Origin of the sequence: Nannocystis bainbridge (assembly GCF_028368995.1) — a bacterium.
Lineage (GTDB): Bacteria > Myxococcota_A > Polyangia > Nannocystales > Nannocystaceae > Nannocystis > Nannocystis bainbridge.
In genome coordinates this window covers 745,582-803,252 of sequence record NZ_JAQNDL010000001.1, presented here as the reverse complement: position 1 = coordinate 803,252, position 57,671 = coordinate 745,582, and the positions used below count along the sequence as shown (strand labels likewise).

Sequence of the window (57,671 nt, the reverse complement as noted above, 5' to 3'; positions counted from 1 at the left end):
AAGGTGCAGGTCCACTGCGGCGCCCAGCACAAGCAGTTCTGCGACAAGGGCCAGAACTCGCACGCCGAATTGATGTGGCTGTTCGGCGCCAACGAGCCCGACCCGACCCCGCCGACGGTGGCGATCACGAGCCCGCAGGACGGCCAGGAGTTCGTCTCGCCGGCAGCGGTGACGATCACCGTCGAGGCCAGCGACAACGTCGGCGTGGCCCGGGTCGACCTCTACGTCGACGGCGTCGACCAGGCCGCGCCGGTGACGGCGCCGCCGTACGAATGGAAGGACGCCAACTTCCCCGAGGGCTCGTTCTGTCTGACCGCCGAGGCGCGTGACGACGAGCCCAACGTGGTGATGTCGGATCCGGTGTGCTTCACCGTCGTCGCCGCGAGCGAGCCCGGCGAGGGCGACACCGGCGAGGCGCCGAACGGCGGCGGGGAGCCGATGCCTGGCGGCGAGCCGGGCGGCTCGACCGGTGAGAGCGAGCCGCAGGGCGGCGAGTCGACCGGGTCGACGTCCGGTGATTCGCAGGGCGAGGGCGACAGCGATTCCGACGATTCGACCGGGGCCGACGATTCGACCGGCGGTGCCGGCGGCGCCGGTGCTACCGACAGCGGCGGGCCCGTGGTGCCGCCCGGGCCGCTGTTCCCGCCCGGGTGGGGCCAGCAGGACAGCGACGACGGCTGCGGCTGCGCGCAGTCGTCCGGCTCGGGGGCGGGGCTCCTGGCGCTGCTGGGGGCGTTCGCGGTCCGGCGTCGGCGCCGGCGCTGAGCTGCCCTGCGGGACTGGAGGATTCTCAGCCGTCCTGAAGGGGGGCCCGGCGAGCGGGCTGCATCGCCGGGCTCACCCTTCAGGACGGTCTTTTGTCGGTCGCTGTTCGAAGGGACAGGTCCGTCGATTCGCGCGGTTTGATTTGCTGCCCTGAAGGACATGTTCGCCGCGCGCACGGCGGGCCTGGCCTTCGGGGCGGCGCTTTTGTGATATGTCCGAAAGGACAGGCCTGGTCACGGCGGGATCGTCAGCTCGCTGGGGCACTGCGCCTTCTTCTCGGTCAGGCAGGCGGTGTGGCAGGCCTCGTCGAGGGCGGCGAAGCAGCCGAGCGGGTGCGGGCAGACGTCCCAGGTGCAGCGCGCGTCGCAGTCGGTCGCGCAGTCGGTGGCGAGCGGCGGGCCGCGCTTCGGCAGCTCGGGCTCGGCGGGCGGCGGCGATTCGGGGGCGAGCAGTCCGAGGAGCGCGGTGAAGGCGAGCACGGCCGACATGGGTCTTCCCCTCCTGTGGGTTCGTCCGGCGCATCGCCGGGCCGATCGAACCGTACGCATGGCGGCGGGGGGCGCAAGCGGGCGGGCGAGGTGTCCCGAAGGACAGGCGGCTCGGCTCGCCTGCGCGACGGGAAAGGGCTGCCCCGCAGGACAGCCCTCGCGCCGCGACGCCTGATTTTCAAGTGTGTCCCGAAGGACAGGTCACTCGCCGACGGCGACCGGCAGGGTGCTCATCACGCCGTGGGCGCCGGGGCCGAGGCCGAGGGCGCGCAGCTCGGCGGCGACCGGGCGCAGCTCGTCGGCCAGGCCGATGGTGAGCTGGACGCGGGCCTCGACCGACTCGCTGTTGTCGCCGTGGCCGCCGCCGAGGAGGGCGCCGAGCAGGCCCTTCTCCGCCGGGTAGACCTTGAGCTCGATGTCGGCGTCGGCGGCCAGGCCGGCCGACTCGCGGGCCAGGCGCAGGGCGACCGGCCAGCCGCCGAGCTCGTCGACGAGGCCGAGCTGCTTGGCGTCGGCGCCGGTCCAGATCCGGCCCTTGGCGATCTCGCGGACCTTCTCGATCGGCAGGCCGCGGCCCTCGGCGACCTTGCTGGTGAAGTCGACGTAGACGCGGTCGAGCCAGGCCTGGAAGCGCTGCCAGCCGTGGGCGCTGTAGTCGTGGGTCTCGCTGAAGAAGTCGCTGTTGGCCGAGCTGCCGATGGCGTCGTAGGTGACGCCGAGGCGCTCGAACAGCTGACGCGTGATCATCTTGCCGCCGAGCACGCCGATCGAGCCGGTGATGGTGCCGGGCTGGGCGACGATCTTGGTCGCGTGCATGGCGACGAAGTAGCCGCCCGAGCCGGCGACGTTGCCCATGCTGACGATGATCGGCTTGCCGGCCTGCTTGGCCCGCACCGTCTCGCGCCAGATCGCGTCGGAGGCGACGTAGGAGCCGCCGGGGCTGTCGACGCGGAACACGATCGCCTTGACTTCGCGGTCGTCGATGGCGGCGCGCAGGGCCGCGGCGACGGTGTCGGAGCCCATGGTGGCCTCGCGGAACAGCGGGTCGAAGCTGCTCTCGCCGCGCTGGACCGGGCCGAGGCCGTAGACCACGGCGATCCGGGCCCCGCGGGTCCACGGGCGGCCGGCGCGGTCGAGGTAACGGTCGTGCCACAGCAGCTCGGCGCCGTCGCCGGCGCGGGCCTTGACCGCGTCCATGACCTCGTCGCGGTAGCCGAGCTTGTCGACCAGGCCCTCCTGGTGGGCCTCGGGGCCGAGGAACGGCCCGCGGTCGACCAGCGCGCGCACGGCCTCGGGCGCGAGCTTGCGGCCCTCGGCGATGCCGGCGACGAGCTGATCGAACATGCTCGAAAGGACAGCCTGGCTGGCCTCCTTGTGAGCCGGGGTGAAGGCCCGCTCGGTGTACTGGTTGAGCGCGTTCTTGTACTCGTGGCGGTGGTCCATGCGGACCGCGATGTCGAGCTTGTCGAGCGCGCCGCGGAAGAACATGCCCTGCATCATCAGGCCGTTGAGGCCGACGTCGCCGGACGGCTGCAGCCAGATCTCGTCGAAGGCGGTGGCCAGGTAGTAGCCCTGGTTGCCGGGCCCGAACTCGCCGAAGGTCTCGGAGAAGGCGACGGCGAACTTGCCGCTGGCGCGGAAGCCGGCGATCGCGTCGCGCAGCTCCTGGGTGCGGGCGAAGCCGGAGCCGGCGCCGCCGACGTGGGCGACCAGGCCGACCACGCGGTCGTCGGTGCGGGCCTTCTCGAGCGCGGCGACGAGGTCGTCGACCGTGGGCCCGCCGCCGCCGAGCACGCGCGCGACCGGGTCGGCGGCCTGGTGCTCGAGGAAGGGCCGCTCGAAGTCGATCTCGAGCACCGTCTTGACCGGGACGCCGGGCCCGCCGCAGGCGCAACGCAGCGAGACGGTCAGCATCGCCAGGGCGACGAGGGCAGTAAAGAGGACGCCGATGACGGCGAAGAACCGGAGGCTGCGGGACGGTCGAGTCATGCCGATGTCGCGGGTCAGGAGCGGCGAGGGCGCCGAACTCAGGTGGCGGCGGCGGCTCCGGACGGCGATTCGTCGTCGTTGTCGTCCTTGGCCGTCATGCGTGAGACCGCCGCGCCCTCGCGCAGGGTTTCACCGAGCTGCTTGGCCCAGCCGTCGAGGTCACCCATGGTGCTCTCGAGCTGGGTCTTGCTGAGCGTGATCGACTCCATGATCTCGCGCAGCATCTCCTTGGCCCGCCGCAGCCGGCTCTTGACCGTGCCGGACGGGATCTCGAGCACGGTCGCGACCTCGGTCGCCGACATGTTCTCCCAGTAGTGCAGCTCGAGCGCGATCTGGAGGTCGATCGGCAGCCGGCGCAGCGCCTCGTGCAGCAGCCGCTGCTCGTTGTGCTTGGCGACGACGGTGCTCGGCGAGGGGTCGAGGTCGAAGAAGGACTTCGACTCGATGTCGAGCTCGTTGTTGAGCTTGCGCCGGCGCCGGTAGTGGGCCAGCAGCTCGAGCCGGGCGACGCCGAACAGGTAGGTGCGGAAGGTCGAGGCGCCGCGGAAGCGGTCGCGGGTCTCGACGCAGGCGAGCAGAGTCCGCTGCATGACCTCGTCGGTGTCGTCGCCGACCTTGTTGCGCAAGAACCGGTGGATGCTCTCGAAGTGGCGGTCGAACAGCTTGCTGCCGGCCTGCAGGTCACCGCCGCGCCAGGCGTCGAGGAGCTCGAAGTCGTCGGACATCCCGGCGACGGTAGCACGGCGAGGCCGCGGCTTCGGCGGAGCGGGCGCCCAGCGCCGGATCACGCGCGGACAGCGGGGGAGAAGCCGAACCGCGCGCACGAGTCCGCAGGCGCCCGGGCGCTCGCCGGCCCTGCGAGTTCGCGGTCCGCAGCCTCGCGGGGCGGAGAGGTCGTGCGCGCAGGAGTTCGGGGATCCACGGCGCGTTGGCGGCTCGGACGAGCGCGGGTCGCGAGGCACACGCGGGCGGCGCCGACAGAGGGGCGACGTCACCCGAGGGGCCGGAGGCTCGCGCGGCGCAGGCTCGCATTTCGGGGCGGCGGCGAGAGGTCCGTGGCGGGCGTCGCGACCGGCCGGCGGCGAGGCTAGCGAAGGGCGTGTGGGGCCGCGACGGGCTCACGCGGGTGCGCTCGAGAAGAGCCGCGCGCGACTCGGACCGGGCCCCGACGGCTCGCATTCTGGTGAGTTGCGAGGCAGTGTCCGCGGGAGGCGAGGCGGGCCGCTGCGTTGAGCGAGGCAGGGCCCGCGGGAGGCGGGGCAGGGCGCGAAGGGCCGCGCTGCAGCTCACGCGGGCAGCGCCGGGGCCAGGAGGTCGGCGAAGCGGTTCGGGTGCTCGACGCCGAGCGCTTGCAGGGCCCCGCGTGGCACGTCGCCGCTGCGGCCGGCCAGGCGGGCCAGGCGCAGCTCGGCGGCGGCCTGGTGCGCGGCCATGCCGGCGGCCGCGAACGCGTCGCTGGCGGTCTGGAGCTGGGTCTGAGCGGCGGCGGGGTCGCCGGCGAGGTGGCGCAGAGCGGCGCGCAGAAGGGCGGCGTGACCCATGGCGCCGTCGCGCTGGAGGCTGTCGGAGGCCCGCTCGACCGCGCGGCGCAGGCCCTCGCGGGCGCCCGGCGGCGGCCCGGCGGCGAGCGCGGCCACGGCGGTGCGGCCGGTCAGCTCGGTCGCCTGGATCCGCAGCGGCAGCAGGTTGCCGAGGCCGCTGCGCGCCAGCGCCGGCCCGGCGGCGTCGACCCGGGCCCAGGCGCCGGCCGGATCGTCGGCGGCGAGCAGCGCGTGGGCCTCGGCGCCGACGATCTGCAGGTGCTGCATGTGGAAGGCGCGCGCGTCGGCGGACGGCCAGGCGGCGGCGCACTCGGCGGCGAGCGCCTGGGCGCCGTCCGGGTCGCCGTCGACCGCGGCCAGCCAGGCGGCCAGCGAGGCGCAGGCGACGTGGGCGGCCCGGTCGTCGGCGAAGCGCGCGGCGGTCAGCAGGGCCGGGACCTCCTCGAGCAGCACGTCGTAGCGGCCGAGGTGGGTGAGCGCGCGGAACTGGCACAGGCGGGCCAGGGTCGACAGCCCCGGCAGCTCGGGCGCGTGCAGGGTGCCGGCGCGCAGCAGCGGCCCGGCGAGCGCCAGCGCGCGCGTGGGCGAGCCGCCGGCGGTCTCGGCCAGCAGGTCGACCAGGTCGCACAGGTCGGCGATGCCGGTGGCGCCGGTCGAGCGGGCGAGGGCGCGCGCGGAGGTGAGCAGCGGGTCGAGCTGGCCGCGCGCGCGCGCGCCTCCGGGCGCCAGCAGGCAGGCCTCGAGCGCGAAGGCGCGCGCCACCCGACGCGGTTCGCCGGCCCGCAGGGCCAGCAGCAGGTGGCGCGCCTGGGCGTCGGCGGCGGCGCTGGGGTCGACGGCCATGGTCGACAGCGCGGCGGCGAAGCACAGGTCGACCCGCGCCAGGTCCATGCGGTCGACGTCGGCCTCGGCGCGGGCGGTGAAGTCGAGGCCGCGGACCATCTTCTGGCCGCGCCGCCACAGCGCGCCGAGCTTGTCGCGCACCGACGCGTCGCCGGCGGACAGCCCGGCCGAGACGAGGGCGGCGCTCAGGATCTCCTGACCGCGGGTGAGGTGGCCGGCGGTGATGAACTGGGCCGCGGCGGCGCCGACGAGGGTGAGGTCGCCCGCCGGGTCGCTGCCGTTGCGGGCCGAGAGGTAGGCCTCGGCGGACTCGCGGCTGTGGCCGGCGCGCGCGAGCGCATCGCCGAGCTCGCGCGCGAGCGCCGGTGCGGCCCCGGGCGGGGCGAGGTCGCGGGCGACCCGGAGGAAGGCGGCCGCGCGCAGGAAATCGTCGGCCTCGCGGTAGAAGCCGGCGGCCCGGCGGGCCAGGGCGAGCGCGCGGGCGGTGTCGCCGGCGGCGCGCAGGTGCTCGATGAGGGCGAACGGGTCGGTCTGCGGGTCGCGCTCGAGCGCGGCGGCGAGGCGGCCGTGGAGCTCGCGCAGGGCCGGACCGTCGAGGCGGATCAGCACCGCGTCGCGGGTGCGCTCGTGCTGGACGTCGAGCACGAGCTCGCCCTGCTCGCCGAGCAGGTCGGAGCCGGCGGCGGTGAAGCTGCGGACCAGGCCCGCGGCCTGCAGCTGGTGGAGGTCGGCCAGCCCGGCGTTGGCGGCCGCGGGGGCGACCCCGGCGACCGTGAACGCGACCGCCTGGGCCAGCGGGCGCCCGGCCACCGCCAGCACCTCGACCAGGCGCCGCTGCGGCGCGGACAGGCGCGAGATCCGGATCTCGATCAGCTCGTCGACCGTGACCTCGGGCGCGCTGCCGGCCCCGTGGGCGACGAAGCGCGCCAGCTCGTGAAGCAGCTGCGGGCTGCCCCCGGCCTCGGCGGCGACCCGGCGCAGCCGCGGCGGCGGGGTGTCGGGCCCGAGCAGGATCTCGGCCAGCGCGTCGGTCTCGTCGGGTGACAGCGGCGGCACCTCGAGCACCTGCATCGAAGAACCTGCCTGTTCGACCATGTCCCTCAGGACATCCAGGGCCCGCAGCGCCGGGCTGTCGCCGTCCTCGCTGCGGTAGCTGGCGATCAGCAGGCCGCGCGGGGCCCCGGGCGGGCGCAGCAGCTCGGCCAGCACGCGCACGCTGTCGGCGTCGCCCCACTGCAGGTCGTCGATCCACAGCACCAGCGGGCGGCCGCCGCCGAGGCCGACGAGCAGCCGCCGCAGCGCGCGGAAGGCCGGGGCGTCCGGGCGCAGCGCGGCCCGGAGATCGCGCCGCGTGGGCATGGCCGAAGGGACAGGTGTGACGGCGGCCACGGCCGGGGCCTGGTGGAGCACCGGGAACAGCGCGACCAGCGAGTCGATCTCGGGCGGCAGCACGGTAGCGACCTCGGCCTCGTCGCGCTGGCGCAGCTGGCGGGCCAGGGCGTCGACCAGGCTGTCGAGCGCCTTGTACGGGACGGTGTCGCGATCGTAACAGCGGGCGCGCAGCAGGGTCGCGCGCTGGCGCAGGCCGTCGGTGACGTGGCGGATCAGCGCGCTCTTGCCGAGGCCGGCGCGGCCGTGCACGAGCACCACCGCGGGCACTGCCTCGGGCGGGGGGACGGGCGCGGCCGCGCGGTCGACGGCGTCGAAGGCCAGCCGGATCGCGCGCACCTGGGCGGTGCGGCCGACGAAGCTGCGCGCGCCGACGTGGGTGGCGGCCGGCGACACGTACGCGGCCGCCTGGACCCGCTGCAGGTGGCCGCGGTCGCTGTGGAACAGCGCCATCAGCTCGGACGCGCCGGGCCTGACCTTCGGGTCAGGTTGGAGCAGGCGCACGCAGACGACGTCGAGCTCGTCGGGGATGCCGGCCACGAGCGTGCGCGGCGGCGGGGGCGCCGACGCCTGCTTGCGCTCCATCATGCGCGCCAGGTTCTCCCCGGAGTAGGGCACGCGGCCGGTGAGGGCCATGTAGAGGGTGGCGCCGACGCTGTACCAGTCGCTCGCGGGCGTGCGCGCGCCGCCGACCGCCTGCTCGGGGGCCATGTACGCCGGCGTGCCGACCACCAGGCTGCCGGCCGTCGACTCGAGCGTGCCGACGGACTCCTCGCCGACGAAGCCGAAGTCCATGAGGACGACGCGGCCTTCGGGGCTGACCATGACGTTGGTCGGCTTGATGTCGCGGTGCAGCTTGTGGCTCTGGTGGAGCGCGAACACGCCGTCGACGAGCTGGGCGAAGGCCGCGCGCAGTCGGGCGAAGTCGGTGACGGGAGTGGCCGTCGGCGCGTCGGGAGCGGCCTCGACGCCCCACAGGTACGTCAGCAGCGGCGAGCCGCGGATGAGCTCCATCGTGAAGAAGTACTGGTCGTGGTCGCGATACATCTTGTGCAGCTCGACCAGGTTCGGGTGCGACAGCCGCGACAGCGCCCGGAACTCGCGCTTGAAGAGCGCCAGTGCGCGCGCGCTCGGGGCCCGCAACGTCTTGAGCGCGACGCTCTCGCCGCGACGGGGGTCGAAGGCCTCATACACGATGCCCATCGCGCCCGATCCGAGCACCTTGATGATCTCGAAGTTGCCGAGGAGCACCGGCTGGTGCGGCTGCTTGAACACCGCGGCGCGCATCAAGGCGCGCAGTCTGTCCGCCTCGAGGTCGACCACGCCTGCGCAGCCACCTTAGCACGGGACCGCAAACGCCGGGGCGGGGAGATGCCGAGGTCTCCAGCGAAGCCGCGCGCAGAGGGTTTCCCCGCCTGCGCGGGTGGTAGGTCTGTGATACGGCTGGCGGAAGAGTTTTTTTGGAAGGGCAGGTGATGATGAAAGACCGCGACAAGGCGACGAGGCCGTGGCGGGGGTTGCTCCTGGTGAGTGCGTGTGCCGCGGTCCCGACCGCGTGCGGCGACGACGGTACGCGAGACACGGCGGGCGCGAGCTCGCCGTCCTCCCCGACGGGGATCGCGTCGACGATGACGGCCGGTTCAGAGTCGGACGGCACCGCGACCGACGCGCCCACCACCTCCGAGGGCACCGACGGCGCGACCGGGACCACCGACGCGCCCACCTCCACCTCCGGTGGGGTCCCGAACTGCAACACGCTGACGGTCGATCCGCCCGAGGCGATGATCCTGATCGACAACGGCGTGCACGCGCCGGTGCAGCTGAACGCGCTGTGTGACGGGCAGCCGGTGACCGCGACCTGGTCGGCCGACGCCAGCTACATCGCGTCGGTCGACGAGAAGGGCACCGTGGAGGCCGGCGGCCAGTACGGCGGCCAGCTCGTCGTCGAGGCGCTGCACGGCAACAAGGTCGCCGAGGCCACGGTCAACGTGTTCCTCAAGATCGATCAGCTGCCGCCCGAGATCACCGAGGCCGACAAGCAGCTCCTCGACGGCGCGACGCTGCCCGACACGGCCGCGCTGTCGTACCCGTACGACGGCACCGTGTTCCCGAAGGGCCTGTCGCCGGCCGAGCTGATGTGGCACGGCTCGACCGCGGGCGACAAGTACCTGGTCCGTTACAGCGGCCAGTTCGTCGACGCCAAGATCTACACGCTGGCCGAGCCGCCCTCGCGGCACGCGATCCCCAAGCCGCTGTGGGTCCAGATCTCCGAGTCGAGCTCGGGCCTGCCGCTGGGCCTCGACGTGCACCGCCTGCCCGCCGGGCAGGCGTCGGCCTTCGTGCTCGCCGACGACACGTGGACCATCGCCTCCGAGCCGCTGATCGGCTCGGTGTACTACTGGGCCAACAGCCTCGGCCGCGTGCTCCGCATCAACCCCGGCGCCGACGCGCCCGAGGACTTCCTGCTGGCCGGCGGCCAGGACGGCTGCAGCACCTGTCACTCGGCCTCGGCCGACGGCACGCGCCTCATCATCGGCGGCGACATCAACGTGTCGACGTGGGACCTCGTCAACAACACGCCGGTGTTCGCCTCGACGAGCATCGGCGTGCCGGTCCGCAGCTGGGCGATGTCGGCGATCTCGCCCGACGGCACGGTGGTGATCGAAAACGGCGAGCTCAACCTGCCGGGCCCGCCGGGCGGTCAGCCGGGCATGTGGGACGCGACCACCGGCGCCAAGCTGATGGGCACCGGCATCGACGACCTCGTGCTCAACATGCCGGCGTTCTCGTCGGACGGGCGCAAGATCGCCTACGTCGACCACGCGACGCTGTCGCTGATGGCGCTCGACTACGACGCCGTCAACCGCACCGCGGCCAACCCGGTCAAGCTGGTCGATCCGGGCGCCGACCCGACGCTCAACGGGATCATCTTCCCGAGCGTGACGCCCGACGGGCGCTACGTCATCTACCACCGCGGCGCCTACCCGGCGATGCTCGACACCCGCAACGGCACGTCGGACATGTTCCTCGCCAGCATCGAGCAGCCCGGCGTGGAGATCCGCCTGCGCGCCGGCAACGGCGACGACCACCCGTTCTACGCCGGTGACCGCGACCGCCACTGGAACTACGAGCCGACGTTCGCGCCGCGCAGCTCCGGCGGCTACAACTGGGTCGTGTTCACGTCGCGCCGCACCTTCGGCAACAAGCTCGAGGCCGACAAGAACTCGGTCAAGCAGCTGTGGGTGGTCGCCATCGACGAGAACCCGCAGCCGGGCGTCGACCCGAGCCACCCCGGGTTCTGGCTGCACGGCCAGGACGTGAACACGCTCAACATGCGCGGCTTCTGGGTCCACAAGAACGACGACCCGGGCGGCTGAGTTCGCGCCCGGCCCGGCCGGCGGCTATGCTGCCGGCCGTGGACGACCTCTGCGACGGCCTCGAGGCGCTGATCCGGCGCCTGCATCCCGACGGCCCGCGCCTGGACCTCGCGTCGGCGCGGGCCGAGTTCGTGGCGTCGCTGGCGGCGATCGACGACCCCGACAGCCACGACGTCGAGCCGACCTCGCACGGCAGCCTGACCCGCGCCGACGCGCTGCGGATCCGCAGCAGCAAATTCGTGGCCTCGCTGCTGCCGCCGGGGATGTTCGCCCAGCCCGAGGTGCGCCGCGAGATCGGCCGCACGGTCCGCGCGCTGGCCGAGGCCGCGCTCGGACCGCTGGCGACCAGCCGCTACCTCGACAGGTCTTGAGGACATGCTTGAAAGGGCATGTCTGAAGGAGCATGGTGCATCGGACATGCCCCGAAGGACATGCCCATGGAGTACGCGTCGCTTCGGCTCGTCTCGTGTGAAACAGGCCGCCCCCTCGCGGCGCCCGTTCTCGCGAGCGCCGCGGCTCACCCGGACGCGGAGAGGCGGGCGGCCGCGCGGGCGCGGGCCTCGGCGGCGAGGCGGGTCTTGACGCCGGCCCACGCGCAGATCGGGCACACCTCGGGGTCGTGGCCGCGGGCCGGGCAGTGCTCGCGGCCGAAGTAGATGATCTGCAGGTGGAGCTTGGCCCACGCGTCCTGCGGCCACAGAGCCTTGAGGTCGGCCTCGGTCTTCTCGACGGTGGTGCCGTCGGACAGGCCCCAGCGGGCGGCCAGCCGGTGGATGTGGGTGTCGACCGGGAAGGCCGGCACGCCGAACGCCTGGATCATGACGACGCTGGCCGTCTTGTGGCCGACGCCGGGCAGGTCCTCGAGCGCGGCCATGTCCTTCGGGACATGTCCCCCGTGGCGCTCGAGCAGCAGCTGCGACAGCCGGCGGATGTTCTTGGCCTTGGCCGGGGCGAGGCCGCAAGAGCGGATGAACCCGAGGATCTCGGCCTCGGACAGCTCGGCCATCGCCGCGGGCGTCGGCGCGCGCTGGAACAGCGCCGGCGTGACGAGGTTGACCCGCGCGTCGGTGGTCTGCGCCGACAACAACACCGCGACCAGCAAGGTGAACGGATCGCCGTGGAGCAGCGGGACCGCGGGCTGCGGGTAGAGGCGGTCGAGGACGGCCTGAATTTTGAGGGCCTTTTCGCTGCGCTTCATGAGGACGCCGTGCAGGCAGGGTACTCGAAACGGGGGCGAAATCGAACATGCCCGGCGGCGGCGGCGGCCCCGGCGACCCCCCGGACCCGGCCCCGATCGGCGAATTTTCGCCGTGGACGGGCCGTTTTCGTACAATCGGCCCCATGCCGTCGATCCCCCGCCTCGCCCTCGTCCTCGCCGCCGTGAGCCTGGGTTGCACCCCGACCACGTCGGGCAGCACCACCCCGCCCACCGACACCAGCGGCGGCGCCACGGGGCCGACGATCGGCGGCCCGGGCCCCGCGGACGGCGCCGGGACCACGCCGGGCGACGCGCAGAACCCGGGCGGCTCCGGCGGCACGACCGACCCGACCGCGGGCGGCACGGGCGTGGCGGCGGGCTCGCCGAACGACACCCGCTTCCTGGCGCCCGAGATCTCGCACTCGAAGGGGGTCGCCGGCGGGGTGGTGGTGCTGTTCCCCCGCATCATCCCCAGCGCGATCGCGGCCGAGAACCAGAATTACGGCCAGTCGATCCAGCAGAAGGTGAAGCAGCTGGTCGAGAAGGCGCTGCCGGGCCGGCCGATCGACGTGCGCCCGTCGCCCGAGCGCGTGTGCCCCAAGGCCGGCTGCGACGGGGTGTCGATCGGCGTGCTGTTCACCCGCCAGAACAACTCGTGCGTGGCGGTCGCGCTGGTCAACGGGCCCGGCGTGTCGACCACCAAGCTGGTGCCGTGGGGCGGCGAGATCACGCTCAAGGCCGACCCGATCCAGTTCCGTGATCCGCCCGAGAATTTCGTGACGATCAAGGACTACGCCAACTGCGACCAACTGGTGGTCGAGATGGGCAAGCAGGACAGCTTCGTCGAGGCGGCCCTGCGCGCGGCCGCCGGCGCGACCGGCACGACGCCGGCGAGCCCGACGTCGCCCGGCGTCGCCACCCCGGCGTCGCCGGCCTCCGGCACGGTGACGGCCAAGCCGAACGGGAAGTGACGCCCGTGCGGATCCTTCACACGATGCTGCGTGTCGGCGACCTCGAGAAGTCGCTGGCGTTCTACACCGAGGTGCTCGGCATGCGCCTGCTGCGGCGCCGCGACTACCCGGACGGCCGCTTCACCCTGGCGTTCGTCGGCTACGGCGAGGAGTCCGAGGTCGCGGTGCTCGAGCTGACCCACAACTGGGACACCGCGAGTTACGAGCTCGGCACCGGCTACGGCCACGTCGCGCTCGAGGTCGAGGACGCGGCGGCCGCCTGCGCCAGCATCCGCGCCCGCGGCGGCAAGGTCGTGCGCGAGGCGGGGCCGATGAAGCACGGCACCACGGTGATCGCGTTCGTCGAGGACCCCGACGGCTACAAGGTCGAGCTGATCGAGCGCAAGGCCTGAGCAGTCCGAAGGGACATGTCCATGCGGGCATGTCCTGAGGGCCCTGGCCTCGTGGACATGTCCCGAGAGGCATGCTGCGCCGGCCAGCGCGCTCGCGCGGGCGAGCACCCGCGAGCCTGCGCTGCTCTCGGGCGCGCAGCGTCGCGCGAGTGACGGGGCCGGGCGAGGCCGCCGCGGCCACGGGCGCGGCCCGGGGACGCGTGGTATGGTCCCGGCCATGGTCGCCCGCGCGAGGCACCTCGGAGCCCTGGGGACGCATGCCGCGACGCCGGCCCGGCGTCGCGCGCGGGCCGTCGTGGGGCCTCTGCTGGCCGTGGCGGCGGCGCTGGTCCCGGGGCACGCGGCGGCGACCGAGCCGATCCTGGTCGAGTTCCACTACACGCCGGTGCCCAACGTGCAGCTGGCGATCTGGCTCGAGGACCGTGACGGCCAGCACGCGCTCGACGTCCTCGTGACCCAGGCGACCGGCAAGTACGGGATCGGCAACCGGCCCGGGCGCTGGGACTTCCTCTCGAGCTGGCGCGCGCCCTACGGCCCGCGACCGTCGGTCCTGCCGATCTGGGCCCACGGCACCGGCAAGACCTACCCGCGGGTCGTCTTCTTCGACGACGAGCCGCTCGACCAGGAGTCGCTCGGCTGGCACGAGAACAGCAGCACCGCCGAGAGCTACTTCTGCATCCCGCTGACGCCGGAGGCCCACGAGACGGTGGTGGTCGACACCATGACGTGCCCCTCGCCGAAGAATTTCAGCACCGACAAGGGCCGCTTCGACCCGCGGGGCGGGACCAGCGTCTATCCGCCGCGCAACGACCTGCTGGTCTTCGACCCCGCGCTCGACTCGCAGGACGCCAAGAGTTTCGCGGCGCTCAACACCCTCGACGGGGTCACCGCGGCCACGCCGGTCGGCGACCGGGCCGAGTTCGTCGCCTTCTTGATCCCCGCCGACGTGGTCGAGCGCGGGCCGCTGACCGCCCGCGTCGAGGTCAGCCGCGAGGGCGACGAGAACGACGCCTTCCGGTTCGCCCGCGAGGCCGACCACTTCGTCGATCCACGGCTCAGCACCTACGGCGTCGCCTACCTCGGCCAGCCGTCGGTGCTCTACGAGGTGGGCTTCGACCCGCTCGCGCGCGGCTTCACCGGCGCCACCCGCTACGCCGGCTTCGGCGACTGGGACGGGGCCACCGGGGCGATCCACCCGCCCGACCCGAGCATCAGCGAGGCCGACGGCAGCGGCGCCGACCGCCTGCGGTCGATGACGAAGAACGGCGACACGTTCCGCTGGGGCGTGTTCTCGTACGGCGAGGCGGGCCTGGAGGGCGAGACCGACGGCGACGGCTGGGAGGGCAGCTGCGTGCTGCGCGAGCTGCCGCCGATCGAGGACCTGCAGGCCGAGGTCGTCGATTTCGACCGCGTGCGCCTGACCTTCGTGGTGCCGCGGCAGGACGACCCGGAGTTCCGCCCGGCGCGCCTGAAGATCCGCCACGTCACCGGCGAGGACGTGACCTGGACCCGCGAGGTGTTCGACGGCGCCTACGAGGTGCCGCCGCTCGACCCGTCGGTGCTGGCCCCGCTCGGCCAGCCGAGCACCGTCGAGGTCGCCCAGCTGTGGGGCGACTACACCTACCAGTTCGCGGTGCTGTACGAGGACAGCTGCACCAACCGCAGCACGATCACCACCGTCAGCGCGACCACCACGGCGCAGAAGTTCCAGACGGTCGACTCGTTCTGCTTCGTCGCCACCGCGGCGTACGGCGCCCCGTGGGCGGCCCAGGTCGCGGCGCTGCGGGCCTTCCGCGACGCCTGGCTCAAGCCCTCGGCGACCGGGCTCGACCTGGTGCGGTTCTACTACGCCTACAGCCCGCCGCTCGCGCGGGTGATCGCGGGCGAGCCGCTGCTGCGCGGGCTGGCGCGCGTGGTGCTCCAGCCGGTCGCCGACGCGGCCCGCCTGGCGACCGCGGAGTGAGCGGGGCGCGAGGGGCCGTGCTCGCAGGCGTACGCGTGACGCCGGATCGACAGCACCGCGTCGTGGCGTGCGGGTGATGAGCTCGGGGCGGGTGTCGCAGCGCTCGTCGCGGCGGGCGGGGACCGAGCGCGGACGTTCGGAGCCCCCGCGGGCGATCTTCGTGGATGTCCTCGGGGACATGCTGTCCTGGGCATGTCCGTCGCGCCATGTCCCTCTGGACATGCCTTCCTGGACATGTCCCAGAGGCCAGGCGCGGCTAGATCTGGTAGTCGCTGTTGTAGACGAACGCCTGCTTGTTCTTCTTGAAGCGGCGCTTCTCGAAGGCCTTGATCACGCAGTCGGCGAACGCGGCGTTGCCCTTGTGCGAGCGCAGCTCGGCCTCGAGCTTGCCGGTGCCGGCCTCGACGTTGACGGCGACGCGCACCAGCTCCTTGGCGGCCTCGTGCTGGCCGGCGCAGCGACGGACGTCGCTGGCCATCGCGCCGAAGAACTCCTTGCGCTCCTCGTCGGTCGACTGCACCAGGTGCGCGGCCGGGGCCTTCTTGTGCGGCTTGTCGTCGTCGTCGGGCTTGTCGCGCGGCTTCTTCTTGGGCTCGTCGTCCTTCTTGTCGTCTTCCTTCTTTTCGTCGTCCTTCTTGGCCTCGGACGCGGCGTGGCCGTCGCTGTCGTCGGGGACGGCGCCAGGGATGACGAGGGTGGCGATCGGCTCGGGCGGCTCGGTGGGCTCGGGCTCGCGGTTGAGAAGCTGGTAGACGATGACGCCGAGGCCGACGACCACGAGCAGGAGCAGCCCGGCCAGCGCGCGGTACGGGTTGGGCCGGGTGGTGAGGTTGCTCGGCTCGTCGTCGACGACGGCGATGGGCTGCGGCAGCGGCGAGGCGGGCTCGGCGGGCAGGCGGCCGGCGACCGAGCCGGTCGTGCTCTTGCGCGGCGGCGGCGTGGCGTGGGCGGCTCGCGGGGTCGGGTGGCGCAGCCCGTCGGGCAGCGGGCGCGCGGTCGACTCGGTGGTGAGCACGTCGTCGGTGCTGCCCTGGACGCCGAACTCGTCGGCCTCCCAGCTCAGCGGCCCGACGCTCTGGGTGTAGCGCAGGGCCCGGTCGGCCTCGATGATCGCGTCCGCGAACTCGCGGATGGTCTGGAAGCGCTCGGCCGGATCCTTGCGCAGCGCCGTCATGACGATGTGCTCGATCGTCTCGGGGATCCCGGCATCAGGCGCGCGGTGGCGCGGCGCCTCGGGCTCGTCGACCATCTGCATGGCCACGGTGGCCATGAAGGTCTGGCCCTTGAACGGCACGCTGCCGGTCAGCAGCTCGTACATGACGACGCCGACCGAGTACACGTCGACGCGCGCGTCAGGCTTCTGATCGCGGGCGATCTCGGGGGCCATGTACTCGGGCGTGCCGAGCAGCGTGCCGGCCTCGGTCGCCATCTTCTGACGATCGGCGCGGCCGCTCGCGGTGCCCTCGACGATGACCTTGGCGATCCCGAAGTCGAGGATCTTGATGAAGTCCGGGTTGCCGCCGCGCTTGATGCGAAAGCAGTTGTCCGGCTTCATGTCGCGGTGGACGATGCCGGCCTCGTGGGCGGCGTCGAGGGCGCGGCAGATCTGGAGGAGCAGCCGCCGCACCCGCGTCCACGGCTGCCGGCCCTCGCGCGCGAGCATCGTCGCCAGGTCCTCGCCTTCGAGGTACTCCATCGTCAGGAACGCGAGGCCCTGCTTCGTGTAGCCGAAGTCGGTGATGTCGACGATGTGCTCGTGGTGCAGCATCGAGGCCGTGCGGGCCTCTTGCAGGAAGCGCGCGATGATCTCGGGGCTGTCGCCGTACTCGGGCGAGAGCACCTTGATGGCGAGCTTGCGGCCGATCGTGATGTGCTCGGCCTGATACACCGAGCCCATGCCGCCCTCGCCGATCCGCTTGAGCAGGCGGTAGCGATCGGCGAGCACGGTGCCGACGAGGTTGCTGTAGTTGGGCGGCGGCGCGGCCACGGAGACTTCGGTCGTCGTCGGGGCTACGCTGTTCACGACGGGACCCGGCTCGATCGGCGCGCTCACCCCGGCCTCGGCGGGAGGCTCTGCGCCGGTCGCAGTCGAGTTGGGAGGCACGATCCGCATGAATGACGGGTCGTGTCAGCATACCCCAGGCGCGTGGAACCGGGGCGGTGGTGGCCCCCATCCCGCGATCGTCGTCTCGCCGCGCGCGCGCGTTCGCGCCGCAGGGGAGACCCCGGGCGACCCCCAGTTCGGGCGATGAACGTCGGCCCGGCGCGCCGTGAGGCGGACCGGGCCGGGAGGTGGTCGCCCCGAGAGGCGAGCCGCGGGGCGTGCAAACGGGTGCTCAGCCGGGCAATCCGCGGACGGCGGCCACGAGGTCGCCGACGGTCAGCGCCTCGGGCAAACCCTTCTCGCCGAGCAGGTTCCACAGCGGCTGTAGCGAGGCGTCGGCCGGCTGCTCGCGCAGGGCCTCGCCGAGAGCGCGGGTGGCCGCGCGCCGCTTGCCGAGCGCGAGACCGCGGGCCAGGGCGTCGGCGATCGGGTTGGTCGGCCGCTTGCGCTCGGGGGGCTGGGCGGCGGCGCCGGCGATGATCCGCTGACCACCGACGCGGCGGGCGGCCGCGTCGGGCGCGCGCCGGGTGATGATCTCGGGCTCGCTCGCGGGCACCGGCTCGACGACCTCGGGCGCGGGGCTCGCGGCGACGACCTCCTCGATCAGCGCGGCCGCGGGGGCAGCCTCGTCGCGCTCGCCGGGCCCGGAGGCCCGCACGCGCTCGATCACCGGCGTGGGCGCGTCGCGCCGCCAACGCCGGCGCTCCCACTCGTCGCGCTCGCCGGGCCGCGGGGGCGGTTCGCCGGCGGCGACCCGCTGCTCCAGCGCCTGACCGCGCTGGAGGATCTCCTCGCCGTGGCCGCGCGGCAGCACGGTCACGACGGTGTCCTCCTTGATGATGGCGTAGAGCACGTCGCCGAAGCTCTCGAGCGGGATCAGGATCTGCGGCTCGGCCAGCATGACATCGAGCGTGCGTACGGCCTTGCCCGAGTCCTCGGCGTTGGTGATCGCGTGGTCGAGGCGGTCGCGCAGCGCCTCGTCGTCGTCTTCCCCGAGCGTGGGGACGAGCTCGCGCAGGCGCTGCACGGCGCGGTGGGTGATGCTGTAGCGACGATGACCGGGAAACGGGTTCCGCATGGTGCTCTGCCGCGCGGGTGTATCGCGGCGGCGACGAGTTTGCCACCGCGCATCGGCGGGCGCAGTTGAAATTTGCGACATACTTGCGCCGCGCCGCGGCACTCTGTCAGGCTCTGGGGGGCATGCCGAGACATCCGCGAGGCGAGACCTTCGGTCGCGGCCGTGTCGGCCGGGGCCTCGCTGCCGCGATCGTCTTGGCGGCCGTCCTGGGCGGTTTGCCGGCCTGGGCCGCCCCCTTCGCGGGCACCGGACACGCGCCCATCAGCGAGAAGGTCGACAGCCTCAAGGCTCGCGGCCAGGCGCTCGAGCGGGCGCGGCGGGCGGCGCTCGAGGCGGCGCTCGAGCAGGTCGGCCCGGCCGACGCGGTCCAGCGCAAGAAGATCATGGACGCCGCCGCGGTGTGGACGCGGGCCTATCGGGTGTTGCAGCAGGGCGACGACGGGGCGACCGCGACCGCCGTGGTGTCGGTCGAGATCGACACCGGGCGGCTGTCCAAGGCGCTGGCCCTGCCGGCCGCGCCCGTGACGAAGGAGGCCCCGGCGCTGGTGGCCGTGCGCGGCGAGGGCTGTGCCGAGGGCGCCGCCGAAGCCGTCGCCCAGCGGTGGATCAAGGCCGGTCTGCTCCGCGACGGCCGTGGCGGCACGATCTCCGCCGGCTCGGCCCGCACGCTCGAGCTCCGCTGTCGCGAGCTCGGCGCGGTCGCGTATCCCCGCGGGGTCGTGGCCGAGGCGGCCGTGGTCCTGCGCGGCGAGGGTCGCGACGGCGCCGCCTCGGCGACCGCCACCGGCTTCGCGCCCGACGCGGCGGCGGCGGCGGCGGCGGCCCTCGAGAGCGCCACGAATCAGGTCTCTTCGAGCATGTCCGTGCAGACCGCCAGCGGCCTGCGCCTGCGCCTCACCACCCCGTGGCCGGCCGCACGCGTGCGGCGGGTCGAGCGCGCGATCGCGGAGTCGGTGATCGGCGCCCAGGCGGTCAAGGTGGCCGGGGTCGGCGGGGACGGCTCGGTGATCTTGAAGATCGACGGCCCGCTCAGCGCGGCCGATCTCCAGGAGCGACTCGCCGCGGTGCAGGTGCCCGGGGCGACGCTCGTGGCGTTGGAGGTGGAGGGGCCCGATGTCGTACACGCGCGGCTGCAATAAGAAGAGAAGCTCGGGGTGGATGGCGCCGATCGGCGCGCTGGCGCTGGCGCTGGCGCTTTCCGGGGGCTGCAAGCGCGGCGAGCTCAGCGGGGCGGAGCAGTCGGCGCCGCTGGTGATCGAGGCGGCGCCCGCCGACCTCGACGCCGAGGTGTTCGTCGACGGCAACTACGTCGGCCAGATCCGCGTACTGCAGGAGCCCGAGACCGGGCCGCTGCTGCTGGCGCCGGGGATCCACCGCATCGAGATCCGCAAGCCCGGGCGCTTCCCGGTCCAGGTCACGGCGACGGTCAAGAAGGACCGCAACGGCCCGGTGGTGGTCCGCGCCGAGCTGCTCGAAGACCCGAGCTGAGGCGCGACGGGTGCAGGACATGTCGCTTGCGACATGTCCGTGAGAGCATGTCCCAGACGGCATGTCCGTTGCGGCATGTCCGTTGCGGCATGTCCGTGAGGACAGGCGCGCTCAGCCGTCGCGGAAGCGGCGCAGGTCGCGGTCCGTGAACGGGCCCCACTCGGGGGTCATCGCGCCGGTCGTCAGCGCGTCGGCGCGGTACCACGGCGAGAGGTCGGGCTCGCTCGGGTTGTTGAGCACGTGGAACTGCTGGGCCGGCATGTAGCTCTGGCCGAGCAGGAAGTAGCGGCGGCCCTGATCGTCCTCGGCGAGGTCGAGCACGAGGACGGCGTGCCCCGGGAAGCCGCCCTGGACCAGCACGTCGCCGGCGGTGAGCCCGGCGAGCTCGCGGCGCGGCAGCTCGGCGGCGATCGAGGCGGTGCCGGCGTAGGTGAAGAGCGTGCGCAGGTAGCCGCGCAGGGTCTCGCGGGTGGCCGGGCGCGGGCTGCCGGGCTGGAGCTCGGCCTTCTTGCCGACCAGCTTGAGGCGGGTCCCGCCGAGGTAGGCGGCGAAGGTCCAGGCGGTGCCGTCGGTCAGCTTGAAGGCGATCGCGCGCCGCTGGTCGGCGGCCCACTGGTACTCGACGCGCAGGCGCATGACGGCGTCGGCGCACTGCTGGAGATCGCGGTCGCCGACGTCGAGGTCGACGACCCGGAAGTGCGCGGCCTGGTTGGGCTTGGTGGCGCCGCTGTAGAGCAGCACCGGGGCGCCCTGCGGCAGCAGCGGCAGGCCGCGCAGCCAGGCGCCGAAGCTGCCGTCCGCCAGCGCGACCCGCCGCGCGCCGGCCGGCGGAGCGATCGCGGCGGCCAGCTGCTCGCGCGCGGGCGGCTCGCCGCCGGCCTCGGTCAGCCAGTCGTAGCGCGCCAGCGGGGGCAGCGGAGGGACCGGCGCGGCGGCGGCGGCGGGTGAGGCTGTCTCGGGGGGCATGTCCCCGGGAGCATGTCCTTGAGGACCTGGCTGTTTCGGCATGTCCTTCGGGGCAGTCGCGGCGGCGCCCGGCTGCGGGGCGGCCGGAGGGGCGACGCCGGCAGAGTCGCAGGCGAGCAGCGAGGCGAGGCCGAGGACGGCGCGGCGGAGCATCGCCGCGAGTATGCGCCGAACGACGAGGCGCGAGGAAGCAGCCGCGTGCCTCGTCGGTAATGCGCCGGGCCGCTGCGCGACGGCCACGCACGTCGTTCGTGGCCGTTATCGAAGTCGGCGACGTGGGCTCCAAGCAGGGCGACCGGCCTCGACCCACCACGGGCGCACGCCGACGCGCACGTGGGCGAGGCCGAGCCGCCAGCGATCGTCGAAGTAACGAAAGGCCGAGCGCGCGAGGTCGGGCTCGGCGAGCCGACGCCTCGACTCGGTCCATCGCCAGCGCGAAGGGAAGTCGCGAAAGGCCGAGCGCGCGAGGCTGGGCTCGGCGAGCCGACTCGGCCCATCTTCAGCGCGAAGGGGACGAAGTTAAGGTCGAGCGCGAGGTCGGGTCCGGCGGACCTCGCCTCGACGCGGCCCATCGCCCAGCGCGGAGGGGACGCAGTTCAAGGCCGAGCGCGCGAGGTCGGCCGGGCGAAGCAGCGCGCGCTCTCGGGATCGCGCTCGGGGAGAACGCGGATGCGGGGCCGCGACGCGGCGGGGTAGGCTCGCGCCAGCGACGGGCGGCCGACAGGGTCCTGCGGCCGTCCGCGCGCGGAGCCGCATGGCCAAGTCTCATGTCGTTCGAGCCGGAGAGTGCCTGCAGAGCATCGCGGCGCTGTATGGGTTCTTCCCGGACACGCTGTGGCGGCACCCGGCCAACGCCGCGCTGGCGGCGGCGCGCAGCCACGGGTCGGTGCTCGCGCCCGGCGAAGTGCTGGAGATCCCCGCGCGCCGCGACAAGGAGGCCTCGGCGCCGACCGACACCTGCACCGTGTTCCGTCGCCGCGCCGTGCCCTCGATCGTGCGGGTGCGCCTCGACGAGGACGGCGCTCGCCACAGCTTCGTCGGCCTGCCGTTTCGCGTCGAGATGCCGGGCCTGCCGCAGATCCGCGGCGAGGTCGACGCCGAGGGGGCGGTCGCCGCCTTCATCCCGTGCGACGCTGGCTCGGCCACGGTGATCATCGATCCGGAGGGCGCGCACGAGCGGCGCATCGAGCTGCGACTCGGCGCCCTCCGGCCCGTCGACACGCCCGAGGGCGCGCGGGCCCGGCTGCGCAACCTCGACTACTTGCCCGCGGACGCGCCCGAGGACGAGGCGACGCCGCAGGCCCGACGGGCCCTGCGCGCCGCGGTGCGTGGGTTCCAGCGCGATCACGGGCTCGAACCGACCGGCGAGCTCGACGCGGCCACCCGGCGCGCCTTGACGGTCGCTCACGGCTACTGAGGTCCGAATCGTGTGCATCGAAGCCAAGGCCTGTCTGCACCGTATCGAGTGGCTGCGCGCGCGGGGCGAGCTGGGAGAGCTCGGGGCGTATCTGCTGGCGATCGACTCGTGGAAGGATCAAGACGCCGGCACGCCCGAGTACGCGGTCTATGCCGGGGCGATGAAGGCGTTTCGCGCCATGGTGTGGCCCTCGATCACGCTGATCGACGCGCTGATCCAGGAGGGTCAGTGGGAGTCGGTGGAGTGCCAGCGGGCCCACAAGCTGCTGGCCGCCTGTCACCCGATGTTCGTCGCCTATGACCCCGAGGTCTACGCGCGCGTGGCTCGCGGCGAGGACGCCAACCCGGGCGACGACGACGACGACGCGGGCGCGCGCGAGTGGATCGAATGGTTGGTGGACGACGAGGACGAGCCGCCGCCCGACACCGGCGGCTACGAATCCGACGACTCCGACGACGAGTTCGAGGAGGACCTGCTCGAGGTCTTCGACGACCCGCGCGCGCTCACCATCGAGCAGTTCGGGTTCCCCGAGAGCGACCGGCCGTCCGAGCGGAGCAAGAAGAAGAAGTGGCTGTCGCGGCGCGCCAAGCAGCGCGGCGTGCTCGACGCGCGCAACAAGAAGGCCGAGACCGTGCGCGCGCTCCGGGACCAGCGCAAGATCACCTTTCGCTACCAGGGCCCGGAGATCGAGCCGGACCCGGACCTGCTGATCGCGCGGGTGCACGGGGTGCGCGACGGGGCTCGCGCCAAGGAGCACGAGCAGATCGCGATGGCCGGCATCCACCATCGCCCGGACGAGTGGACTCGTCAGGCCGAGGCCGATTTCCAGGTCGCCAAGGCCGCGTTCAAGGCCGGCGACCGCGAGGCGCTGCGCGGGCTCGCCACCAAGTTCTGCCTCGCGCAGTACCGCGGCATCACGTTCAAGACCAGCACCTTCGACGCGCGGGCGCGGCAGATCAGCCGCCACGAGAACGAGGTCGGGCGGGCGATCTACAGCATGTCGGTGCTCCACCAGGCCGGCGTCTCGCCCACCGAATACTTCCGCGGCAATTGCTCGGCGAAGGAGCTCGAGGCGCTCGAGCGGATCGCCCTCGAGCTCAAGCAGGTGCTGCTCGACAAGCGAAACACCGGCGAGGTACGGGTCGGCGGGGTCCGCTTCGACAGCCACGCCGACGCCATTCAGCACATTTATACAAATCAGTACGATTATTTCCACAGCTCCGTCGCCCGCTACCTGGCCAACCGCGAGGCGTGGCAGGAGGACCAGGCCAGCGGCCTCGCGAAGGTGCGCGAGGAGGCGCGGCGGAGCCCCGAGGCGGCCCGGCGCACGGTCATGCCCGCCACGCAGGAGGTCTTCGTCGCCCATGTCCGCGCGCTCACCGGGCTCGGCCCCGACTTTATCGGCTACGGCGCCTATCTGAAGGCGCACGGGTTCGTCGCCGACGAGCCGACTTTCAAGAAGGCGGACCGGCAGAAGACGCCGCTCAGCGCCGAGTTCGGCCTCTATCAATACGACAATTACGCCCGCGGCAAGCCCAAGTTCGAGTACGCGGAATACCTCAAGCTCCACGCCGATTACTCCGGCTATTCCGCCGACTATGCCGGATGGATGCAGTATCTGGCGCGCACGGGGGAGCGCAACGAGGAGGTCCTGCTCCAGCTCGAGGACGAGTTCATCCAGGCTCATCTCAAGGCCAAGTACGGCTTCGTCCCGCCGGACGACTGGGTCCTTTTCGACGGCCTGCTCAACGGCTATTGCCCGCTGGTCTCGACCGGCGACAATCCGCGCCACGCGCTGAAGTACGCCTATGGCATGAAGTTCTACTCCGGCCATTACCACGAGCGGCTCAAGCCGGGCTGGAGCGCGCTCGGCCGGGCCAAGCGGCCGTACGTCGGCAAGGTCTACGCCAGCCTCCACACCCTCGAGGATTACCTCGAGGACGCGCCCAACCACGTGCCGTCGATGAACCTCCACGCGCGGATCATCGTCGGGGACAGCATCGCCGACGAGCGCGAGGCGACCTTCCCGGCCTACATCCCGGGCGGCCGGACGGTGATCGAGCACGTGGCGAAGATCCCATCGTTCGCCGGCGCGACCCCGGAGGAGGGCTTCTCGGACGCCCACCTCTACAAGTACGGCATCGATCGCGAGGAGTTCGCCGAGCTGCACGCGATGCTGCGCAAGGCGCAAGCGGCCGACGCGAAGCAGGCCGAGGCCGAGAAGGCGAAGAAGGACAAGGGCAAGAAAGACGCGCCGAAGAAGGGTAAGAAGGGCGAGCCGGACCCGGGCAAGAAGAGCGAGCCGGCGCCCGACGAGGAGGTCGAGCGCGACGAGGACGGCGGGCTCGAGACCGAGGTCGACTGGTTCCTGCAGCGGCTGTGCGCGTGGCTCGTCAATTATCAGGAGGTCCGTATCGTCGAGATCGCCCGCCGGATCGCCCTGTCGCGCGGACGCTTGCTGGTGTACCGCAATTCGCTCGGCGAGCTCGATCGCACCCTCAGCTCGACCGTCGTCAACGGCGTGCGATTGCCCGGCGAGCGCGGCCTGGAGGGCCAGGACCCGATGGTCCTGCGCAAGGATCGGCGCTACACCCATACCCGCGATCCCGACAACAAGCAGGCGATCATCGACAAGGAGCGGTCGACCTGGGACAGGCCGCGCCAGCAATTGCGCGATCGCCTGGCCGGGCCGTACTTCGTGCACGCGACCCCGGGTGATGGCAATTGTCTGTTCCACGCCCTCGCCGGGATCCTGCGGCTGACGCTCGGCCGCGGCCTCGACCACCGGGCGGTCCGCGACCAGGTGGTGCACGCGATGGGCCAGCCGACGCACGCGGCCCTGCGCGGGCAATATGCGATCGACGCGCCCTACCTGGCCGAGATGGCGCAGACCTGCGCCCACCCGGGGCAGATCGGCCGGTGGGGCGGCGACCCCGAGATCCACGCGTTCTGCTGGTATTATCGCCTGCGGGTTCGGGTCTATGCGCCGACCCACCCCGGCCCCGATCATTACACCGAGTTCGACCCGCCGCCGGGCGCCGCGCTGCAGGGCGTCGGCTATCTATTGCACGTCCACGGCAACCACTGGGAGTACCTCCAGCCGCGCTGACGGGGCGGCTCAGGCGCCGGCGCGCGCGCGCTGCTTGACGCCGGCGATCTCGTCGACCGCCACGTGGAGGATCACGCTCTCGCCCGGGCGGCGCGGCTCGGTGCGGTCGAAGCGGTGGGTCGGCGCGTCCTTGCCGCGGCGCAGGCCGACCACCGGCGCGTCGAGCAGGCTGCGGATCTCGGTCGCGTTCTTGCCGGCGAGCGGGCCGCCGGCGAGGACCTCGATCTCGAGCGTCGCCATCAGCGTGTCGCCGAGGCGGTAGGCGCCGTGGATCTTCTCGTCGAGGGCGGCGGCGGCGAACAGCGGGGCCGAGAGGGCCGAGGTCGAGAAGATCGAGTCGACCGAGAACGCCTTGCCGAGCTTGCGCGCCATGTTCTGGTCGAAGAAGCGCATCACCAGGCGGATGTTCGGGTTGATCTGGCGGGCGTCGAGGCCGACCTCGAGGTTGACGAGGTCGTCGTTGGTGCAGGCGACCAGGCAGGCCGCGTGGTCGAGGCCGAGCTCGCGCAGCAGGCTCTCGCGGCGGGCGTCGCCGATCACCAGCGGCACGTTGCGGGCCCGCGCCTCCTCGACGAAGTGGCCCTCGGCGCGCGCCTCGACGACGATGACCTCGCGCCCGCGGGCCAGCAGCTCCTCGAGCACGCGGTAGCCGACGTGGCCGAGGCCGATCAGGATGATGTGATCGCGGTAGGTCTGGGCCATGATGCGGATCCACGCGGTCTGGTGGTTGTTGAAGTCGAACAGCGACAGGCCGACCTTGAGCAGGCCCTCGGCGACGATGAAGGCGCCGGCGATCGGGACCGTGAAGTACATCAGGCGCAGGGCCCAGTCCTCGGGCAGGGCGCTGACGTGCTCGAAGAACAGCTGGGTGTAGACCTGGTAGCAGGCGGCGACGAAATCGAGGCCCCCGACCTCCTGCGCGCTCCCGCGCGCCAGCAGGGTCAGGCCGCCGGCGATCGTCAGCCCGGCCAGGATCGCCAGGCGCGGCGCCAGCAGGCGCAGGGCGTACGCCAGGAAGCGCAGGCGGGCGAGCAGCGGCGTGCGGACGCGGCGGACGGGCATGCGGGGCGGCCACGGTAACGCGGGGCCGGCCGGGCAGGGAAGGGCCCGGCGACCGCCGCGAGATCGCCGGCGAGCCGCGCGAGAACGGGCGGCTGACGGGGAGGACATGTCCTCGTGGACAGAGCGCGGCGCGTCGGGGTCGGTCGGGCGGCCGAACGCGAATGCAGGCTGGCGACCCGATCCGAACAAACCGCCGATTCGTCATACTCGCCCGCGCGGGTGATGTCTCGCACTGGGCGCTGGCACATCGCAACGGTCCGCAGCGTTCAATGAGCACGGCCTCGGGGATTGTAGGATGCGCACGCCGCGGGCCGTCCGGTGATACCCGTGACCGCCGTCGAGGGCCCGACCGTGACACCGCCCATTCACATCGGCAAATCGGTGCTCACATTCCCGCGATCTCGCCTCCGGCCCGCGGACGTGGCTAGCGATGCGACGACGCGCACGTGGCTCGACGATCGCTGTTTATTCGCAGCGCTCCTGCTGTCGGGCGTGAAAGCTGAAGCAGAACGCTGTTCGCGGGGCGCGCAGGCGGTGCGCAGACGCCTCGGCGCATTGGCCCGCCCGGCCATCGAAGCGGGCCCCGCAAGTTACCGTAATCGTACCGATATTGAACCGGGTTCAGTGCAGAGGCCGGGGCGCGGTGAATCGTCAGGGGCGCGTGTTCTGTGCTTCCGCGAGTGCGGACGCCAATGGGCTCCGGCTCTATAAACGCGGCGTAAAGAGCGTGCTGGGGCTGTTCGCACGCAGATGGTGGTGGAGACGCGTGGCGCGGAGACGCGAATGGGCTCGGACGCGCCGCGGACGAATTATGTCGTGACGCCGCCCATGGTTTGCGGCATATCTTGCGCATGAGCATCCTTCACCGCCTCCGGTCCGATCTGCAGCGCAGCGTCGCGGAGCACCAGGCCATCCTTTTGGCACAAGTGCTGCGGCAAAGGTTTTCGGAGCTCACCCTCGGCGACCTGCGCGAGATCTTGACGAGCCCTCTCGGACGCGGCCTCGACAACCTCAAGCTCGCCGAGCTCAGCCAGAGCGCCGCGCCGCCGAGCGACGCGAGCAAGCCAGGCGGGAGGCCGGTCAAGCGCGGTGGAGGACGGGCGACCCGGGAAGCGTCTGCGCCAGTGCGGTCCGGGCGGTCGCCGAGCGCCACCAGCAGCGACTACGTGGCCTCGATCGTCGAGATGCTGCAGGCCGCAGGGACCGGGCTGACATCAGGTGAACTGCGGGCCAAGCTCGGCGGCAGCCCGAGCACGATGTACCGCGCCGTCACCGAGCTGATCAAGGCCGGCAAGGTCCGCAGCGACGGCAAGCCCGCGCGTTACTCGTGGATCCCCGGGGCGCAATACGACGTCACGGAAGAGGAGGAGGACGACGCCGTCAGCCTGCCGCCGCCGAGCAAGCGCGGGCGACCGCCGGTCGTCTCGGCGCGCACGCTCGAGGGCCGCGCGCATTACGACGCGGCGGTGATGAATCTGCTGCAGCAGACGACCGGCTGGATCGGCGCGTCGCAGCTGCGCGCCCACGTCGGCGGCTCCGACAACCAGGTCCGCATCGCCCTCCATCGCCTGGTCGCTTCCGGCCAGGTCGCGCGCCGCGGCGAACGCAACTCCACCGAATACAAGATCTCTGCCCGCTCCTGAGTGTTTATGCGCCGAACCTGCATCGCCCTGGTCCTCGCCCTGTCCGCCGCGTGCGGCCAGGACTCCGATTCCACCGAGACCGCCCCGACCGCCGGCACCGCCGAGACGACCGACACGTCGACCACGACGACGACGGCGAGCACGACCGCGGAGCCGACCTCGACGTCGTCGACGACCGCCGAGGACACCACGGACACCGGCACGAGCACCGAGCCGGCGCCCGCTTGCGAGACCTCGGCGATGGAGTGCGGTATCGACGTCGGGCCGCCGATGTCGTCCTGCCCCGACATGGAGGACCCCGCCTCGCTGGTGGTCGAGGTGCTCGGCGCGGGCCACATCCGCTTCACCGAGTACGGCCACGACGCGGCGTGCAACCTGAGCTTTTCGCCCAACGTCAAGCTGCTGTCCAACAATTCGCTGCTCGTGATCTACGACATCGGCGGCAATCCGATGGACAGTTGCGTCTGCAAGTACAACATCTCCGCCGAGATCTCGAACCTGGCGAGCGGGACCTGGACGATCCAGGTCGCCTCGTTCATGGAACAGTTCGAGGTGCTCTGAGGCCCGGTGCCGGTGCGGGCCGGGCCCCGGTCAGAGCCGCCGCTCGGGCGCCAGCGCCGGCTCGGCCATCGGCAAGATCCACGGCGCCGGCAGGATCGAGCGCGGCTGCTTCACGAGGTCGACCTCCGGATCGATCATCAACTGCGGCGCGCGACCGTTGAGCGAGACGTTGGCGACGGCGCGGATCTGGAGGTCCTCGTGGCCCTGCGCGCGCAGGTCGGCGGCGAGGTGATGGGCGAACTGCAGGATCATCTCCGGCCGGCCGGACATCTCGGTGCGCTGCCACGGGGTGAGGTACTGCCGCGCGTCGACCTCCCAGGTCCGCTCCTCGTGCGGATCGGTGGCGAGGAAGCGGACCCGCGACTCCTTGTCGCGCAGCTTCATCCGCCACGAGAACTTGTGGCCCTCCTCGGTCCAGGCGACGTCACCGGGGTACAGCCAGTGACGCAGCGGGAACAGCAGTTGAAAGCCGCAATAGGTGCCGAGGAGGGCCAGGGTCCAGCGCTGACCGGGCCGCAGTCCGGTTCGCAGCGACAGCGAGACGCGCTCGCGCGGGCGGACGAACAGCCGCGGCGCGCTGAGGCCCGCCGGCCGGAGGCCGAACAGGCGCGCCAGGACCCGGCCGCAGCGCCGCGGCCAGTCGGGCTCGCAGAACATCAACGTCGCGGCGGCCATGACCCACGGGAAGATGCCGATCGTGAACACGTAGCCGTTGACGAGGTTGAACAGCAGCGCCGCCACGAACGCGAACGGCCGTGACCGGCGCCACAGCAGCAGCGGCACGATGGCCAGGTCGAAAAGGAGGCCGCCCCAGCTGAAGAAATAGACGACCCACTCCTGAGTGAAGAGCGGGCCGACGATCGGACGACTGGCGCGGGCCGCCAGCCACATGCGCATCGGCTCGCCCTGCAACCAATCGCCGTTGAGCTTGGCGATCCCGCCGAACAGGTAGGGAACAGCGATCTGGAACCGGACCAGCCACAGGGCCCAGGCCGGGACCGTCGCCGCGCGCAGCCGCGGGCGCAACCAGGCGTCGACCGCGAAGGCGCGGTGGGCCGGGAGGACGATCATGACGAAGGCGAGCAGGGCGATCAAATAGAAGTGGTTGAGGTAGCGCGCCTGCTCGAGCAAGAACCAATAGCTGAAGCCGAGGAAGAACACGGTGGCGGCGGCGCGGTAACAGCAGCCGACCATGACGCCGGCGGCCGCGAGGGCGAGCACGAGGAAATGCACGTACATGCCGTCGCCCGGCCACGGCCGCACCCAGTCGAATCCATAATAGGTGAAGTGAAACCCGGGCTGGATGTAGGTCGCGTCGATCTTGCCGTAATAGCGCCACACGTCGACGATCATCAGCAGGCCGAAGACGACCCGGAATACCACCAGCGAGGCGATGTCGACCGGCGCGAACAGGCGCTCGCGCAGCGGCAGGCGGGGCCGCACGCCCAGGCCCGAGGCCGCGGCCCCCGAGCCGCTGAGGCCGGCCGCGACCCAAACCTCTTCGCGGCGGGTGATGGAGTGCGACGAGGCGTTGGTGTGCATACCCTCTGTCGATAGCGCCGGGCCCGGCGTCCACCGCCGAGGCCCGGCGCGTGGACCTGGCCGCGCACCAGGGGTCGCGCGAGGGCGGACCGGCGGCGAGGGTCCAGGCGCCGGTCGCCCAGATCGGCGATCCAGCGCACAGCCCCGCCGGGGCGGTCGCCATTCGCCGGCCCGGCCCGCCGCGCGCCGCTGCCGCCCGAGTCCTGCGATTCGATGGGGGCCGGAGGACGAATGTGGAGACTGCCGAGGGATCGACTGCCATGATTGCTCGGGTCCCCGTGAATGATGGCAGCCCGCGACCGCACCCCGCGAGAGCGGCAATGCGCGATTTTGCCCATGAAGAACCATGCATGGGCCGGCCGTGGGGGAGATCCCAGTGTACAACGAGGAAGTCCATGTCGCTCTTCGCCTCGCTCCGCGCCACGGCGTGCTTCGCCATGCTGTACTTTGGGACAGGTACGAATCACGCCGCGGCCGGGCCGCCGGTGAGCGACGGAACGCCGCCGCCGCACCCCGCGCCGACGCTCGACAAGCCGGAGCCGCGCGAGCTGGCCCCGGCGCCGCTGCGGCCCGGGCCGACGCAGCGGTGGACGGTCGATCGAGTGGTTCGCGCGGTCGAGAGCAAGCACCCGCGCATGGCGGCGCTCAAGGCCAAGCGCGGGGTCCTCGACGCGCGCGTGCTGACGGCGCGCACTTCGATGCCGAACCCGTACCTGCTCTCGGACAACGGCACCGCCGAGTACACCTATCGACTCGGCTTCACGCAGACGTTCGAGCTCGGCAAGCGGCGCCGGCGGGTCGAGGTCGCCGGGGCGCAGGTAGGCGTGCACGACGCGGACCTGCGGATCCTCGCGGCGGAGCTGCGGGCCGAGGCCCGGCGCACGTTCATGGAGGCGTTCTTCGCCCAGGAGCGCGAGGCCCAGTTCATCGCCCTGATCCGCAGCGTCGACGAGCTGCTCGGCCAGGCCGAGGCGCTGCCCGGCGACATCCCCCGCGCGGACGTGCTCGAGGCGAGCACGACCCGCCTGCACGCCCGCCTGGCGCTCGAGCAGGCCAAGTTCGAGCACCTCCAGGCCGACATCCGCCTCAACAGCCTGCTCGGCAATGCGCCGAGCGTCGAGCTGGTGCTGATATCACCGGCGCGCGACCGCCCGCCGAGCTGGCTCGAGCTCGACAACGACGACTGGCGCAACGAATTCCTGGCCGCGTACGACCACCTGATCGTCGAGGCGCTGCGCCGGCGGCCGGAGCTGGCCCGGCTCAAGAGCACGCGCGAGGTGGTGAACAAGGAGGAGCGGCTGGCCCGCGCCAACCGGGCCCCGGACATGGTGGTGTCGGCCGGCCCGGACATGGTCCCGCAGGGCAAGCCGATGTGGGGCGCGTTCTTCATGCTGTCGCTCGAGGTGCCGCTGTTCAACCGCCAGCAAGGGCCGATGGCGGAGGTCCGGGCGACGCGCGAGCAGATCGATAGCGAGGGGGCGGCGCTGGCCCACGAGATCGCCCGCCAGCTGGCCGACGCGGTCGCGCTGGCGTCGTTCCAGCAGTCGCAGCTGCGGCTCTACGAGGGCGAGCTGCTGCCGGCCGCCGACGCGGTGTACGAGGACGCGCGCCAGGCGTTCCTGGCCAACCAGTCGCCGTTCCTGGTGGCGGTGCGCGCCCAGGAGGGGCGCGTGCTGGTCTACCTGGCCTACTTCCGCGCGCTCGCGGCCTACCACGTGGCCCTCGCGGGGGTCGAGCAGGCGCTCGGGTTCCCGGCGATCTGAGGCTGGCCATCGGGGCATGTTCAAGAGGGCATGTTCTAACGGGCATGTCTCTTAGGGCATGGCCTTCGGGACATGCGACGGTGCGAGCGGGGCCAGGTCCCGGGACCGCGCCCCGATCGGGCGCGGCCCGGGGTCGTGAGCCCGAGCGGGGACGCGCGCGACGGTGGCTGCCGCCGCGCGGGAAACCTGGCACCATCGCGGCGATGGTGTCCACGCGAGCGCGCGCCGGGGTCGTCGCCAGGGGCTGGTCGGCCGGCATCGCTTTGGCCCTGACCGTCACCGGTGTGCCGCTGCGCGCCGGCGCGACCGAGCCGGTCCCGCCGCCCGAGGTCGCCGCGCCGCCGCTGCCGGTGTACCGCCCGAAGGTCGTGCTCGACCTGCGGTTTTGGCCCGAGCGGGCGGCCCGCGGCGCGGAGCTGCGGCTGCGACCGATCGATCACGACTCGTCGTCGGCGCAGGCGCGGCCGCTGACGGGCCCGACGACGACGGTGACGCTGCGGTCCGGGGTGTGGCAGCTGCAAGTCCGGGGGCGCCGCCACGGGGCCGATCTCTACCTGACCGTTCAGCCAGGTCAGCCACCGGTCGACGTCGAGCTGACCCGACGCGGGCCGGTCGACGATCCGCGGCTGCAGCGCGATCGCAAGCTGATGTTCGGGGTGTTCGGCGGGTTCGTGGCGACCTACGTCGCCGGCCTCGGCCTGCTGGTGGCCGCGAACGGCCGCGAGAAGCGGGCGTCACGGCGCGACGCGGCGGCGTACGAGGCAGCCGGGGTCGAGCCGGACACCGGCGCGGAGATCGATCCGGCGGCCGCGGCGGCGCTCGAGGCGGCGTACCCGGCGGCCCGGCTGCGTCGCGACCTCGCGGACGCCGGCGCGCTGAACACGGCCGGCGCGGTGCTCGGGGGCGCGAGCATCGGCGCGCTCGTCTCGCTGCTGCCGATCGCGGCGCGAGCCCGGCGACGCGCCGCGGTGCTGGAGCTCGGGCTCGGCGGGGCGCTGCTGGCCGGCTGCGGCGGCTGGCTGGGGACCGCGCTGGGCGAGCGCGGGCGGCTGCTCGACGCGCCGCGCCCGAGCCCGACGCGCCTCGACGACCGCGACGGCTCGCGGATCGCCGCCGCGCTGCTCACCGGCATCGGCGCCGGCCTGGTGCTGTTCTCCGCGATCACGCTCGCGCACGACGCGGCCGACCGGCGTCGGCGCGCGCGCGCGTTCGCGACCGCGCCGTGGGCCGCGCCCGGGCTGGCCGGGTGGGCGCTCGCAGGCCGGTTCTGAGCGCGCGAGAATCCCGGCTTCGAGGTCGGACTTGCGGTCGCGCCGCGGCGGCCCGCGCGGCTCGCATGTCCCAAGAGACATGTCATTGCGCTGCGGGCATCGCGGATCCGTGAGCTGGCTCGCGCCTGCACCCGCGGAGCCCCGGTGGCGAGCAGGCGGCTGCGCAGTGGCGAGCCGCCAGCCTCCTCTGGCATCCTCCGCGCCGCATGATCACCTACCTCGATGGCAAGTTCGTCGACGACGCCGAGGCGGTCGTCAGCGTGCGTACGCGCGCGCTGAATTATGGTCTCGGCTGTTTCGGGGGGATCCGCGGCTACCTCGCCGCCGACGGGCAGCAGATCAACCTGTTCCGCGTCGGTGACCACATCACCCGCCTGACGCACTCGGCGCGGGTGCTGCACATGCGCCTGCCGGGCGACCACGCCTCGACCTGCGGCCTGATCGGCGAGCTGCTCCGACGCAACGAGGTGCACCACGACGTCTACGTGCGGCCGCTGGTGCTGAACGCCTCGACCAAGCTGGCGCCGGTGATGCGCGAGGAGGACAGCATGCTGGTGATCTACTGCCTGCCGCTCCAGCGCTACATGGAGAAGGACGCGATCGACGTGTGCGTGTCGTCGTGGCGGCGCGCCACCGACAACGCCATCCCGGCGCGGACCAAGGCGACCGGCCTCTACCTCAACAGCGCCCTGGCGCGCCGCGAGGCCCACGACAACGGCTACGACGAGGCGATCTTCCTGACCGAGTACGGCAAGGTCTCGGAGGGCAGCGCCGAGCACGTGTTCATCATCCGCGACGGCGTGCTCTACACGCCGCCGAGCACCGAGGACAACCTCGACGGCATCACCCGCCGCTCGCTGATCACCCTGGCGACCGAGGACCTCGGGCTCACGGTCGTCGAGCGGGTCATCGGCCGCACCGAGCTCTACGTGTCCGACGAGCTGTTCCTGTGCGGCACCGGGGCCCAGATCCAGGCGGTCCGCTCGGTCGACAAGCGCACGATCGGCAACGGCGACATCGGCCCCATCACCGCCCGCCTCACCGCGCACTTCAACGAAGTGGTCCGCGGGCGCGTCGAGGCGCGCCGCGGCTGGCTGACCCCCGTCTGGGAGTGAGCCGACGATGCGCGACCACCCGTTCGTCCGCGCCCGCTGGGCCATCCTCGCGCTCGCCGTCGCCGTGGCGGCGATCATCCTGCCGGGCCTCGCGGCCATCCGCGAGGACAACGACGTGCTCGCGTTCCTGCCGCCCGACCACCCCGACGTGGTCGTGTTCCGCGAGGTCGCCAAGCGCTTCGGCGTGCTCGAGGTCGGCCTCGTCGGCCTGACGAAGCCCGACGGCGACCTGCTGTCCCCCGAGCGCGTCGACGAGGTCCGCGAGCTCGGCCGCGAGATCGAGCGCAAGGACGGCGTGCGCATGGTGCTGTCGTTCGCCGATCTGCCCGACCCGCGCGTCACCGACGACGGGCTCGAGATCGCGGAGCTGGTGCCCGAGGCGCTGCGCGACCCGGCGCTCATCCGCGAGAAGGTGCTCGGCTCGACCGACGCCGTCGGCAGCATGATCTCGCGCGACGGTCGGGCCGCGGCGTTGATGGTGTTCCTGATGCACCACGACGACCGGGCCGCGGCCGCCGACGCCCGTTCGGCGACGATCCGGGAGATCCGCGGCGCGCTAGCGACCGGCTGGCAGGGCGAGACCCACCTCGGCGGCGCGCCCTTCATCGAGGACGTGGCGGCCACCGCCAGCCGGGCCGACCTCGACAAGCTGTCGCCGATCGTGATCGGCGTGCTCGTGCTGGTCTCGGCGGTGCTGCTCGGCAGCGTGGTCGCGGCAGGCATCAACCTGATCCTCACCGGCCTGGGCGTCGGCCTGGTGCTCGGCGCTCACGGGGTGCTCGGCGAGGCGCTGACGATCGTCAGCAGCTCGATGCCGGTGCTGATGGTCGCGCTCGGCGGCGCCTTCGGCGTGCACATGCTGGCCGGCTACCAGCGTCAGCACGGCACCAGCCGCGAGCGCGCCAGCGCGACCCTGCGCGAGCTGTGGCTGCCGGTGCTGCTCAGCGGCCTGACCACCGCGGTGTCGTTCTTCTCCCTGACGATGATGCCGCAGCTGCCGATGCAGCGGTTCGGCGTGACCGCGGGCGTCGGCGTGCTGGTGCTGCTGGCGCTGGCGCTGCTGGTGCTGCCGGCGATCCTGTCTGTCCTTCCGGACAGGTTGCTCCCGCCGCGGGCCGAGCGGCCGATGCCGCTGCGCCTGCGCCCGAACCTGTGGCTGATGCTCGCGCTGGCGGTGATCGGCGCCGGGGTGGCGTCGACGCTGCGGGCCGACTCCGATCCGACCGAGGTGTTCTCGGAGGACAGCGAGCCGATGCGCTCGAACCGGTTCTTCAACGACCACTTCGGCGGGTCCACGTACCTGCAGGTCGCGGTCGAGGCCGAGCAGCTCGGCGACAGCGATCGCAAGGCGCTGGCCGAGCCGACGGCGCTGCGAGAGATCCGCGACCTCGCCGAGCAGGTGCGGGCGATCGAGGGCGTGGTCGACGTGCGCTCGATCGTCGAGCCGCACGCGCTGCTCAACGAGGCGCTCGGCGGCCGCCGCGGCGTGCCCGAGACGCCGGGTCGCGCGTCGCGGGTGTTCGCGCTGCTGCAGGGCCACCCCGCGGTCGCGCAGATCGTCACCGACGACACCGCCGGCGCGCTGATCCACATCAAGCTGGCGCCGATGTCGGGCGACGCGCAGGTGGAAGTCGCCGACGCGGTGCGGGCGCTGCTCGATCGCCACGCCGCCGGTCGCTTCGTCGTCGGGCCGACCACCGATCCCAAGGTGCGCGCGGTTCAGGTGCAGGAGGTCGGGCAGCGGCTGTCGCGGCTGCTCGGCCGGCCCGTCGACGCCGACAAGTTGATTCAGGCCTCACCGTCGAGCGCGCCGTCGCCGGCGCTGCTCGCCGCGCTGACCGAGGTCCGCGACCGCGCGCTCGACTCCGAGGACAGCCCGGTCGAGGGCGTGCCGCGCGAGGAGATCGACGCGATCGATCCGGCCAGCCTGGTCGCGCCGCGTGGCGCCGAGCTCGAGGCCCTGCTGCGCAGCAAGCTGCCGACGCTCGCCGCCAAGGATCCGGAGGGCATCGGCTTCGTCGCCAAGCACCTCGGGCCGTGGGCCGACGACGCGCTGGTGCGCTTCCAGGTCGAGGCCCGCTGCGGCGCGCTCGAGCTGCCGCTGCAGGCGCCGGCCGACGCGGCCGGTCCGAGCTGCAGCTCGGTGAAGGGCGCGCTGTCGGAGCTCGACGACGACGAGTGGCGCGTCGCCGACGGCGAGGGTCGCAACCTGTCCTTCAAGACACGTCTCACGGGCCAGCCTGTGATCGGCGCCGCGTTCGCGGAGAGCGTCACGCGCAGCCTGTTCACCTCGACCGCCGTGTCGCTGGTGGGCCTGGCGCTGACGCTGCTGCTGGCGCGCCAGATGCTCGCGCTGGTGCCGGCGGTGTGGTGTCTGTGCGTGACGATGGGCATCTTCGGCCTGCTCGGCATGCCGATCAGCGTCGGCACCAGCATGATCTCTTGCATCGCCGTCGGCGCCGGCGTCGACTTTGCGATCCACCTCAACTTCCGCGCGCGCACCTATACGACCGCCGACGCGGGCGCGCGGGCCGTCAGTGACATCGGCGTGGTCACGCTCATCTCGGCGTTGCAGCTCGCGGCGGCGTTCCTCGTGCTGCTCGCGTCCGAGATGGCGCCGCTGCGGGACCTCGGCCTCGGCCTCGCCATCGCGCTGGTCGGCGCGGCCCTCGGCGCCTGCTGGTTCGCGCCCTGGCTGGCGCGACCGGGGGTGCGCAAATAGGTGCGCAGCACTGTCGCGGAGGCCGCGGAGTGACTTGTGTGATCCGGATCACCGGCCTCATGCGAGAGGTCGTGCTCTCGGGCGGCGCGCTCCGTCTTTATCGCCCACAACTGGGTGTCATGGCGCGGCCCGGGCAGAATAGCCGGCGAGTCCGGTCGTCCAACGCGCCGCGTGCGGTCGCCCGGCGTGGCGGCGCGCGTCACCTGTCCCCCTGATACAATCCGGAGCTCGAAGCCATGAAGTCAGTCACCTTCCTCCTCGCCTCGGCCCTCGTGTTGCCCGCGACCGTGATGGTCGCCCCGCAAGCAGTCAGCGCCGCCGAGGACGCGTTCAGCAAGGGTGCTGCGATCCTCAAGGTCGCCGACGAGCGGGCCGCCAAGTTCCCCGATCAGACCTATACGGCGTCGATGGAGATCTTCAAGAGCGGCAACCTCCGCCAGACGATGGTCTTCAAGATGTCGATGAAGGGGCTGGAGAAGCAGTTCATCCACTTCACCGCCCCTGGTGATGTCGCCGGCATGAAGATCCTCATGGAGGACCGCGACACCATCTACATGTACAGCCCCGAGTTCCAGAAGGTCCGCCGCGTGGCGGCCCACATGCAGAACCAGGGCTTCCTCGGCAGCGAGTTCACGCCCGAGGACATGGTGCTCGCCAAGCTGTCGCCGTCGTTCGACGCCGAGCTGATCGGCAAGACCGGCGACGAGACCAAGCTGGTGCTCAAGCCGAAGACCGGCCAGACGAGCTCGTTCAGCAAGCTCGAGATCTTCATCGACTCGAAGGTCGGCGGCGTCTCTCGCATCCACTACTTCGACCCCTCCGGCAAGCACGTCCGCACCCAGGTGCGCGAGGCGTGGACCCCGTTCGAGGGGACCCAGATCCCGACCAAGATCCGCATGAAGAACCTCAAGACGGGCGACGAGACCGTCATCAACCTGTCCGAGATCGACGTGAAGACCCCTGTCTCCGACGATCTGTTCTCCCGCCGCACGCTGATGCGCGGGTGATCTTCGCGTGACCTTCGGTGCTACCCCCCGTCGGCGTAACGATCTCCTGTCTGCAGTGGGCGCTCTGGGCCGTGACCCATGCGCCTGCTGCTCGCGACTATCAAGGCCCCGAGGGCGTCCCGGACAAGCCGGGCGCGGCCAAGACGGCGAAGCCGAACACCGACGTCTCGGTCGACGACGTGTTCGGCACCGGCGCGGCCAAACCGCCGCCCGAGGCAGCGAAGCCAGCCGAGGCAGCGAAGCCGCCCGAGGCAACGAAGCCGGCCGCGAAGCCGGGCGATAGCGGCGCGCTGTCGATGGACGACGTGTTCGGCGCTGGCGCCGACACTGGTTCGTCCGAGGCGCCGGCGCGGGGCAGCGAGCCGGCGGGCACGACCACGGCGCGCGACCTCGAGATGGACGACGTGTTCGGCGGCGGCAGCAGCCAGCCCGCGGGCGCTTCGACCGGGCCGACGACGACGGTCTCGACCACGGCGGAGCCGGCGAGCAAGCAGGCCGACGCGCCGGTGGGCAAGCAGAAGCTGCAGAGCCCGAGCGAGCAGATCCTGCAGAAGACGGGCGGCAAGCTGCACACGCGCTTCCGCATCATCAGCAGCCTCCACTACGACGTCGACCGCGTCGAGACGCGCAAGATCAGCCGTAACGAGAACCGCTTCGAGTTCTACTTCGCGTACACGCCGAACAAGCACGTGCAGGTGGTCGGCGAGGTCGACCCGGTGCTGATGGGCACCAACCAGTCGCGCGAGCTCGACGACCTGGCCTCGCAGGTCTACATCCAGCGGTTCCACCTCGAGAGCCGCGCGGCCTACGTCGCCCTCACCGACATCGCCCCCGGCCTCGACATCAAGATCGGGCGCCAGATCGTCGTGTGGGGCACCGCCGACAAGTTCAACCCGACCAACAACATCAACGCCGACGACCTCGAGGATCGGCCGCTGTTCACCGAGCCGATCGCCAACCAGATGGCGGTGATCGACTACTCGCCGCTGCGCGACCGCGACAAGCTCTACTTCCAGGGCGTCTACATCCCGCTGTTCTTCCCGGCGCTGCTGCCCCCGTCGGCGGCCGCCGGCTTGAGGGACCCGTACGCCGAGACGCCGTTCGCCAACGACCGCGAGCTGGCGAAGATCACGTACCTGCAGGATGACTACCTGCCGAAGAACCCCAAGCTGGTGCCGCGGGTGTTCGGCCACGTCGAGATGCCCGAGAACAAGTTCTCCAACGGGCAGTTCGCGTTCAAGATGGGCTCGCGGCTCGGCGAGGTCGACATCAGCGCGTCGTACTACTACGGCCGCCACGACATCCCGCTGCCGGTCGAGGCCAAGACGACGCAGGTCCACGCGCTCAACGATCCGACCGACCCGCCGGACGGCTATCACTTCCGCTCGGACGTGCGCCTCATCTATCCCAAGATGCAGGTCATCGGCCTCGATTTCGCCACCCAGGTGCCGTTCCTCGGCAACATGGGCCTGTGGGGCGAGGCGGCCCTCATCATCCCCGAGGCCAGGCAGTTCACGATCGACCTGCCGCCGTTGCCCGGCGGTGGCGTCGACGTCACGCCGAACGACAACATGGCCAACCCGGAGGCGTTCATCTCCGGCCCGGCGATCAAGAAGCAGCCGTTCATCAAGGCCACCGCCGGGTTCGACTACACCTTCGGCAAGCACGTGTACGTGCAGGCGCAGTACCTGCGCGGCATGATCAACGAGTTCGGCGCCGGCCACATCGGCAACTACATCCTCGGCGGCACCGACCTGATCTTCTTCGGCCGCAAGCTGGTGTTCCGCGCGTTCGGCATGGTCGACCTGCCGGGCAACAACCCGAAGACCAAGGGGCCCTCGGGGGTGATCGCGCCGGCGCTGCTGTTCGCGCCGCCGTGGGGCTACGTCAACTTCGAGCTCGGCAGCTTCGCCCTGCTCGGCGGCGACAAGACCTACTTCGGCCAGCGGGCGACCGGCTCGTCGATCGTCTACTTCAAGATGATCGGCTCGTTCTGAGCTGTGCCTCGGGACATGTCTGCGAGGACATGTCCCGGCGAGCAGGTCAGCGGTGCCGCTCGGGGCCGTCGACCGGCAGGCGCACGCGGAAGGTCGAGCCGCGGCGCAGCTCGCTGGTGACGACGATCGAGCCGCCGAGCAGGTCGCACAGGCGGCGGCTGATGGCCAATCCGAGGCCGGTGCCGCCGAAGCGGCGGGTCGAGGTCTCGTCGACCTGGGTGAAGGCGTCGAAGATGGTCTCGAGCTTGTCGGCGGGGATGCCGATGCCGGTGTCGGCGACGGTGATGTCGACGAAATCGCGGCCGTGCTCGACGTGGTCGCCGGCCGAGAGGGTGATGTCGCCGCCGACGGTGAACTTGTTGGCGTTGCCGAGGATGTTGAGCAGGATCTGCTGCAGCCGCAGCGGGTCGGTGAGGATCTGCGGGCGGCTGACCTGCACGCGCGCGTGCAGCACGTTGCCGGCGTCCTTGACCGAGGGCGCCAGGGTGGTCTGCAGCTCCTGCAGCAGCGTGCGCAGGTCGGTCGTCTCGAGCCGCACGTCGACGCGGCCGGCCTCGATGCGCGCGAGGTCGAGGACGTCCTGGATGAGGTTGAGCAGGTGGCGCGAGGCGACCTGCAGGCGGTCGACGTCGAGGGTCAGCGCGTCCTGGCCGGTCTCGACCAGGTCCTCGCGGATGATCTCGGCGTAGCCGATGATCGCGTTCAGCGGCGTGCGCAGCTCGTGGCTGATGTTGGCGAGGAAGGCGCTCTTGGCCCGGCTGGCGGCCAGCGCCTCGTCGCGCGCGCGCACCAGCGCCTTCATCGTGTGCGACAGCTCCTCGCCCATCATGTTGAGGCCGATCGCCATCGCGTTGATGAGCTCGTCGTTGTCGTCGAGGACCACGGCGCGGCGGTCGTACTCGAGCGCCGCGTAGGCGGTGATGGTGTTGAAGAGCTCCTCCATCTGCCGCTCGGTCCGCTCGCGATAGGCGCGCAGGGCCGCGAGCTCGGCGGCGGCGACGGCCAGGGCGGTCTCGGCGGCGGCCCGCGGGTCGCTGGCGAACGCGGCGGCGTCGGGCGCCAGCGCGGCGGCGGCCCGCAGCAGCGCGGCGATGCGGGCGTCCGGTGGCTCCGCGGCGGGGTCCCGCCCGGGCCGATGGCCTGACGGATCGTTCACACGACCTGCGCTTTGAGCCAGGCGACCGCGTCGCTCTCGGTGTTGAACAGGCGCAGCGGGAACGGCGGCCTGTGGACGTTGGTGTAGAAGTTGCCGAACATGCGGCCGATCTGCGAGTCGATCAGCATCGCCAGCGCCGAGACCTGCTCGGCGGCCTCGGGGCGGACGTAAAAGAGGCGCGCGTCGCGGTCGAGGCCGCGCGAGTCCCGGGTGTCGAGCAGCATCGGCAGCTTGCGACCCTCGGCCAGCTCGACGACGGTGCGCGCGTTCACCTCGGCGTCTTCAAGCGTGTGGGTGGCCGTGGCCAGCACCACGCAGCGCACGATGCCGTCCTCGATCCAGATCCGTTCGGTGCGGGTGACGATCTCTCGCTGGGCCATGGGATCGTCCCTACGACCGCTCGGCAGGGCCCTTGGCGATGAAGCTGCGCAGCCAGGCGGTCGCCTCGTCGACGTCGGCGAACATGCGGAACGGGAAGCGGGTCTTGTTGAGGCCGAGGAAGAAGTTGCCGATCACGCGGCTGACGTTCGAGCGCACCAGCATCGCCACCGCGAGGTTGACCCGCTGGGCCTCGGCGCCGGCGTAGTACTCGCGACATTCGCGGGTCGCCGAGCTCGCGTGGGCGCGCATGTCGAGCAGCAGCGGCCGCGGAATGCCGACGGCCAGCTTGGCCACGGCCTCGACGTTGATGATCGCGTCATCGAGGTCGGCGATGAGGCCGGGTCGCACTTCGCCGATCACGTAACCATCGGGGTGAAGCCACAGCCGTTCGGTACGGGTGTCGATGACGCCGCGGGCGTCACGGGGGATGAACGACTCGCTCATGCGCGCGGTCAGGATAGCGGACCGGCAGGGTGTTGGGTGCACGTTGAATCGCGCCGCGAGCGAGGCCGCGCGCGGCGCCGAGTTCGCCATCACCAAGGGAAGATGCCCTGGCCGGGCGTCAGGGTGTTTTTGGGATCGAAGATCAACTTGCGTGCCAAGAACTGCGGCCAACGGGCGCCGAAGTGGAGGATCCAGTCGGCGAACGACAGCTCGACGCTGCCGATCGAGTAGCGCTTTCCGCCGACTTCACGCACACCCTCGTAGACCGTGCGGTTCTTCTCCACCAGGTCCGCCGCCACCGCAGGGTCCGCCGAGGACGCCCAGCGCAGCAGCGAGAACAGCACGGTCACCTTCTCGTTGGGCAGCGGGATGAACGGCGCGGTCACCTTGGCCCTGGGGAACGGGTAGATGAGCACGGGGCCGTAGCCGACGTCGACGGCCGGGGTCTGGGCGAGGGTCGACTCGATGAAGTCGGCGGCCTCCGAGAGCGGCAGGAAGAAGTCGGTGAGCGGGTGGGGCAGGTACCACTCGCAGGTGAACTTGGTGAACTCGACGATCGGCTCCAGGCGGTTGTAGAAGTCGTAAAGCGGCAGGGTCTCGGCCGTGTCGGTGCCGGGGATGAAATGGAGGCCGGCGATCATGGCGGCGTCATTCGGCGGCGAGCCGGCGTCGAAGTACTTGACGGCCTCGATCGTGAGCACGTAGCTGTCGTCGGGCTGCGGGAAGGCGAGGCCCTCCACGTAGTCGAACCGACCCTCGTTCATCAGCGCGACCTGGTCGGCCAGCAGGGTGGCGACGTCGGCGTAGACGGCGGAGTAGCGGCGCGCCAGCGGCTTGACGGCGATCAGCTTGACGCGCGCCTTGACGATGATGCCGAACTGCCCGAGGCCGCCGCGCACGCTGTTGAAGAGGGTGGCGTTGCTGGTCGGCGAGCACACCTCGAGGTCACCGTCGCCGGTGACGACCCACAGCTCGAGCGCGTTGTCGGCCTGTAGGCCGTGCTGCGGGGTCTGACCGCCGATGCCGCCGACCGAGAGCGTGCCGCCGACGCTGAGGTCGATGTGGTCGGTGAGCACGGGCGGGCTCTTGCCGAGCGGCAGGGTCTGCTGCAGCAGCTCGAACCACCGCACACCGGCGTCGACCACCGCGTCGGTGGCGTTGACGGCGTGGATCTCCGAGAGCCCCGACATGTCGATCACGAGGCCACACTTGGCCTGCGACTGACCCTGCGTGCTGTGGCTGTTGCCGACCATGCTCATCGGCCCGACCTTGATGCAGTGCTTCCGGCAGAACTTGACGGCCTTGCGAACGTCGTCGACCGAGGCGGGCACGAGGACCGCGAGCGGCATGTCGCTGACGATGTGACCCCAGTCGTCGGCCGCGGCGGCGCGGTCGGCTGGGGCGGTCAAGAGCTCGCCGTCGAGGCCAGGGATCGCGATCGCGTCGGCGGCTGCGTCGGTGCAGGCCAGCCAGGCATGGGCCGACGGGCTGAAGGCGAGGACGGGGACGGCGGCCGCGCCGCCACGCAAGAAGGCTCGTCGGGTGCTAGGGATCGTCATTTCGAAAACTCCTCGAGGCTGCTGATGTCGACGCGCGGCGCATATGTCGCCGCGTCGGAACAACGGTATCAGAGCCCCCAACGCGCTGTCCGCGGTGTTTCGTGTGTGCCACTGTCTCATTCGACCGCCACGGTGAACGCGGCGATCACAGCGTGATCTTCGGTACATGTCCTCCAGGACATGTTCGAAAGAGCACGGGCACGTGTCCGTCCAGGGGGGGCCCGGTCCCCCGCTTCGGACTCGGCGGACGCGGACCCGCTTGCACATGCATGGGCGCCCGTGCGCGCGACCGCCGGCGATTGCTCGCAGGCGGGCGAGTCTGGTAACCCCTGGAGGCGATGACCGACGACGCCCGCGTGTCCCCTTCACCTGCTTCCGAGGCCGAGCGCCTCGCCGTCGGCGACCTGTTCCAGCCGTTCTCGCCGGTGTACCAGGAGGACCCGGCGCGCAGCTTCTACGCGGAGGCCCACGCGCGCGCGCCGGTGGCCTACAGCAAGGCGTTCTTCGCCTACCTGGTGACGAGCCACGCGGAGGTCATGCACGTGCTGCGCGACCCGGGGCTGTTCTCGTCGGCGCGCCTGCTCGAGCCGGTGGTGCCGTTCACGCCCGAGCTGCTGGCGCGGCTGCAGCAAGGTACGTTCCCGCTGCCGCCGGGGCTGTTCAACAACGACCCGCCGTCGCACACGCGGGCGCGGCTGCTGTTCTCGAAGGCGTTCACGCCGAACCGGGTGGCGGAGATGGAGCCGCAGATCCGCCGCTTCGCCGGCGAGCTCGCGGCCGAGCTCGCCAGCGGGCAGGGCGAGCTCGAGATGATGCGCGACTTCACGTTCAAGCTGCCGATGCGGGTGATCGCGGCGCTGGTCGGGGTGCCGTACGAGGACATGCCGCAGCTGAAGCTGTGGCAAGACGACTGGTTCAAATTGTACGACCCCGCCCTGGATGAAGCGGCGAAGCTGACCGCGGCCGACGGCTTCCTCGCCTATCAGCGCTACTACGCCGATCTGATCGCCGAGCGCCGGGCCAAGCCGGCCGACGACCTGATCTCGGCGCTGCTGCGCGCGCGCGAGGGCGAGGACGCGTTGTCGACCGAGGAGCTGATCTCGCACCTGGTGGTGCTGCTGTTCGCGGGCTACGAGACGTCGGCCAGCCTGATGGGCTCGCTGCTGTTCGCGCTGCTCGGCGAGCCGTCGCTGTGGCAGCGGGTCGGGGAGGACGCGGCGCTGCTGCAGGCTGCGATCGAGGAGACCCTGCGCATGCATGCGTCGGTGCAGATGGAGCCGCGGCACACGACCCGCGCGACGAGCGTGGGCGGGGTGGAGATCCCGGCCGGCGCGACGGTGATGACGTTCTTCGGGGCGGCCAACTACGACCCGCGCGTGTTCCCCGATCCGCTGCGCTTCGACCTCACCCGCCCGAACGGCGCGCGCCACCTCGGGTTCGGCTGGGGCGTGCACAGCTGCCTCGGCGCGAGCCTGGCCCGGCTCGAGGTCCGCGCGGCGATCCAGGCGCTGCGCGCGGCGCTGCCGAACCTCCGCCTGGCCGAAGGAGCGCGCCGCAGCTACCTGCCGAGCCTGTTCTTCCGCACGCCGGCGGCGGTGCCGGCGGTGCGCGGGTGAACTTTCGGACATGCCCGTGAGGGCATGTCTATCGGGGCATGGGCTTCGGGGCATGTGCTTTGAGACATGTTCTGAAGGGCACATGATGATCGCCAGGAGATAGCGTCGCCGGCGGGAGCGGCGCTCGGGCGGGCGAAGGACGGCGGGGGCGCCGGCGAGGGGCTCCCGCCGAGGTCAGCGGCGACGCTGCGTGCGCCTGTGAGGCCGGCGGCGAGGCGCGCCGGGTTCTGCGGGCTCCCGGGCACGCGCACGGTGGTCGCGTTGCTGCGGCGAGCGCCGCTCGTACCCTGGGCCGCGTGGAGGACGCCATGGACTTCTCGACGGCCCTGTTCTCGCCCGAGGCGGCGAGCGACCCGCACCCGCTGTTCGCCCACATGCGCGAGGCGGCGCCGGTCCATCGATTGCAGCGCTACGGGTGGTGGGCCGTGACGCGCCACGCGGAGGTGGCGAGGATCCTCCGCCAGCCGGAGCTGTTCTCGTCGGACACGGGGCTCGATCGCCTGCGACCGCCGCACATCGACGCGCGCGCGTGGCAGGAGCTGGAGCGCGCGCGTGGGCCGAGCATGTTCAACGCGGACCCGCCGGAGCACACGCGGCTGCGCAAGCTGGTCAGCGCCGCGTTCACGCCGCGGGCGATGACGCTGCTGGCGAGACGGGTGCAGCAGGTCGCGAGCGGGCTGGTCGATGCGATCTTGCAACGCGAGCAATTCGACGTGGTATCGGACCTGGCGATCCCGCTGCCGGTGACGGTGATCGCGGAGATGCTGGGGGTCGATGCGGCGCGCGGGGCGGAGTTCAAGCGCTGGAGCGATGATCTGCTGACGCTGGCGAAGGTGACGCGGGAGCAATGCGCGTCGCGGCAGGAGTCGGTGCGGCTGGTGGCGAGCCGACGCGATCTTTTCGCATACCTGCAGGCGATGATCGCGGCGCGCCGCGAGCGGCCGCGCGACGACCTGATCAGCCTGCTGGTCCGCGCGGAGAGCGAGGACGGAGCGCTCACCGCCGGGGAGGTGCTCGGGACGGCGGTGCTGCTGCTGGTGGCAGGCAACGAGACGACGACCAATGTGATCGCCACAGGGACGCACCTGCTGCTCGAGCACCCGGAGGTGCTGGAGGAGCTGCGCGCCGATCCTGGGCTGGTGCCGCCGTTCATCGAGGAGGTGCTGCGCTACGACGGGCCGGCGACGATGCTGTTCCGCCGCACGAGGGCGGCGGTCGAGGTGGCGGGGACGCAGTTGGCAGCGGGCGAGCTGGTGCTGCTGCTGCTGAGCGCGGCGAACCGCGACCCGCGACAATTCCCGGAGCCCGATCGCTTCGACATTCACCGCGATACCCGCGGTCACCTGGCGTTCGGGCAGGGGATCCACTTCTGCGTGGGGGCGCCGCTGTCCCGGCTGGAAGGCAAGATCGCGTTCACGGAGCTGATCGGCCGCTTGCCGGCGTTCGCCCGGGCGGAAGGCCGCGCGGACTGGAACGATTACTCGAGCCTACGAGGGCTGCGCTCGCTGCCGCTACGCTGGGAGCGGCGGGCGGCGTGACGAAGGGACCATGCCGTCAACGACGGGACGCGATGATGCGGGCGAGGCCGCCTTCAGAGCGTGCGTGGTTAGCGGTCGAGGCTTCGCATCGCTTCACGGTTGTCCAGGATCGATCACGACCTCGAGGTCCGTCTCCCTGGCGATGACGCCGAGGATCCGGCGCATGGTACCTGCATTCGCGGCGGCGAGCCGGAAGAACAGGATCTTCTCCGGTTCTTCTCTCGGGGTGACGCTGCAGATCATGGCGGCGTCTGTGCGATCGAAAATTCCGCAGAAATCTCCGGAGGGGACGGGCTGCTCGAAGTTCAAGGCGTTCATTGCCTGATCGAGGCGGGCTCGCACGTCCGCCCGGTGGGATTTGAAGCTGCCCTTGCATGATGCTGGCAAGGCGTCGAGCCGGAAGTTCAGCATCGCTTTCCAGGCGAGTTGCTCACGGAAGGTCTCGAAGTCGAGCTGTATGAGCGGGTCTCCGATGCCCCGACTCAGCACGAGCGCGTCACCCCGCATCGGGCGAGCGAGATCGTACCAGGTATGCATGGGGACCACCGGATCGTCTTCATAACCGATCAGGAGGTAACGAGGATCCGGACTGCGGAGCTCTTCTCGATAGCAAGCGAGGATGCGGGCGGCGGAGAAGTCGACGCTGGCGTAGCCGAGCGCTCCCATGTTGCGCCCCATCCGCGCGAGGAACCAGCGATAGAAGTCGGGGAGCGGACGCCCGGCGAGGGCCTCGATCTCGCGGATCTCCGCCGTCGAAGCTCCCTCCCACCCGAGATCGATGCCAGGCATGAGCCGGGCGAGGAAGCGTTCCATTTCATCTTCTACGGGGTGCATCGACAGACCTGCGAACCGGGTGATTGGTGATCGCACTTGGGAGCGCGTTCGTCCGGGCAAAGCAACATCGTCAGCATCACCTGACAGGTGCCACAGGGCGGTACGGCATCTTCCCCGCCGAAGTAACCGAGCTTTCGCCTGCCGCCTGGCCTGGAACGGAAGTGGACCAGCACGCGAGACTTCGGGCCGGTGGGACTGGACCAGCGTTCGGTGAGACCCACGGGTCGGGCACCGTGGATCAGTGCCAGCACGACGGCTTTCTGAGCGGCGCAGGAGCCTGGCGGATAGAAGGGTTCGCCCGCGTCCTTCTCTTTTTGCTGCTCCGTCCTCGTCGCGTCCTTGAGCTCCTTGCGGGCTTTCCAGGCGCGACTCGCCTCGCCAAGGTTCTTCCACATGTCCTGGAACTGCTCGCGTCGTTCGTCGCCGACGAGCGACTCGAACGCGAACAGCCGCTCCGGAACGGGGGTGTGCCACTCTTTCGAGAGTTCCTGGTGAAGCTCGGGGATCTGTCCGCCCGAGTTGGCGGCGTAGACGAAATCGTCCTTGCAGCGGACGACGCCCAGCATCGTCCCGCGCACCTTGATCTTCTTCGCCCGCGCCGCCGTGGCCGCGGCCTGGAAGGTGCTGGCGTCGGCCCTGGTGTCGGCGGTCTCCTCGAGCCGCGCCGCGTCGCCGTGGGACTTGTGGCAGAGGGCGCATTGTTCGTCGCCGACGAGGGCGACGAGGCCGGTCGGTTGGACCAGGCCGAGCAGCGTGGCGGCGTTCGGCGGGCTGCCGCTCGGGCCGCAGTTGTTGAGCATCGGGTCGCTGAGCAGGTGGACGTTCTTGCCCTCGACCTTGACGTCGAGCGAGCCGGGGCCGACGAAGCGGGCCGGGCCCTCGACGTTCGCCGAGACGATGCCGCCGCCGGTGGCCTTGCTGGCGAGGTCGCCGATGGACTTGAAGGTCGCGCCCTTGATGGCGACCTTGCAGCCGTCGAAGGTGACCTTCTTTGAAAAATCCTTGGGCGAGTTGCCGGACTTGGCGATGTTGGGCAGCGGGGTCGGGACGAACGGGGCGGGCGGGCCCGGCATCTTGCACACGTTGGGCACGGTGGCGGCGGCGATGCCGTTGCTGCCGGTGGTGACGGGCGTCTTGGGCGGGTTGACGGAGATGCTGGACATCGGGACCTCGAGGCGTCTCAGGGGCCCGCGGGGCGCTGGAGGAGCAGGGCGCCGCGGAGGCCGCCGTCGGAGCCGGCGGTGATCATGACCCGCGGGCCGGAGGCGTAGCTGCGGCGGAAAGATTGCACCCCGAGGATGGCGGCGAGGGGCACCGTCGCCGCGCCCACGTCGCCCCAGCGATCGGCGGGGGCGTCGTATTGCAGCGATTTCCACAGCTCGGCGGTGCGCAGGGCCACGAAGCCCCATTCCTCGCTGCGGTAGCGCTCGCCGTTGATGTCGTTGTAGAGGGTGTCGATGCGCTCGTCGGGCAGGCGCAGGTCACTGGCGGCGCCGACGACGGCGTCGCGCATGCCCTCGCCGAAGGTGCCGGTGTCGCTGGTGCGCAGGTGGGCCTCGCGGGCAGTCCGGGCGCCGCGCACGAGGGCGAGGGCCGGCAGGCGCAGGCGCCGGCGCAGCTCGGGGCTGGCCAGGGCGAGGCAGCCGGCGGCCTCGCCGGGGATGAAGCCGCTGCGCACACCGGGCTGGGCGCAGCGGCGCTGGTCCTCCAGCCACAACAGAGTGTCGGCGTGCAGCCAGCTGTCGACGCCGGCGATCCAGCACAGGGCGTCGGGATCGGCGGCGACGATGCGGGCGGCGTGCTCGACGGCCTGGACGGCGCCGGCGTGGCCGTGGCCGGCGACCCGAGCTTCGGCAGCCACGCCCAGGCGTCGCAGGCAGGCCAGAGCGAGGCCGAGGAGCTCGGCGGCCTCGCGCTTGTCGAAGCCGGGGCGAGCCTCGGGGAGGGCGAGCAGGAGGTGCTGCGGGCCGGCATGCGGGGCGCCGCGGGCGAGGGTGCGGGCGACCTCGGCGAGCGCGCTGGCGAGCAGCGGTACGAGCCGGGGATTGCCCTCGAGCAGCGGGTCGATGCGCGAGTCGGCGGCGGCGACCAGGGGGGCGCCGTCGGGGGTGGCGAACGGATATTCGCTGCAGCGGGCGATGCCGGCCCGTACGGCGGCGGCGCTGCTGATCGCGTCGTGACCGACGGGGGTGCGCGCGCCGATGGCGACGACTTCGAGCCGCGCGTTCACGCGGCACCTCGCGGGGCGAGGGCGAGGCGTGACGGGACCGCGCGGTCAGGGCTGGGCGGCGCGTTCACGCGGCACCTCGGTGTTCGCGGGGCGAGGGCGAGGCGTGACGGTAGCGCGCGGTCAGGGCTGGGCGGCGCGTACATGCGGCACCTTGGTGTTCGCGGCGCGAGTGACCCGAGCGCGCTGTCAGGGCTGGGCGGCGCGTTCATGCGGGATCTCGGAGCGGGCAGTGACGGGGCCTCGCCGTCGGCGATCGGCGCGTTCATGCGGCACCTCGGTGTTCGCGGATCTCCGTGACGTCGAGGTAGTCGGCGTCGGGCGCCGCGACGCGCAGGCAGCTCTGCCACACCAGCGACAGGCGGCGCTCCTCGGGCTCGAGGATCAGGGCGGTCAGCCGCGAGGGCTGCTCCTGGCGGCGCGCGCCGAAGCGGGTGGTGAAGGCGAGGGCGACGCGGGGGACCTCGACGCGGAGAATGCCCTCGGGGGTCATGTTGTGCAGCTCGACGCGCTCGCCGAGGACGGGGCCGGCGGCGCGCTGGTCGGCGGGGGCGCTCATGGCGAATTCAGGGTCGTAGTCGGCGGGCAGCAGCGGGCGCCGGGTCTGCTCCCAGCGGGCGTCGTAGGTGCCGGCGAGCTGGCGGCGCGGCGACCAGGACGGATCGACGGGGCCGAAGCCGGCCGGGCCTGCGTCGGCGGGATCGCCGTCGGGATATTCGATGGCGTGCGCGAGCTGGCCGGCGCGGGTCAGCGAGCGGCGCACGAAGCCGCGACCGACCGGGTTGCGCTCGTCCATGCGCTGGCGGGCCGGGTCGGGGTCGGCGGTGTCGAAGCCGCCAAAGGCGTATTCGTAGCGAATGGGGGCTGTCGAGAATGGCTCCGGCGCGGACAGGCCGACGCCCAGCGAATCATAGGTGCGCTCGCCGTGGACCCGCAATTGCTTGGTCAGGGCGCCGACGCGCAGGGTCACGGGGACGGCGGTCGCCGGGCGGCCGCCGGGGGCGTGGGCGTGGGCGATCGCCAGCACGTCGGTGCCGGGCTTGGGCGCGAGCAGGTCGGAGTCGTGACGCAGGCTGGAGGCGCCCGGATCGCCGAAATACTCGGGGGCGAGCACGGGCTCGGGCTGCACGTCGGCGAGCACGGCGCGGCCCTGCGGGCTCACGTCGAAGGTGGCCTTGACGGCGACGATCCACCAGTGCACCCCGTCCTTGTCGCGCGCCCAGTTGCGGGCCGCGGCGTAGCCGGTGCGATTGTCCAGAGCCCACATGTCCGCGCAGGGTAGCACGGCCGGTCGGCAGGGCGCGGGCGGGTTCGCTCGGGGGCGCGAGGAACGAGGATCGAGTCGGCGAATCGGCGATCGGCGGCGGTTGTCGTGGTGGGGGATCGAGACGCGGAGCGGGGGCCCCGGGAGGCTATCGATAGGGCGTGTGCTCGCAATGGGCGTAGGCGCGCAGAGCGAGGGAGTGATGGCATGAGCGCGCCGTGCGGGTTGGTTTGGAGGGACCTGCTGCTGACAATGGGGCCGCGGCGTCGCGCTCGCGGGCGCGCGGCTCGCTCGGGCCGTCGCGGTGCGAAGGGCACGGGGGCGAGGCACGGCGAGTTCGAGGCGCGAGCCGCGGTCTCGCATCGGTGGACCGAAACACCGCGGCCGGGCCCCGGGCACCTCGCGGCCGGTCCCCGGGGGCGCTGGTGGAGCCCCGGACCAGCATGTCCGTTCGGACATGCGCGTTCGGACATGCTCGTTCGCACATGCGCGTTTGCACATGCTCGTTCAGGCATGCGCGAACGGGCATGTCCGCGGGGATATGCTGCCCTGGTGGGGCGCTCAGGAGCGCGACGGGGTGGCGAGCCGGCGCAGGCGGGCGATCCGGCGCTCGACGCGGCCGTAGATGGTGCGCTCGGGGTAGCGGAACGCGTCGATGGCGTCGTCGTCGGGCTCGGTCGCGGTGCCGGCCGGTTCGCCGAGGATGAGCTCGACGCCCTCCTCGACGGTGCTGATGGGCCAGATGAAGAAGCGGCCCTGGGCGATCGCCTCGAGCACGTCCTCGCCGAGCACGAGGTTGCGGACGTTGCTCTCGGGGATGATGACGCCCTGAGTGCCGGTCAGGGCGTGGGCGCGGCAGACCTCGAAGAAGCCCTCGATCTTCTCGTTGACGCCGCCGACCGGGAGCACGCGGCCGCGCTGGTCGACGCTGCCGGTGATGCCGATGTCCTGGCGCGCGGGCATGCCCGACAGGCTCGAGAGGATGGCGAACAGCTCGGCGGTCGAGGCCGAGTCGCCCTCGATAGGGGTGTAGGTCTGCTCGAACACCACCGAGGCGCCGAAGCTGAGCGGGAAGTCGCGAGCGAACCGGTCGTGCAGGTAGCCGCTGAGGATCAGCACGCCCTTGGAGTGGATCGGGCCCGACATCTCGACCTCGCGCTCGATGTTGAGCGGGCCGTGGCTGCCGGCGTAGGTGACGGCGGTGACGCGGCTGGGGCGGCCGACCGACTGGAAGCCGTCGCTGACGACCGCGAGGCCGTTGATCTGGCCGACGCTGTGGCCCGAGACCTCGACGCGGATGAGGCCGTAGCGGTGGAGGTCGAGCAGGCGGTCGCGCATCTGCCCCTGGCGGTCGGCCATCAGGCGGAACGCGGCGCGCAGGTGCTCCTCGGTCAGCTCGTCGGCTCCCGTGGCGAGCGAGGTCGCCTCGGTGATGAGGTCGCTGAGCAGGCCGAGGTTGGTGGTGAGGCGGTGCTGGTCCTCGGCCAGGCGGGCGCCGTACTGCATCAGGAACGCGACGGCGCTGCGCGAGCAGCGAGACAGGCCGCGGTTCGAGGCCAGCCAGGCGGCGACGCCGGGGTAGACGCGCAGACCTTCCTCGAAGGACATGTCGTCCTCGAAGTCGGCCCGGATCTTGAAGAGCCGGCTGAACTCGGGGTCGAGCTCCTGTAGCTGGTGGATGAGGTCGGGGTCGGCGACCAGCACGACCTTGACGTCGAGGTCGACCGGCTGGATCCGCAGGCTCGGGCCCTCGTCCTCCTCGTGCGGCTGGATCGCGCGCGCGAGCAGGCAGGCCTTGAGGTGCTCGTAGACGGCCTCGCGCTTGACCAGCGCCTCGGCGTCGATGATGAGGAAGCCGCCGTTGGCGCGGTGCAGGTCGCCGGCGAGGATCGTGCCGGGCTCGGGGTAGCGGCTGTCGTTGGAGCCGGCGACGACGCGGCCGAACAGGCCGGAGAGGGTGACGTTCTGCGCGTGCACGATCGGCGCGACGTCCTCGGGGCGGCTGGCGACGAGCAGCGTCGGCACGACCAGGCCGGGCGGCAGCGGCACGCTCGTCAGCGGCAGGTGGTGGCCCTCTTCGAGGTGATAGACCTGCTGCAGGTGCTCGTGCAGCCGCTGGCTGTACTGGCGCACCTGCTCGGTCGGCAGGGCGCGCTCGGGCACGGCGGCGAAGCTGGCGGCGATGTTGTTGCGCAGGGCGGCCCGCTGGCGCTGCAGCAGGGTCTGCTGGATCTCCGCCTCGAGCAGCGCCAGCTGACGCTGGGTCTCCTCGACGTGCGGGCGCACGGCCTCGATCGCGTCGAGCACCTGGCGGTTGAGCCGGGCGTCGGCCTCGGCCTCGCTGGCGTCGGCGTCGTCGGCCTCGCTCGTGGTCTTGGACTCGGCCGCGGCGTCGCCCTCCGCGGCGTCGTCGTCGTCGTCGTCGTCGTCGTCGTCGTCGAGCGGGACGAAATCGAAGCCTTCGTCGCCGGCGACCAGGCCGAGGCCGTGTTCGGCGGCGATCTTGCTGAGCTGGTCGTGGATCTTGCGCTCGGCGGCGCTCTGCTCGCGGTGGATCTCGACCTGCAGGCGGTGGCGGACGCGGCCCTCGAACACCTCGTGCACGGCGGCCTCGAGGCGGGCGTGCAGCTCCTCCATGGCGCGCACGAAGGCCGGACCTGCCCCTGCGGGCAGGAACGCCGGGACAGGTTCGAGCGGCCAGCGTGGGTTGACGAGCAGGACCAGGTCGCGCGGGGCGGGGCGGCGGCGGGCCTCCTCGCGGGCGAGGGCGACCGCGGTGAAGGTGCGGCCGGTGCCGCGGCGGCCGACGACGGCGACGTTGAAGCCGGGGGCGCGCTCGGCGAGGCCGCGGCGGAGGGCCATGGCGGCGCGGTTCTGCGGGGCGATCCGCAGGTCGAGCACGAGCTCCGACGGGCCCTCGGGCAGAGCGTCCTCGCGGACCGACACGGTGCACTGCTCGGGACCGAGCGGGGCGACCTGACGAGTCACGACGGGATCGGCCGGGGCCGCGGGCGGGCTCAGCCGGACAGTGGACGAAGACACGCCCACGTCCGGGGCGCCGCGAGCGGCGCGACCGGAGCGAGGGCGTGGTGACTTGGGACCCGGGCGGGAGCGCGAGGGCATCTCAGCTCGCCGGCGTCGGCTCGGGCGCCTTGTCGGCGACGGGGGCGTCACCACCGAGCGCGGTGACCGTGCGGGCGACGTTCTGCCGCTGGTCGGCGTCGGTGTCGGGGTGCTCGCTGAGCTCGCGGAGGATCTGCAGCATCAGCGTGCGGGTCTCGGGCGGCCCGTTGTTGATGATCTGCTCGAACTGCGCGGTGCAATCGTCCTCGTCGCCGCGGGTGCGGAGGATCCGGATGACGCAGGTGTAGGCCCACTCCGGCGCGCGGTGGTAGAGCGACGGCAGGCCGCCCAGGAGCACGGCCAGGTACTGGTCGAAGTTCTCCAGGACGTAGAGGATGTTCCAGTAGACGCCGTGCGGGTCGTTGTCCTCGAGCAGGTCGAGCAGGCGCGGCAGCACGGCCGGGTCGTCGATCTGCTCGAGCAGCTCGACCAGCGGCGGCAGCTCCTCGCGGATCTCGGTCTCGGTGCCGAACTGCGCGAGGTGGTGGACCCGCTGGAGCAAAGCGCCGAGGTTCTCGAGGCTGGGGGGCGGCGGCTCGTCGTCGAACTCGTCGTCCTCCTCGGCGATCTCCAGCACGCTCTTCTTGCGCTCGGCCGGCGGGACCGCGGGCTGGAGCCCGAGCGGGGACTGCGAGGCGGGGGGCGCGCGCGACAGGATGGACTCGTCGAGCTCGTTGCCACGGCGGGCCGGGGGGGCCTGGACGGCGACGACGGCGTCGTCGTCGTCGGAATCGGCCTCGACCTCGTCGATCTCCTCCTCGGCGGCCTCGACCGCGTCCTCGTCCTCGTCCTCGAGGTCGGGCTCGGGGGCCTTGGCCGGCTTGCGCGCGGGCTTGGCGACCTCGGCGGGCTTCTTGGCGGCCTTGGCCGGGACCTTGGCCTTGGGCTCGGCCTTGGGCTCGGCCTTGGGCTCAGCCTTGGCTGGCTTGACCGGGGCCTTGGCGACCTTGGTGGTCTTCGGCTCCTCGGCCGCCTTGGCCTTGGCCTTCACCCGGGTCGCCTTGGCGACGGCCTTGGCAGGCTTGGCAGCCTTGGCGGGCTTTTCGGCGGGCTTCGCGGCGGCGACCTTCTTGGCCGCTGCGGGGGCCTTCTTGGTCACGGCCGGCTTGGCGCCGGCCTTGGCCTTGGCGCTGGTGCTCTTGGCGGCCGTGGCCTTGCTGGTGGCCTTTTTGGCGGGTTTGGATCGCGTCGACGCTGCCACGGGGCTTTTCTACGCGATCGTACGCGGGGATGGCAAGCCCTCGAGCGAGACGGGTAGACTCCGGGCCCTCATGGCGTCGCGAACAGTGGTGGATTCGGTCGCGTGCGTGGATGCTCCGCCGGCGGGCGCCGCGGCGGCCGAGGACCGCGCCAGCGCGCTCCGGGCCCGGTTTCCCGGGGCGATCGTCGAGCGCTATCTCGACCGCGCGCCCGCGGTGGGCGAGCGGGTCCGCATCGCCGCGGGCGCGGCCGTGATCGGCGACGTGCTGCTCGCCGACGACGTGAGCGTCTGGTACGGCTGCGTCCTGCGCGGCGACGTGAACCGCGTCGAGATCCGCGAGCGCAGCAATGTGCAGGACGGGACGGTGATCCACCTCGGCGATCGCGATCCCACCTTCGTCGCCGAGGAGGTCGTGATCGGCCACCGGGCGGTCGTGCACGGCTGCCGGATCGGCGGCGGGACGCTGGTCGGGATCCAGGCGACCATCCTCGACGGGGCGGTGATCGGCGAGGGCTCGATCGTCGGCGCCGGAGCGCTGGTCACCGCCGGCACGGTGGTGCCGCCGCACTCGCTGGTGCTCGGCGCACCCGGCAAGGTGATCCGCACGCTGACGGCGGCCGACGAGGCGATGCACCGTGGTCTGGCGCACAAGTACGTGCGCCTGGCTACCAACTATCGCGTCGGCTGAGCGCCGGACGCGCCGCGGAGGCGCGAGGTCGATCGCCTGGCCGTCGGCGATCTGCAGGCGCGAGGTCGATCGCCCGGAGGGTCGTCACTCTGGCTCGCGGTCGATCGCCGTGACGGCGAGGGGCGGTTCGAGGTCGATCGCCAGGGCGGTGAGCGGCCTGAGGTCGATCGGCGAGGGCGATCAGCCGGTGGTGCTGCTCGAGGTCGAGCCGGTGGTGTCGCCGGTCGTGGTGGTGTCGCCGGTCGTGGTGTCGCCGGTCGTGGTGGCGCCGGTCGTGGTGGCGCCGGTCGAGGTCGTGGTGGTGTCGTCGCTCGTGGTGGGATCGCCGGTCGTGGTTTCGCCGGTGCTGACCCCGAGGTCAGGTGGTTCGCAGACGCCGTCGGCGGTGCGGCAGCGCAGGTCGCCGCAGCACGACTGGTGATCGAAGCACCAGCGCGTCAGATCGAGCGCGTCGATGCAGGCGGTCTCGTCGGTGCACTCGGCCGGGCCGCGCTCGCCGCCCAGCTCGCCGGTGGTGGGGCCGTAGGCGGCGACGCAGATCGCGTCGGTGTCGCAGTCGCCGCTCACCATGCAGCCGGTCGTGCTCGAGCTGCCCGCGCCGGCCGTGGTGCCGGGGCCGGCCGCGTCGCCGTCGGTCACCGCCGGCAAGGACGGCGGGCCACAGGCGACGAGGGCGAGGACGACGGCGAGGCGACGCACGCGGAGGACGATAGCAGGCGGGAGCGCGCGGCTCGAACGGGGCGCGCGCGGAAGGACCGGCGGGGCGGTCACGGCTCGAACACGCAGCGGACGCGGAACGGCTTGCGATCGCGCGGGATGGTGGTCTCCTGGCCCGATTTCGGGTCGACGATCCAGGCCTGGGCGGTGTCCTCGGCGAAGGCGGTGCGGGTCCAGTGGAAGCCTTCGGCCTGCGCGAGGTCGGCGATCTCGCCGAAGCGCTTGACCTCGAGGCGGTCAGGCAGGCGCCAGTGCTTGAAGCCGCCGAGCTCGAGGTCGCGGCAGTGGGTCTCGCCGGCCGGCTGCAGCAGATCGGGGCAGGGGTGGCCCGTGTCGCAGCGCTGGACGTAGAGCGGCAGCTTGCGGTCGGGCAGGAGCGCGGCGCCCTCGGGCGGCGGGGGCGGCTTGAGCTTGGGCTCGGCGAACGGGGCGGCCTTGGCCGGCGGCTCGGAGGCCTTGGCCGGCGGCTCGGCCGGCGCAGGGGCAGGCTTGGCCGCTTCGGAGCCGCAAGCGCCCAGGAGGACGAGGACGAGGAGCGGTCGCGCGATCACGGGTGCAGGGTAATCAAGGTCGGGGTCGATGGGGCAGCAAGACGAGGGGGCGAAATCGCTCGACTGGGGAGCCGCGCGGGCCCTCGCCGAACCGGCCGCGCGAGGCGGCGAGGTCGCGGGACGAGCCCAGGGACGAGGTCGCGGCCGAGCGGGGCGAGCGGTCGCTGCGGAGAGTTGAGGTATGGTCGCGGGGATGATCGGTCGAGCGATCGCGCTGCTGGGGGCGCTGACGGGCGAGCCGGCGAGCGCCGAGGTGTCGACGGGTGAATCGTCGAGCGCGCCGCTGGCGGTCGAGAGCGCCGCGGCGTCGGTCGTGGTGGTGAACGCCGATTATTCGCAGGCGCCCGGGGTCGAGGTGCCGCCGGCGATCGAGCCGCGGCTGGCGGAGCTGGCGGCGGCGTTCCACCAGGCGACCGGCAAGCCGTTGATGATCACGGACGGGACGCGGCGACCCGAGGTGCAGGCGGAGCTGATGCTGCGCAACCTCGAGCGCGGGGACGATGTGGTCCGCAACTACGCCAACAAGTCGGCGGCCAGGGCGGTCGTGGAGGCGTACGCGACGGCACGGACAGCAGGGCGAGCGGCGGCGCTGGCGGCCTTGACCGCGGTGA

44 protein-coding genes (2 of these 44 only partly in view) are annotated in these 57,671 nt (G+C 72.0%); 22 read left to right on the top strand and 22 right to left on the bottom strand.

Annotated elements, in window-relative coordinates; genetic code table 11:
- Positions 1–765, top strand: the 3' portion of a protein-coding gene (locus tag POL25_RS03170; RefSeq protein ID WP_272084309.1) for an Ig-like domain-containing protein. The gene continues 708 nt to the left of window position 1, outside the view; only the last 765 of its 1,473 coding nucleotides appear in the window; its start codon lies beyond the left edge, outside the window; its stop codon occupies positions 763–765.
- 233 nt (positions 766–998) lie between these two features.
- Here POL25_RS03170 and POL25_RS03165 read toward each other — a convergent pair whose 3' ends face one another.
- From POL25_RS03165 to POL25_RS03150, 4 genes are all read right to left on the bottom strand, one after another.
- Positions 999–1,253 carry a hypothetical protein gene (locus POL25_RS03165; RefSeq protein ID WP_272084308.1) on the bottom strand — a complete coding sequence of 85 codons (255 nt, stop codon included), beginning with the start codon at positions 1,251–1,253 and terminating at the stop codon, positions 999–1,001.
- A gap of 201 nt (positions 1,254–1,454) precedes the next feature.
- The gene (gene sppA, locus POL25_RS03160) at positions 1,455–3,242 is read right to left on the bottom strand and encodes a signal peptide peptidase SppA (protein WP_272084307.1); all 1,788 of its coding nucleotides are present in this window, start codon (positions 3,240–3,242) and stop codon (positions 1,455–1,457) included.
- Between the two features lie 38 nt (positions 3,243–3,280).
- Positions 3,281–3,967, bottom strand: coding sequence for an RNA polymerase sigma factor (locus POL25_RS03155; RefSeq protein ID WP_272084305.1), 687 nt, complete (start codon positions 3,965–3,967; stop codon positions 3,281–3,283).
- A gap of 561 nt (positions 3,968–4,528) precedes the next feature.
- Positions 4,529–8,338: a serine/threonine-protein kinase gene (locus tag POL25_RS03150; RefSeq protein ID WP_272084304.1), complete on the bottom strand. Its 3,810-nt coding sequence runs from the start codon at positions 8,336–8,338 to the stop codon at positions 4,529–4,531.
- 305 nt (positions 8,339–8,643) lie between these two features.
- On the opposite strand from POL25_RS03150, the gene POL25_RS03145 reads away from it, so the two are divergent.
- Positions 8,644–10,392 carry a WD40 repeat domain-containing protein gene (locus POL25_RS03145; protein ID WP_272084303.1) on the top strand — a complete coding sequence of 583 codons (1,749 nt, stop codon included), beginning with the start codon at positions 8,644–8,646 and terminating at the stop codon, positions 10,390–10,392.
- A gap of 38 nt (positions 10,393–10,430) precedes the next feature.
- On the top strand, positions 10,431–10,763 hold the full coding sequence (locus tag POL25_RS03140; protein WP_272084302.1) for a hypothetical protein: 333 nt from the start codon (positions 10,431–10,433) through the stop codon (positions 10,761–10,763).
- Between the two features lie 146 nt (positions 10,764–10,909).
- On the opposite strand, the gene nth is transcribed toward POL25_RS03140, so the two are convergent.
- Entirely contained in the window at positions 10,910–11,590 is a 681-nt protein-coding gene (gene nth / locus POL25_RS03135; protein WP_272084301.1) for an endonuclease III, read from the bottom strand.
- Between the two features lie 143 nt (positions 11,591–11,733).
- Between nth and POL25_RS03130 the strand changes: the two genes are divergently transcribed.
- The 3 genes from POL25_RS03130 (at position 11,734) to POL25_RS03120 (ending at position 14,916) form a co-directional block, all read left to right on the top strand.
- Positions 11,734–12,561, top strand: a complete 828-nt coding sequence (locus POL25_RS03130) for a hypothetical protein (RefSeq protein WP_272084299.1) — start codon at positions 11,734–11,736, stop codon at positions 12,559–12,561.
- Positions 12,562–12,566: 5 nt separating this feature from the next.
- Positions 12,567–12,953: a lactoylglutathione lyase gene (gene gloA, locus POL25_RS03125; RefSeq protein ID WP_272084298.1), complete on the top strand. Its 387-nt coding sequence runs from the start codon at positions 12,567–12,569 to the stop codon at positions 12,951–12,953.
- Positions 12,954–13,170: 217 nt separating this feature from the next.
- The gene (locus tag POL25_RS03120; protein ID WP_272084297.1) at positions 13,171–14,916 is read left to right on the top strand and encodes a CFI-box-CTERM domain-containing protein; all 1,746 of its coding nucleotides are present in this window, start codon (positions 13,171–13,173) and stop codon (positions 14,914–14,916) included.
- A 256-nt stretch (positions 14,917–15,172) separates the two neighbouring features.
- Here the strand turns inward: POL25_RS03120 and POL25_RS03115 are convergent, their stop codons facing one another.
- Together POL25_RS03115 and POL25_RS03110 are read right to left on the bottom strand one after the other, a co-directional pair.
- Positions 15,173–16,939: a serine/threonine protein kinase gene (locus tag POL25_RS03115; protein ID WP_272084296.1), complete on the bottom strand. Its 1,767-nt coding sequence runs from the start codon at positions 16,937–16,939 to the stop codon at positions 15,173–15,175.
- A 313-nt stretch (positions 16,940–17,252) separates the two neighbouring features.
- Positions 17,253–18,098: a hypothetical protein gene (locus POL25_RS03110; protein ID WP_272084295.1), complete on the bottom strand. Its 846-nt coding sequence runs from the start codon at positions 18,096–18,098 to the stop codon at positions 17,253–17,255.
- A 194-nt stretch (positions 18,099–18,292) separates the two neighbouring features.
- Here POL25_RS03110 and POL25_RS03105 point away from each other — a divergent pair, with 194 nt between their 5' ends.
- Together POL25_RS03105 and POL25_RS03100 are read left to right on the top strand one after the other, a co-directional pair.
- Entirely contained in the window at positions 18,293–19,237 is a 945-nt protein-coding gene (locus tag POL25_RS03105) for a hypothetical protein (protein WP_272084294.1), read from the top strand.
- Complete coding sequence (locus tag POL25_RS03100; RefSeq protein ID WP_272084293.1) at positions 19,212–19,586, top strand: peptidase associated/transthyretin-like domain-containing protein; 375 nt, start codon at positions 19,212–19,214, stop codon at positions 19,584–19,586. The genes POL25_RS03105 and POL25_RS03100 overlap by 26 nt, the downstream gene beginning before the upstream one ends.
- A gap of 111 nt (positions 19,587–19,697) precedes the next feature.
- On the opposite strand, the gene POL25_RS03095 is transcribed toward POL25_RS03100, so the two are convergent.
- Positions 19,698–20,705 carry a DUF4846 domain-containing protein gene (locus POL25_RS03095; RefSeq protein WP_272084292.1) on the bottom strand — a complete coding sequence of 336 codons (1,008 nt, stop codon included), beginning with the start codon at positions 20,703–20,705 and terminating at the stop codon, positions 19,698–19,700.
- Between the two features lie 601 nt (positions 20,706–21,306).
- Between POL25_RS03095 and POL25_RS03090 the strand changes: the two genes are divergently transcribed.
- The gene (locus POL25_RS03090) at positions 21,307–21,969 is read left to right on the top strand and encodes a peptidoglycan-binding protein (RefSeq protein WP_272084291.1); all 663 of its coding nucleotides are present in this window, start codon (positions 21,307–21,309) and stop codon (positions 21,967–21,969) included.
- A 10-nt stretch (positions 21,970–21,979) separates the two neighbouring features.
- Positions 21,980–25,078 carry an OTU domain-containing protein gene (locus POL25_RS44115; RefSeq protein ID WP_272084289.1) on the top strand — a complete coding sequence of 1,033 codons (3,099 nt, stop codon included), beginning with the start codon at positions 21,980–21,982 and terminating at the stop codon, positions 25,076–25,078.
- A 9-nt stretch (positions 25,079–25,087) separates the two neighbouring features.
- On the opposite strand, the gene POL25_RS03080 is transcribed toward POL25_RS44115, so the two are convergent.
- Entirely contained in the window at positions 25,088–26,140 is a 1,053-nt protein-coding gene (locus POL25_RS03080) for a potassium channel family protein (RefSeq protein WP_272084287.1), read from the bottom strand.
- Positions 26,141–26,991: 851 nt separating this feature from the next.
- Here POL25_RS03080 and POL25_RS03075 point away from each other — a divergent pair.
- On the top strand, positions 26,992–27,783 hold the full coding sequence (locus POL25_RS03075) for a hypothetical protein (RefSeq protein ID WP_272084286.1): 792 nt from the start codon (positions 26,992–26,994) through the stop codon (positions 27,781–27,783).
- A gap of 6 nt (positions 27,784–27,789) precedes the next feature.
- Positions 27,790–28,344, top strand: a complete 555-nt coding sequence (locus POL25_RS03070; RefSeq protein ID WP_272084284.1) for a hypothetical protein — start codon at positions 27,790–27,792, stop codon at positions 28,342–28,344.
- A gap of 30 nt (positions 28,345–28,374) precedes the next feature.
- Here the strand turns inward: POL25_RS03070 and POL25_RS03065 are convergent, their stop codons facing one another.
- Positions 28,375–29,886: an HTTM domain-containing protein gene (locus POL25_RS03065; protein WP_272084283.1), complete on the bottom strand. Its 1,512-nt coding sequence runs from the start codon at positions 29,884–29,886 to the stop codon at positions 28,375–28,377.
- A gap of 395 nt (positions 29,887–30,281) precedes the next feature.
- Between POL25_RS03065 and POL25_RS03060 the strand changes: the two genes are divergently transcribed.
- The 6 genes from POL25_RS03060 to POL25_RS03035 all read left to right on the top strand — a co-directional run bounded on the left by POL25_RS03060 (position 30,282) and on the right by POL25_RS03035 (position 39,761).
- Entirely contained in the window at positions 30,282–31,649 is a 1,368-nt protein-coding gene (locus tag POL25_RS03060) for a TolC family protein (protein WP_272084282.1), read from the top strand.
- Between the two features lie 203 nt (positions 31,650–31,852).
- Positions 31,853–32,920 (top strand): hypothetical protein, encoded by a 1,068-nt coding sequence (locus POL25_RS03055; RefSeq protein ID WP_272084281.1) that lies wholly within the window; start codon positions 31,853–31,855, stop codon positions 32,918–32,920.
- Positions 32,921–33,126: 206 nt separating this feature from the next.
- On the top strand, positions 33,127–34,035 hold the full coding sequence (locus tag POL25_RS03050) for a branched-chain amino acid transaminase (protein ID WP_272084280.1): 909 nt from the start codon (positions 33,127–33,129) through the stop codon (positions 34,033–34,035).
- Between the two features lie 7 nt (positions 34,036–34,042).
- Positions 34,043–36,757 (top strand): MMPL family transporter, encoded by a 2,715-nt coding sequence (locus POL25_RS03045; RefSeq protein WP_272084278.1) that lies wholly within the window; start codon positions 34,043–34,045, stop codon positions 36,755–36,757.
- Positions 36,758–36,993: 236 nt separating this feature from the next.
- Positions 36,994–37,764: an outer membrane lipoprotein-sorting protein gene (locus POL25_RS03040; protein ID WP_272084277.1), complete on the top strand. Its 771-nt coding sequence runs from the start codon at positions 36,994–36,996 to the stop codon at positions 37,762–37,764.
- A gap of 71 nt (positions 37,765–37,835) precedes the next feature.
- Positions 37,836–39,761 carry a hypothetical protein gene (locus POL25_RS03035; RefSeq protein WP_272084276.1) on the top strand — a complete coding sequence of 642 codons (1,926 nt, stop codon included), beginning with the start codon at positions 37,836–37,838 and terminating at the stop codon, positions 39,759–39,761.
- 46 nt (positions 39,762–39,807) lie between these two features.
- Here POL25_RS03035 and POL25_RS03030 read toward each other — a convergent pair whose 3' ends face one another.
- From POL25_RS03030 to POL25_RS03015, 4 genes are all read right to left on the bottom strand, one after another.
- Positions 39,808–40,917, bottom strand: coding sequence for a sensor histidine kinase (locus tag POL25_RS03030; protein ID WP_272084275.1), 1,110 nt, complete (start codon positions 40,915–40,917; stop codon positions 39,808–39,810).
- Positions 40,914–41,297: a DUF7793 family protein gene (locus tag POL25_RS03025; protein ID WP_272084274.1), complete on the bottom strand. Its 384-nt coding sequence runs from the start codon at positions 41,295–41,297 to the stop codon at positions 40,914–40,916. Before POL25_RS03025 ends, POL25_RS03030 begins: the two co-directional genes overlap by 4 nt.
- Before the next feature lie 10 nt (positions 41,298–41,307).
- Positions 41,308–41,742 (bottom strand): DUF7793 family protein, encoded by a 435-nt coding sequence (locus POL25_RS03020; RefSeq protein ID WP_272084273.1) that lies wholly within the window; start codon positions 41,740–41,742, stop codon positions 41,308–41,310.
- 89 nt (positions 41,743–41,831) lie between these two features.
- Positions 41,832–43,301 carry an FAD-binding protein gene (locus POL25_RS03015; RefSeq protein ID WP_272084272.1) on the bottom strand — a complete coding sequence of 490 codons (1,470 nt, stop codon included), beginning with the start codon at positions 43,299–43,301 and terminating at the stop codon, positions 41,832–41,834.
- A 338-nt stretch (positions 43,302–43,639) separates the two neighbouring features.
- On the opposite strand from POL25_RS03015, the gene POL25_RS03010 reads away from it, so the two are divergent.
- Together POL25_RS03010 and POL25_RS03005 are read left to right on the top strand one after the other, a co-directional pair.
- On the top strand, positions 43,640–44,917 hold the full coding sequence (locus POL25_RS03010; protein ID WP_272084271.1) for a cytochrome P450: 1,278 nt from the start codon (positions 43,640–43,642) through the stop codon (positions 44,915–44,917).
- 296 nt (positions 44,918–45,213) lie between these two features.
- The gene (locus POL25_RS03005) at positions 45,214–46,455 is read left to right on the top strand and encodes a cytochrome P450 (protein WP_272084270.1); all 1,242 of its coding nucleotides are present in this window, start codon (positions 45,214–45,216) and stop codon (positions 46,453–46,455) included.
- A gap of 93 nt (positions 46,456–46,548) precedes the next feature.
- Here the strand turns inward: POL25_RS03005 and POL25_RS03000 are convergent, their stop codons facing one another.
- The 6 genes from POL25_RS03000 to POL25_RS02975 all read right to left on the bottom strand — a co-directional run bounded on the left by POL25_RS03000 (position 46,549) and on the right by POL25_RS02975 (position 55,104).
- Entirely contained in the window at positions 46,549–47,268 is a 720-nt protein-coding gene (locus tag POL25_RS03000) for an SMI1/KNR4 family protein (RefSeq protein WP_272084269.1), read from the bottom strand.
- A gap of 8 nt (positions 47,269–47,276) precedes the next feature.
- A complete protein-coding gene (locus tag POL25_RS02995; RefSeq protein ID WP_272084268.1) occupies positions 47,277–48,452 on the bottom strand; it encodes a PAAR-like domain-containing protein in 1,176 nt (391 codons plus the stop codon).
- Between the two features lie 17 nt (positions 48,453–48,469).
- The gene (locus tag POL25_RS02990) at positions 48,470–49,519 is read right to left on the bottom strand and encodes a hypothetical protein (protein WP_272084267.1); all 1,050 of its coding nucleotides are present in this window, start codon (positions 49,517–49,519) and stop codon (positions 48,470–48,472) included.
- 262 nt (positions 49,520–49,781) lie between these two features.
- Positions 49,782–50,783: a DUF2169 family type VI secretion system accessory protein gene (locus POL25_RS02985; protein ID WP_272084266.1), complete on the bottom strand. Its 1,002-nt coding sequence runs from the start codon at positions 50,781–50,783 to the stop codon at positions 49,782–49,784.
- 558 nt (positions 50,784–51,341) lie between these two features.
- Positions 51,342–53,768, bottom strand: coding sequence for an AAA family ATPase (locus POL25_RS02980; RefSeq protein ID WP_272084265.1), 2,427 nt, complete (start codon positions 53,766–53,768; stop codon positions 51,342–51,344).
- Between the two features lie 136 nt (positions 53,769–53,904).
- Positions 53,905–55,104, bottom strand: coding sequence for an Imm30 family immunity protein (locus POL25_RS02975; RefSeq protein ID WP_272084264.1), 1,200 nt, complete (start codon positions 55,102–55,104; stop codon positions 53,905–53,907).
- A 70-nt stretch (positions 55,105–55,174) separates the two neighbouring features.
- Between POL25_RS02975 and POL25_RS02970 the strand changes: the two genes are divergently transcribed.
- Positions 55,175–55,792, top strand: a complete 618-nt coding sequence (locus POL25_RS02970) for a gamma carbonic anhydrase family protein (protein ID WP_272084263.1) — start codon at positions 55,175–55,177, stop codon at positions 55,790–55,792.
- A 180-nt stretch (positions 55,793–55,972) separates the two neighbouring features.
- Here POL25_RS02970 and POL25_RS02965 read toward each other — a convergent pair whose 3' ends face one another.
- Together POL25_RS02965 and POL25_RS02960 are read right to left on the bottom strand one after the other, a co-directional pair.
- Positions 55,973–56,491, bottom strand: coding sequence for a hypothetical protein (locus POL25_RS02965; protein ID WP_272084262.1), 519 nt, complete (start codon positions 56,489–56,491; stop codon positions 55,973–55,975).
- A gap of 68 nt (positions 56,492–56,559) precedes the next feature.
- Positions 56,560–57,060 carry an Lcl C-terminal domain-containing protein gene (locus tag POL25_RS02960; RefSeq protein WP_272084261.1) on the bottom strand — a complete coding sequence of 167 codons (501 nt, stop codon included), beginning with the start codon at positions 57,058–57,060 and terminating at the stop codon, positions 56,560–56,562.
- 193 nt (positions 57,061–57,253) lie between these two features.
- On the opposite strand from POL25_RS02960, the gene POL25_RS02955 reads away from it, so the two are divergent.
- Positions 57,254–57,671 carry the 5' portion of a hypothetical protein gene (locus POL25_RS02955; protein ID WP_272084260.1) on the top strand. The gene runs 191 nt beyond the window's last position, so 418 of the gene's 609 nt are visible here — the first part of the coding sequence; its start codon is at positions 57,254–57,256; its stop codon lies beyond the right edge, outside the window.

Bases quoted from the DNA above. Each gene is read 5' to 3' on its own strand.
- POL25_RS03045 (WP_272084278.1), top strand. From the start codon at position 34,043: ATGCGCGACCACCCGTTCGTCCGCGCCCGCTGGGCCATCCTCGCGCTC.
- POL25_RS03010 (WP_272084271.1), top strand. From the start codon at position 43,640: ATGACCGACGACGCCCGCGTGTCCCCTTCACCTGCTTCCGAGGCCGAG.
- nth (WP_272084301.1), bottom strand. From the start codon at position 11,590: ATGAAGCGCAGCGAAAAGGCCCTCAAAATTCAGGCCGTCCTCGACCGC.
- POL25_RS03040 (WP_272084277.1), top strand. From the start codon at position 36,994: ATGAAGTCAGTCACCTTCCTCCTCGCCTCGGCCCTCGTGTTGCCCGCG.
- POL25_RS03000 (WP_272084269.1), bottom strand. From the start codon at position 47,268: ATGGAACGCTTCCTCGCCCGGCTCATGCCTGGCATCGATCTCGGGTGG.
- POL25_RS03110 (WP_272084295.1), bottom strand. From the start codon at position 18,098: ATGCGGAACCCGTTTCCCGGTCATCGTCGCTACAGCATCACCCACCGC.
- POL25_RS02985 (WP_272084266.1), bottom strand. From the start codon at position 50,783: ATGTGGGCTCTGGACAATCGCACCGGCTACGCCGCGGCCCGCAACTGG.
- POL25_RS03025 (WP_272084274.1), bottom strand. From the start codon at position 41,297: ATGGCCCAGCGAGAGATCGTCACCCGCACCGAACGGATCTGGATCGAG.
- POL25_RS02995 (WP_272084268.1), bottom strand. From the start codon at position 48,452: ATGTCCAGCATCTCCGTCAACCCGCCCAAGACGCCCGTCACCACCGGC.
- POL25_RS03130 (WP_272084299.1), top strand. From the start codon at position 11,734: ATGCCGTCGATCCCCCGCCTCGCCCTCGTCCTCGCCGCCGTGAGCCTG.
- POL25_RS03070 (WP_272084284.1), top strand. From the start codon at position 27,790: ATGCGCCGAACCTGCATCGCCCTGGTCCTCGCCCTGTCCGCCGCGTGC.
- POL25_RS03145 (WP_272084303.1), top strand. From the start codon at position 8,644: ATGACGGCCGGTTCAGAGTCGGACGGCACCGCGACCGACGCGCCCACC.
- POL25_RS03075 (WP_272084286.1), top strand. From the start codon at position 26,992: ATGAGCATCCTTCACCGCCTCCGGTCCGATCTGCAGCGCAGCGTCGCG.
- POL25_RS03080 (WP_272084287.1), bottom strand. From the start codon at position 26,140: ATGCCCGTCCGCCGCGTCCGCACGCCGCTGCTCGCCCGCCTGCGCTTC.
- POL25_RS02970 (WP_272084263.1), top strand. From the start codon at position 55,175: ATGGCGTCGCGAACAGTGGTGGATTCGGTCGCGTGCGTGGATGCTCCG.
- POL25_RS03120 (WP_272084297.1), top strand. From the start codon at position 13,171: ATGGTCGCCCGCGCGAGGCACCTCGGAGCCCTGGGGACGCATGCCGCG.
- POL25_RS03065 (WP_272084283.1), bottom strand. From the start codon at position 29,886: ATGCACACCAACGCCTCGTCGCACTCCATCACCCGCCGCGAAGAGGTT.
- POL25_RS03050 (WP_272084280.1), top strand. From the start codon at position 33,127: ATGATCACCTACCTCGATGGCAAGTTCGTCGACGACGCCGAGGCGGTC.
- POL25_RS03100 (WP_272084293.1), top strand. From the start codon at position 19,212: ATGTCGTACACGCGCGGCTGCAATAAGAAGAGAAGCTCGGGGTGGATG.
- POL25_RS03060 (WP_272084282.1), top strand. From the start codon at position 30,282: ATGTCGCTCTTCGCCTCGCTCCGCGCCACGGCGTGCTTCGCCATGCTG.
- POL25_RS03020 (WP_272084273.1), bottom strand. From the start codon at position 41,742: ATGAGCGAGTCGTTCATCCCCCGTGACGCCCGCGGCGTCATCGACACC.
- sppA (WP_272084307.1), bottom strand. From the start codon at position 3,242: ATGACTCGACCGTCCCGCAGCCTCCGGTTCTTCGCCGTCATCGGCGTC.
- POL25_RS03165 (WP_272084308.1), bottom strand. From the start codon at position 1,253: ATGTCGGCCGTGCTCGCCTTCACCGCGCTCCTCGGACTGCTCGCCCCC.
- POL25_RS03090 (WP_272084291.1), top strand. From the start codon at position 21,307: ATGGCCAAGTCTCATGTCGTTCGAGCCGGAGAGTGCCTGCAGAGCATC.
- POL25_RS03055 (WP_272084281.1), top strand. From the start codon at position 31,853: ATGGTGTCCACGCGAGCGCGCGCCGGGGTCGTCGCCAGGGGCTGGTCG.
- POL25_RS03155 (WP_272084305.1), bottom strand. From the start codon at position 3,967: ATGTCCGACGACTTCGAGCTCCTCGACGCCTGGCGCGGCGGTGACCTG.
- POL25_RS03015 (WP_272084272.1), bottom strand. From the start codon at position 43,301: ATGACGATCCCTAGCACCCGACGAGCCTTCTTGCGTGGCGGCGCGGCC.
- POL25_RS03095 (WP_272084292.1), bottom strand. From the start codon at position 20,705: ATGCTCCGCCGCGCCGTCCTCGGCCTCGCCTCGCTGCTCGCCTGCGAC.